Here is a 57671-nt window from a genome sequence, read left to right on the forward strand (position 1 = left end):
GTAGAGGGAAAATAATACAGCAAGGTAGTTTCTTAGAAATCTTTGGGAAAAATACTAGGTGGGTTAAATATAGAATAGGTATTTCAGACTCTGATAAAGATGCTTTTGAGAGACTGTTTCCTGATTTATCTTATCAAGTAGAAAATGAAAGGTTGATTGTTGAAGTAAAAGATAGTCAGGTGAAAAATAATATCTTTAATAATTTTGAGATGATATTTTTTGAAGAAGTTGAGGAAAGCATCGAAGAAATATTGTATGAGGTTATCAATGATGATTAAAGAAATAAGAAGGGAGTTAAAGAGGCAGCTGCAGGAGATGATGCAGTTTAAATTTAATTTATTTTTTTCAAATTTTGGAATTTTGATAATGGTTTCAGCTTATCTTCAATATTTTAAAAATACACAAAGTAAATTTTTATTGTTATGTTTATTATTTACTTGGTATTTTACGAGTCATAGTATTACGCATCCAACTTTTTTTATTGAGGATGACCTTTATGACAGAACTTTGATTAGTGTAATCCAGAGTAGTAAGAGTGTTTTTCATGTTTTAATGTTTAAAATTATGGTTCAGATATTGGTGGATCTAGTTAAAGCTATACCTATATTTATCGTTTTATCCACGTTAAATGATATTGATTTTCCGGATAGTATCTTAAAGTTAGTTGTAAATCTGGCTGCATGTATGCTAACTATTATTAGCATGTATGGTTTGGGCTTTTGCCTATCAAGCCTCTGCTTCGTTTTTAATCGTACTTCTAGCATTACATCCTTAATTTCTTATTTCATGCTGTATTTTACTGGCATACTAACACCTCTAGGTGGTTTATTTGGCTTTATAGGAAAGCTTTTCCCTTACTATGCCTTGAGAAATTTTATTATTTCTCCGTCCTACCAGAGTATCTTTTTTATTATAGTTTATTGTGCAGTCTATTGGTCAGCTGGAACTTTCCTATTTTTCACTTTATTGAACATTGCTAAAAAAAGAGGGAGCCTTTTCCATGTTTAGTGAATTAAGAAGATATTTTAATTATAGAGTTCGATACACGTTTGATAGTATTTGCGAAGTGATTTATTCCATGATTTTTATTACAGGAATCATTATTATTTTCAATAGTGATAAACCGATAAATCTACTCTATTTTTTTATTTATTATTCCATAACTAATGTGATATTGCTTGCTAATGAGGAGTTGGAATTTGAAATTCGCACTAATCAATATACAAATATCAAAACAACTAGACGGACACCAATGATGATTTATATTGCTAGATCAACAACTTATTTTATTTGGTCGACACTCATTTTTTTGATTTCAATTATTCTATCGCATATGTTTTTTAATGGAAAATTTTTTATACCCTCGTTCCATTTAGTGGATTTGATTTTGATGTCAATACTTAATTATGCTGTATTTTTTGTCTTATATACCATGGCAATTAAGTTAACAGAACGCTTTAAACGAGTATCCGTCTTATTGAATTTATTTAATACCATAATGCTATTTTATTCTGGACTAGTATTTCCTGCTCCATTTGTTAGCTATGCAGATGTGTTGGATATATTTTTGAATAAAAAATAAAAGTAAATTGATATGTTTAGAACTAGTTATTTAAGTCTTTCTCTGAAAAATTATAAAGTAGGCTTACGTTTAATGCTTTCATTCAAATATTCGGGCTCTTATTACATCCCCGTCTAGATAAAAAACGACCATCTAAGTTGGTAGATAATTTCAGGAGGTTTATACGCTATGCTTAGATCCTATGTGACTAAAAAGTACTTATTCTTCTATTTTGTGGCGATTATGATTACTTGGCTGGAGGCTGTCATTACACCAGCTTTGATTCAGTATATTGTCTCTAGTTTTACCAATCACCAGTTACATTTGCTGTGGCAGGTCTTGATTTGGGGGATTGTGGGGAATTTGATTCTCTTGCTGGGTTTGGCTGGGAAACGCTATTACTATGCACGAGTGCTGACGGACTTCAAGTCGGGTATTAAGCAGGCCATCTTTCAGACTTTCTTATATAGCCGTCGGATAGCAGATGAAGAGGTTTTGTCCGACCTGGAAAATGATGTGAAACAGCTAGAAGATAATTATATTGAGCCTACTGTCATTATCATTTCTTCTTTGGGATTTACAACTGTCTCTATCTGTTATGCTCTCTGGACTAATTTTTATCTCGGCTTGCTCTTTATCATTTTTTATTCGATACCTGTCCTTTGCAGTGGAATTGGCTCTAAACGCTTGGATACGATTACTAAGCAGAAATCCCTAGCTAACCAAGGCTATGTCTCCCAAGTGACCAATATGATTGCGGGTGCTCGTTCCATACGGCATTATCGGGGACAAAGCTTGTTTTACAAACTGTTTTCCAAAGATTTGCACAAGGCTTTAGAGCAAGAAATCGCCTATGAAAAGCAACGTACATTAAACAGTCTCTTTATCAATGGGATTGATGCCTTTTGCTCGGTTGCGCCTATTGTCATTGGTGGTTTCATGACCTATTATAATTACCTGTCTGCAGCCAGCTTTGTTGGGATTTACCTAGTATCGCATAATATCGGCTACCAATTTCAGGAACTGTCCTACTTTATCAATACTAGAAAATCAGCCAAGTCTCTCTGTGATAAATATCAAAACTTGCTGGGAGAGCAGTTGACAATGCCTTCTGTTTTTGAAGGTTCCGTCTTTCCTATCCAGCTAGAGCAAGTCAGCGTAGAGCGTGATGGTCAAGAAATCCTAGCTCCTTGCGACCTTACCATTGAGGAAGGGGAAAAGATTGCCATTATCGGAGAAAGTGGGTCTGGGAAAACAACCTTACTTAACCTCATTTATGGTGAAATCAAGCCTAGTCAAGGTCGGATTCGCTACCATGGACAAGAGCTAAGTTCGGATGAACTCTATCAGGCAGGAGCCTACATTCTCCAGTCCAGTCATGTCTTTGATGGTTTGAGCCTAGAGGAAAATATCGCTTTGGGACAAGAACTTGATTCTGTAAGGATAGAAGAGATTCTGCAGCAAACCGGTCTGAAAGCTCTCCAAGGCAAAACACCCAGCAACCAAACCCTGTCAGGCGGTGAGAAGCAGCGGTTAGAAATTGCCCGCGCGCTCTATCACAATCGCCAATTTATCCTGGCTGATGAGGTCAAGGCCAATCTGGATCTAAAAAACCAAGAGAAAATCAAACAACTTCTCTTCTCTCTCCCACAAGCACTTATGGAAGTGATTCATCACTATAGCGAAGAGGATTTGAAGCGTTATGATAAGGTGATAAAACTGGTGAGATAGGTGGGACATAGATTTCAGAAAGGAGTGGCAGAGGCCACTCTTTTTGTGGATTGGAAAATAAGATGTTTTCTATTTATAGGTTATAGGCGTTTATTACTGAAAATCTGATTTAATTTTCAACTTTTTTTCTGTTTAGTGAACAATTTATGGGATAATATACTTTAAAAATTTGTTGACAGATTATAATCTTAGCAGTATACTAAAACTGTCCAATTAGGACGTTTTCAAGGGTAACTAATAGCCACCTATATATTCTTGGTCTTAAAACCAGAAAGGAGGTGAGAGCTATGAACTTGACTGTCTTGATTGACTGGAAGTTCGTTGTTGCCCTTGGTGCAACTGCAGTTGGCATAATTTTCGCTATGAAAATTGATGAGTCTGCAGTTGAGAGAGTTTCGATTCATGCGATTGAAGCTAGTAAGGAGTACGCAGTTTCTATTAACAGTAATTGTTGACTCCTATACTTAAAAAGGGCACATAATCTTATGATTATATGCCTTTTTAGTTTGATATAAATATTTAATGGTGAGAAATAAAATGAAAAGAATTAATTGTAGAGATATTTATAAAGAAGAAACTGAAAGATTCATAAAATCACTTAAACGTTTCAGAGAAGCGTGGATGAGCTCACATTCAAACTGTAATGAAGAACTTTTTCAATATGCGGATGATGATTACTATTTTTATCGTTTTTGTGTTGACAGACAAGAAAATACCACCGAGCAGTTATTGATTAATATAATTTGTCGGGTAATGATAGAATATGAGGTAGCTATTGAGGATTCTGGAAATTCTCCTTTTAACTTCATACTCTACTATAATAATAAAAAAATTGGGTTTAGATTTAACGATTTTTACGACTATGGAGATGTTAACAAAATTGTCGAGGAACTTAATCTTGATGGGGCTGTAATACTTAGAACTTGGAAAGTTTCTGATAGATCGGTTGACTGGATATCACATGAGAACAAACAGTACGAGGAGGATGGACTAAAATTAAGAGCAGTATCCATTCATGACTTTTATAAAAACCAATTTGGAGAAGAAGAATACAGAGCATTCATTGCTTCAATAGATGATTATTTAAAGGCTACGAGAGAGATTACAGGTTATCAGTCTATAAGTTTTCTTTCTACTATGAATCTTGCTTCCCTAAAGCTATTTGAGGAAAAGATTCTTGCTGAGTGGGATTATAAAAACTACAGATACCAGATTATTGACGTGAACAATGAATTAGTTCGAAACTATTTATATATTTCACATGATAACACTATTAATGATAATTTTGAAGATATGGAAAAAGCTTATGTAGCAGGTGAACTGTATAGGACAATGGTTGGTGCTAATGAATATGCCGAGAGTTTTATTACATCAGAATGGCTTTATTATTCCCTAAAAGAAAAAAAGAACTTTGATTATACGTCGGTTATCAGTGGATATTTGAAATCCATTGAACAGTTATTGTATCAGATTGTAATGCTGAACATCGATAACAATTGTAAGATAGCCATTAAAAATAATTTACTAAAAAAGGTATATAATAAGAATATCACAGCTTATGAGTCAACTGGTAAAGGTTTTAAGAAGCTTTTAGTAAAAAGAAATGGTAAAGGTTATGAATTTACGCAATATCCTTATATAGACTTTACTAGTCTTCAGAAAGAATATATGGATAGTTCAATTGGGGCATTTGAACACTTCTTACGAAATAATAAGAATATTTTTTCAAACCCACAAAAAGCAAAATTGATTGCTGATATGATTAGTTGCTTTAGAATTGAATGCCGTAATGGTTTCTTCCACACGCATAATCTTAATGATTGGAATTTGGTTGATAAAACGCGACAGAATGCTATTTATCTATATTTCACTCTTTTAGGATCTTGCATAATTCCTGAAGAGAAAAAATATGAGTTAGCAATCCTGGAACATGATGAATTTGACAATCTTTGCAGGAAAATTCGTGGATTCAAACATTACAGTGAGAATTTTATTTTTGAATATGATGATGGCAAAAAACAGAAAGTAATATATGACTTCCTCAATAACACCGCTGAATTTAATGATGATGGTATAGAACACTATGAAAGACTGTTATTTTATAAAGTGGAATCTTTTGAGGGTGCACTTGAGAAGCTTGATGAAGGGATTAGAGAAAATCAGAAACTTTATCTTACAAGAGATAACTTGCCAAGAAAAATCTATGTAGTTCATAAAAAAATGCGAAATTTTGAATTGGAAGAACTGTTATTCTGAAGGCAGCTTGAGCCTCATAAAGATTTTTAAACAGACTTCGAAATTAACACTTACGTTTAATAGTTTAATTCAAATCTTCAGAGGGATATCATTTCGTTTCATAGTATTGGGAATAACAGTCAAGACATGTTGAGGCGGTATCACTGCTTGTACGAGCTGAGGTATCAGCGAAGTAGAAGTAGATGCTCCGCCCATGGGATAGGACTCGTAGAATGGGGAGAGAAACTGATGAAATGATACGGTAAGTCCGAACCGCTGAGTGTGTGGCTCTGCTCTTCCGATCTGAGACAGTCGAAAAGTAGAAGGAGATGGTATTGGTATCAATCAATGAGTAACAAAGTAACAGCATGATTCGAAACATTTGCTTGTAATTTGCGGAGGAACATCAATATGGATGGAATAACAAAAGATTCTATAAAAACGGCTAAACTAATGAAACAATTATGGCCCCAATTGACCGATAAAGAAGCTATTGATGAAGTAAAAAGATATACGAATGGCAAAAATACTGCAATCTTTACTGAAGTTGAAGGTGACACAATTGTAGGTTTAGCACTATGTTCACTCAGATTTGATTATGTTGAAGGTTGTAAATATAGTCCTGTTGGATTCTTAGAAGGGATTATTGTCGACGAGGAATATCGTTTAAAGGATATTGCTAAAAATCTCTGTACAAAATGTGAGGAATGGGCGAAAAATAAAGGATGTAAGGAATTTGCAAGTGACTGTACTTTAACGAATACGGATTCTATAAGATTTCATCTCAATATTGGATTTCAGGAGGCAAATAGAATTATTCATTTTAAGAAGAAATTATAATTTCAGAACGTGGTCAAAATTTATGTATCTTTAGGAAGTGTGAAAGAATGTACGGACTACGAATTACTTTTCATTAGTTAAGAATATAGTAATCTTGTAAAGTTAATCGAGGAGTTATTGATGGAGTTTATTAGTAAGATAGCCATAAGTAAAGGCTGGTCAGATGATAAAAAATATTGTGTTACAGACCAGAACCAGCAAAAATATTTATTGCGTGTTTCTGATAAAGGAAAGTTAGATTCTAAGAAAATTGAATTTGATATAATGGAGAAGGTTGCATTTCTTGGAGTTCGTATGTGTAAACCGATTAAATTTGAATTCTGCGGTGACGAAGTGCATTGTATACACGAGTGGATAGATGGAAGAGATGCAATAGATACCATTTTAACTTATTCAGAAAACCAACAATACACTTACGGAGTAGAGGCAGGAAGAATACTTAGAAAGATTCATACAATTCCTGCTACAGAAGTTTGTGAAGACTGGGAAATCTTTTTTAATCGAAAAATTGATGATAAAATCTCCAAATACAAAGAATGTCCCGTCCAATATGAAAGTGGGCAGGTCTTTATTGATTTTTTGAACGAAAACCGTGAACTGCTAAAAAATAGACCCCGGGTTTTGCAACATGGTGATTATCATATTGGGAATTTCATGATTGGAGAAGATTGTGAGATTTATGTGATTGACTTTGATCGTTTTGACTTTGGAGATCCTTGGGAGGAGTTCAATCGTATTGTGTGGTCAGCTCAAGTATCTCCCTCTTTTGCATCAGGTATGATAGATGGATATTTTGATGACAAGGTTCCAGATTTATTTTGGAAACTTCTTGCCGTTTACATTCTAAGTAACCTAGTTGGAGCTCTTCCATGGGCTGTTCCTTATGGAGAAGAGGAAATATCAGTAATACAAAATCAAGCTAAGGAAATTTTAGAATGGTATGATGATATGAACCGACTAGTCCCAAGTTGGTATATGAACAAGAATAATACTGAATAATTTAAGCGTTTGAATATCAATTTGGAAAAAGAATAGAATACAATGAAATCTCAAAATTGAAACTACTATTAAGCCTTGTCCTCAAGGCTTTTTAATATTTCCTGATATATCTCCTATTCCCAAACGAGAACAATGGCTTGCAATCATTTTTTTAAAATAGTATACTAGGGCTAGCTATGGAATCGTTTGCATAAAGTTGCGATGAGTTTAAACAGAGAAATCTAGGAGTTGAAAAGTATGGAATTAACAGCTATTTATCACAGACCGGAGTCGGAGTATGCCTACCTTTATAAAGAAGGTAAAGTGCATATCAGAATTAGGACTAAGAAAGATGATGTAGAGAAAATCGTTTTGCACTATGGCGATCCCTTTATTTTTCTTGAGGATTCTTATGAAGATGTGAAAGAGATGGTCAAAGTGACCTCTGATGCCTTATTTGATTATTGGCAAGTGGCTGTCTCTGTGCGCTTTGCCAGGCTCCAGTATCTCTTTGAGCTTAAGGATAAAGAAGGTCAAAGCGTCTTGTATGGAGATAAAGGTTTCGTTGACAATAGTCCAGAAAACCTTCATCACGAGGGCAATGGTTTTAAACTTCCTTATATTCACGAAATTGACGGCTGCCAGGTTCCTGAATGGGTTTCAAAAACGGTCTGGTATCAGATTTTCCCAGAACGATTTGCCAATGGAAATGCTGGAATTTCACCAGAAGGAGCTCTAGATTGGGATTCGTCTATCAGACCTAAAAGCACGGATTTTTTTGGTGGAGATTTGCAGGGTATTATTGATCATCTGGATTACTTACAAGACCTAGGGATTACAGGGCTCTATCTTTGTCCCATCTTTGAATCTCCAAGTAATCACAAGTACAATACGACAGATTACTTTGAAATTGATCAATATTTTGGGGACAAGGAGACTTTCCGTCAACTGGTGGAGCAAGCTCATCTGCGTGGCATGAAGGTCATGCTGGATGCGGTTTTCAATCATATGGGCGTTCAATCCGCTCAATGGCTGGATGTTCTCAAACATGGTGAAAAGTCTGTTTATAAAGACTGGTTCCACATTCAAGAGTTCCCAGTGACGAATGATAAATTCGTGAATCCCAAAGAACTGCCTTATCATACCTTTGCCTTTGCCAGCTATATGCCTAAGTTAAATACGGCAAATCCTGAGGTGAAAGACTATCTCTTAAGCGTTGCGACCTATTGGATTGAACATTTTGATATTGATGCTTGGCGGCTGGATGTGGCCAATGAAGTTGATCATCAATTTTGGCGAGATTTCCGTAAGGCTGTTTTGGCCAAAAAGCCTGACCTTTATATTCTTGGAGAGGTTTGGCATACGTCTCAACCTTGGCTTAATGGCGATGAGTTTCACGCTGTCATGAACTATCCTCTATCGGATAGTATCAAGGACTACTTTTTGAGCAGGAGCAAGAAGACCAGTCAATTTATAGCTGAGATTAATTGCCAGTCCATGTACTACAAGCAACAGATTTCTGAGGTTATGTTTAATCTCTTGGATTCGCATGATACGGAGCGCATCCTGACGACAGCTCAAGGAAATACCCAGCTTGTCAAATCCGCACTCGCCTTTCTCTTTTTACAAAGAGGAACGCCTTGTATCTATTATGGGACCGAGCTAGATTTGGGCGGAGCTATGGACCCGGATTGTAGAAGGGTCATGCCTTGGGACCGGGTTTCTAGTAGTAATGATATGCTCAATTTTATGAAGAACTTGATTCAGCTTCGTAAGGATGTTGCGGAAATTATTCAGCATGCGAAATTTAGCTTAGAAGAAATCACTCCTGATGTGCTGGCTTTAGAGTGGGAACATGATCATCAAGTAATCCGAGCCATTTTTAATCAGTCCAAAGAAAATTATCTTTTAGACAGAGATTCAGCTGATTTGGTGAGTCAATGCCAAACTGATGACCAGCAAGTTGTCATCTTACCAAAGGGATTTGTAGTTTATTCTAGCCTCTAATCGTAGCAGTAATTATCTTTCTTTTCTTCTTTCTGATATAATATTATCAAATTTCGTTTTCGCGGGATGGAAATTATCCTACTTTAGGGCATCCCTTCTTGATGATTATTATTGTAAGGTGATTGTTTATAAGCTGAGAAACTATGCAAAGGAGTGCAATCTTATGCCTAGACCGAAAACTAAAGAAGATTTGATGCTAGCTGCTAAGGAAAACTTTGAGAAGTTACAAACTCTCATTTCTAAGATGTCTGATCAAGAGCTAAATACGCCCTTTGATTTCTCTCGGGATGAAAAGAAGAAAGAAGCTCATTGGAGACGAGATAAAAATCTAAGAGATGTTTTGATTCACCTCTATGAATGGCATCGGCTCTTGTTGGATTGGGTGTATTCCAATCAAAAGGGGCAAGAGCAGCCCTTTCTTCCTGCGCCCTACAACTGGAGGACCTATGGAGAGCTGAATCTGGAATTTTGGAAGAAACATCAGAATATTTCTCTTAAAGAGGCAACTGAGATCTTTCATCAGTCACATCAAGATGTTTTGAAGTTGGCAGACACATTTACAAATGAAGAATTATTTTCAAAAGATGTATATAAATGGGTCGGAGGGACTGTACTAGGTTCCTATTTTGTAAGTGCAACTTCTAGCCATTATGACTGGGCCATGAAAAAATTGAAGGCACATCAAAAAAATTGCAAGGCAAAATAATCTATAGAAGACAAGAATTGGAGAGAAATAAGAATGAAGAAATACAGCAAAATAATCATGTCCTGCGCCTGCCTGGCTTTGACTTTTGGACTGGCGGCATGCGCTAGTTCGCAGAAAAATAAAGAAACAAGTCAAACTACATCGACTTATTCAAATCTAAACAGTAAAAAGAGTGTCGAAGAAGTTAAGAATTTGTTGGCTGCCGACTTGGATAAAGACAGTGTCGATAACTTTGTCAATCTAGTCAATGACTACAATGGACTTGTTGGCTCTATTGGATTAAGGGGCGATTTCACTAAATTTACCAAAACCGAATATGATGTAGAAAAAATCAATCCTCTGTGGCAGGCAAAAAAGGGCGATTTTATCGGGACAAATTGCCGGATTAATACCTATACTTTGCTGAAAAATAGCATCGAAATTCCTCAAATAGAAAAAGATGACGAACTCTTGTTCATAGATAATGATTCGATTGACAAGGGCAAGCTCTTTGATGCCAAGGAGAAGGAAGATTTTAATATCCTGTTTTCAAGAGTCAAGACTGAAGCGACTCAAGATGTAAAAGTCCATGCTAAGAAGATGGAGGAATACTTCAAACAGTTCAAATTTAGCGAAAAGGCTCGGATGCTCTCCGTCATAGTCCACGACAATCTTGACGGTGATTCTCTCTTTGTAGGCCATGTCGGCGTCTTGGTTCCAGATAAAGAGGGATATTTATTTATCGAAAAGCTGACCTTTGAAGAGCCTTATCAGGCAATCAAGTTTGCGACCAAGGAAGATGTCTACAAATACTTGCAGACAAAATATAAGGACTACACAGGGGAAGGACTGGCCAAGCCCTTTATCATGGACAATGATAAATGGGTAGAGGGTAAGTAGTCTGCTTCAGTTAGCATTAAGAAAATAGAACTGGGAGATTTAGGGTATGGAATTAAAAGATTTTACAGAAAAAGAGCAAGAGCAGATTAGTCAAGGGCTCAGCACTGCAGAAATTTCTGATAAGGAAGCTGCCAAAAAGATTCTGGCACTTGTGCCTAAGGAATGGATTAATAGGATTCCTTTTTTCGTGAGAGGTCATGCGACGACCAAGACCATTGAGCGAGTTGCTAAGCAATATCCTGAACTTTATGCTGTCGCTAAGCAGCAAGGCGAACTTCCTGACAAGGAAAGAGAAGAATTGCGCGTGATTATGACAAGTATTTTTGAAGAAAAGATGAATAAGCATAAGATTAAATGAGCTCTTATTTTGAAAGAAGTAAGAGGCTTTAGGAAGTCACTGAAAGCAGTGGCTTTTTCGTTTTTTATGGACAAGATGAGGATGGTCACTAAAGCTATCTTTGGATGCAGGCTTCTAATTGGGTTTGGGGACTATTCTCCATGAGAATTATCGGTAAAAATGGTATAATGTTCCTATATTTTCTAGAGGAAAAGGCAGGCTATGAAATTACTTTATACAGATATTCGCCATTCTTTGACCAAGGTTTTGGTGGCGGAGGCTGAGAGCTTGGTGGCGGCAGGTAAACGAGTCTTTTATATTGCGCCAAATTCGCTTTCTTTTGAGAAGGAGCGGGCGGTTTTGGAGTGCCTAGAGAACAAGGCTTCCTTTGCCATTACGGTGACGCGCTTTGCCCAGATGGCTCGGTATTTTGTCCTCAATGATGTTCGGCAAGGGCAGAGTTTGGACGATATTGGTCTGGGAATGCTGATTTATCGGACCTTGACAGAGTTAGATGATGGAGAGCTTAAGGTCTATGGCAGGATTAAGAAGGATCCCCAGTTTATCCAGCAGCTGATGGATCTTTACCATGAATTGCAGACCGCCCAGATGTCCTTTGCGGATTTGGAATTTCTTGAGGAGCCTGAGAAGCGGGAGGATCTGATCAAGATTTTTACAGCGGTGACTGCTGCTCTGAATAAGGGCGATTTTGATTCGTCTTCTCAGATTGCTGCTTTTGCCCAGCATATTCTGGCTGGCGACACAGATGAGGAATTGGAGAATCTAGCTCTGGTCATTGATGGCTTTACTCGTTTTTCTGCCGAAGAGGAATATCTGGTCAGTCTCCTGCATCGAAAAGGTGTGGAGATTGTTATTGGGACTTACGCCAGTCAAAAAGCCTATCGAGCAGCCTTTCGTGAGGGCAATCTCTATCAAGCCAGCGTGGACTTTCTAAGAAAACTAGCCGAGGATTATCAGGTCAAACCTGACTATATCCCTCATGCAGAAGCAGAAGATGCCTTTGGACGGATTTCCAAGGTCTTGGAGAGTCGCTATGACTTTTCAGAGCCAGCTGTTGCAGTTAGTGAGACAGACCGCTCGCGCCTTCAGATTTGGGCTACTATGAACCAAAAAGAAGAGCTGGAGTATGTAGCTAAGTCCATCCGGCAGCGGGTTCATGATGGTGTGCGCTATAAGGATATTCGTCTGCTTTTGGGAGATGTGGGAGCCTACCAGCTTCAGCTCAAGACCATTTTTGACCACTATCAGATTCCCTACTATCTGGGGCGGAGCGAGTCGATGGCACAGCATCCGCTGGTCCAGTTTGTCGAGTCCTTGGAGCGGCTCAAGCGCTATAACTTCCAACTGGAAGACCTGCTAAATCTCTTAAAGACAGGTCTCTATGGAGATTTGAATCAGGAAGAGCTGGATCATTTTGAGCAATATCTGCGCTTTGCGGACATTAAGGGAGCAGGCAAGCTAGCCAAGGATTTCACGGCCAATAGCCAAGGGAAATTTGACCTAGAGCGTCTCAATCATATTCGTCGTCGGGTTATGACTCCACTGCAAGACTTTTTCAAATCCCGTAGCCAGACGGCGTCTGGTCTCCTAGCTAAGTTTACGGAGTTTGTCCAAGCAGCCCGTTTGTCGGATAATTTAACAGCCCTGCTGCAAGAAGAAAGTCAGCAGGAGCAGGAACGTCATGAGGAAGTCTGGAAGTCTTTCAGCCATGTTCTAGAGCAATTTGCTCAGGTCTTTACAGATAGTAAGGTCAAACTAGACGATTTTCTGGCTTTGGTCTTATCAGGCATGCTTTTGTCCAACTATCGGACGGTGCCGGCGACAGTAGATGTGGTCAAGGTCCAGTCTTATGACCTGATAGAGCCATTAGCAGCTCCTTATGTCTACGCAATTGGACTGACACAGGAGCGTTTTCCTAAAATCGCGCAAAACAAGAGTTTGCTCAGTGATGAAGATCGCGCTCGGCTCAATGACGCAACGGATTCTCAGGCGGAACTACAGATTGCCAGCTCAGAAAATCTCAAGAAGAATCGCTATACGGCTCTGTCGCTGATTAATTCTGCCACCAAAGAGCTGGTCTTGTCTGCGCCAGCCTTGGTCAATGAGGTAGAGGACAGCATGTCGACCTATCTGCTGGAATTGACTGCAGCTCCCCTTTCCTTGCCCATCATTGTCAAAAAGCCTCAGGCTACAAGTGATGATATTGGCAGCTACCGAGCTCTACTTTCTCAAATCATCGAGCTCCACCAAGAGGAGATTGACCGAGAGTGGACAGGAGAGGAGCAGACTTTTTGGGCGGTGGCTGTGCGGGTTCTCCGCAAGAAGTTAGCAGCAGAGGGCATCAGCATTCCGCAAATCAGCAAGGAACTAAAAACGGAGACTCTGCAGCCGGAAACTTTGCAAGCCCTCTACCCTCAGGAACAGCCTATCCGACTTTCAGCGTCAGCTCTAAACGAATATTTCCGGCATCAGTATGGTTATTTTCTCAAGTATGTTCTGCGCCTGCAGGAAGAGTGGACTATTCATCCAGATGCTCGCAGTCATGGGATTTTCCTCCATCGGATCTTTGAAAAGGTCCTGCAGGATGATTCGTCGGCTGATTTTGACCGGCGTTTAGCGCGGGCTATGGAAGAGACCAGCCGAGAGACCGAGTTTGAGAGTATCTACAGTGAGTCAGGCCAGACCCGTTTTGCCCGCCAGCTCTTACTAGATACGGCGCGGGCGACTGGCCGTGTGCTGGCTCATCCAACTGGGATTGAGACCATTGGTGAGGAGACTGGCTTTGGATCTGCTTCTAAGCCTTTCCTGACCTTGGAAAATTGCAGAGCAGTAACCGTGAGCGGAAAGGTGGACCGGATTGACCGTCTGACCAAGACCGAGAGTCTGGGAGTGGTTGACTATAAGTCTGGCGATATTAAGTTCAGCTTTGAAAAGTTCTTTAACGGACTGAATTCTCAGCTGCCGACCTATCTGGCAGCGATTGAGGACTTAGCAGACTATCAAGAAGATAAGGGAACATTTGGTGCCATGTATTTGCAGATGACCGATCCGATTGTGGCGCTTAAAGATACCAAGACCTTGGCGGATGCAGTCAGTCAGTCTATGAAACCACTCCGGTACAAGGGACTTTTTGTGGCTGATGCTGTCAAGGAACTTGGTCCGCTCTATGAGAAAAATAAGACAAACTTGCTGAGTCAGGAAGACTTGGACTTGCTGCTGGCCTACAATACTTACCTTTATAAAAAAGCTGCAGAAGGCATTCTATCAGGCCATTTTGCGGTCAATCCTTATACGGAGAATGGGCGCAGTATTGCTCCTTATGTAGAGCAGTTTAAGTCCATTACTGGCTTTGAAGCCAATCTCCACCTAGGACAGGCACGCCAGCTGGAAAAGCTGGATACAAGCAAGTTTGATAGGCGGCCGACTGGTGAGAAGCTACGCTTGGCCTGGCTAGAAAAGATGAGGGAGGAGATGGAAAAATGAAGAGAATTCCTTTTTTAACTGCAGAAGAAATTGCTCTTAAGCAAGCTCAAGAAGCTGCTTCGGACAAGCCACAGAAAAAGACGGCAGAGCAGATTGAGGCCATCTACTCCTCTGGCCAGAATATTCTGGTCTCCGCTTCGGCCGGATCGGGTAAGACTTTTGTCATGGTCCAGCGAATTATTGACCAGATTCTTAGAGGTGTCGCTGTCAGCCAGCTCTTTATCTCGACCTTCACTGTTAAGGCGGCAGGCGAGCTAAAAGAGAGGCTGGAGAAGGAACTGGGGCAGGCCTTGAAGGAGGCCGAGAGTCCTGAACTCAAGCAACATTTGGCCCAGCAATTAGCTGACTTGCCCAATGCTGACATTGGCACCATGGACGCCTTTACCCAGAAAGTGCTTAGTCGCTATGGTTACCTGCTTGGTTTGGCACCAAATTTTCGGATTCTCCAGTCTGCCAGTGAGCAGCTGATTCTGCAAAATGAAGTTTTCAGTCAAGTGTTTGACCGTTACTATGACAGTGAGCGTCAGGCTTTGTTTAGTCGTTTGGTAAAGAACTTTACTGGTAAGCGTAAGGATTTATCAGGCTTTCGGGAGCAGGTTTATCGGATTTACAGTTTTCTGCAGTCAACCAGCAGTCCTCAGCGCTGGCTGGAGGAGACCTTCCTCTATGGTTATGAGCACAGCGACTTTGCAGCAGAGAGAGAGAGGATATTTGACCAAATCAAATCAGCCCTTTGGGAGCTGGAAGCTTTCTTTTCTGCCCATTTGGAGCATGAAGGAAGAGAATTTGCGGGTGCTAAATATCAGGAAAATGTCCAAGATGCTCTGACCCTCTTAGCAAGCTTGAATGAACTGTCCTCGATAGAAGAAATAGCTCAGGTTCTCAAACAGATTGTGGCACTTTCCCAACTGTCCAATGGCCAGGCTTTTACAGCTCGGGTTGGCAAGAATGCAGACGAGCTCAAAAAAGAAATGGCCAAGGACTACAATGAGGCCAGGAAGCCTATGATTGAGAGGCTGCGCAGCTTTGACCAGCAGCTTTACCAACTGGACTTTATTGAGCAACATCAGAATGAATGCCTACCTCTGGTTGAGCTTCTGCGAGATTTTGTGGCGGACTTTGCACAGGCTTACTTGGAGCGAAAGAAAGCTGAAAATGCCTTTGAATTTGGTGACATCAGCCATTTTGCTATTGAGATTTTAGAGACATTCCCAGAGGTGCGGCGCTTTTATCAGGAACGCTACCACGAGGTCATGGTAGATGAGTATCAGGATACCAACCACACGCAGGAGCGCATGCTGGACTTGCTGTCAAGAGGCCAAAATCGCTTTATGGTGGGTGATATCAAGCAGTCTATCTACCGTTTCCGTCAAGCTGACCCACAGATTTTTAGCGATAAATTTAAGGCCTATCAAGAGGATAGTAGCCAGGGCAAGCTAATCGTCCTTAAGGAAAATTTCCGCAGTCATCTTGAGGTGCTGGAAGCGACCAACGATGTTTTTAAACGCCTGATGGATGAAGAAGTCGGAGAAATTGACTACAATGAAACCCACTATCTGGTGGCTGGAAATCCAGCTAAACGTGAGCCTAATCCAGCTAACCGTGCATCTTTCTTAATCTATGAAGGCTCCAAGGAGAGTCCGGAAGAGGAGGGTGATGAGGGCTTGCCACAGGCAGTATCAGCTGGGGAAGTGGACCTAGTCATCAAGGAAATTATCCGCCTGCACAATGAAGAAGGAGTGGCTTTTAAAGATATTACGCTGCTGACGGCTTCCAGAACCCGCAATGATTTGATTTTAGCTACCTTTGAGCAGCACCAAATTCCGCTGGTACCAGATGATGGCGCCGCAAACTATCTGCAGTCGGTTGAGGTTTTGGTCATGCTAGATACTCTGCGGACCATCAATAATCCGCTGAATGACTATGCCTTGACCGCCCTTCTCAAGTCTCCCATGTTTGACTTTGGTGAGGACGAGCTGGCTCGGTTGTCCCTGCAGGCCAGTCAAGAGCATTCTCAGGAAAATCTTTATGAAAAGCTGGTTAATGCCCTTGAAGGAAGAGGTTTGCATCCTGCTTTAGTCACCCAGGAACTTCAGAAAAAATTGCAGCATTTCCATGAGACCCTACAAAGCTGGCGGACTTATTCCAAGACGCATTCGCTGTATGACTTGATTTGGAAGATTTACCAGGATCGTTTCTACTATGACATGGTGGGAACTCTAGCCAATGGTGCCCAGAGACAGGCCAACCTCTATGCCCTCTCTTTGCGGGCTAATGAGTATGAAAAGTCTAGCTTTAAAGGCCTCTCTCGCTTTATCGGGATGATAGACCGTATCTTGGAAAATCAGCATGATCTAGCCAGTGTGCCAGTGGCGGCGCCTAAGGACGCCGTTCGTCTCATGACCATTCATAAGAGTAAGGGGCTGGAGTTCAAGTATGTTTTCCTGCTCAATATGGACAAGGCCTTCAACCGTCAGGATAGCAGCTCTGCCATTATCCTTAGCCGGACCAAGGGAGTTGGCATCAAGTATGTGGCGGATGTATCGGTGTCTGTGGAAGAACCCTATGCACCGAATCAGCTGCGCATTTCCATGGATACGCTGCCTTATCAGCAGAATTTTGCAGAACTGCAGTTGGCTAGTCTGTCTGAGCAGATGCGTTTGCTTTATGTGGCCATGACGCGGGCTGAAACCAAGCTCTATCTGGTCGGCAAGGGCAGTCAAGAGGTTTTGGATAAGCGTCAGTGGGGCAAGAGCCAACAAGGGCGTTTGTCTGCCAGTCTGCGCAGCCAGCTCAGTAATTTCCAAGACTGGCTCTATGCCATTCAGGCTGTTTTTTCTGATGAGAATCTTGCCTACGAGACCCGTTTTGTCACTGATGAGGAGCTAACTGCTGAAGAAATAGGGCAGATTAATGAGCCTGTGCTCTTTCCAGCGGATGATTTGGCAGATAATCGTCAGTCTTACGACATCCGTCGGGCTCTGGATATTTTAGAAAGCGTGGACCAACTGAATAGCCAGTACCGCTCTGCCATTGAGCTTCCTAGTGTAAGGACGCCGAGCCAGATTAAGAAGTTTTATGAGCCAATTATGGATACGGATGGTCTGGATATCATGGATGAGCGTGCAGCTTTTCGGCCTCAGCCTAGCTTTGAGTTGCCTGATTTTGGCAAGAAAGCCAAAGTGACTGGAGCGCAAGTCGGCAGTGCCGTTCATGAGCTCATGCAGCGAATTCCTTTGGATAGCAGTCCCAGCATGGCTGTACTTCGTTCTGCCTTGGCTCAGGTTCAGGCCGATGAAGCGGTCAAAAAGCAGATTCAGCTGCCTAAGATTGCATCTTTCTTCGAGACAGATTTGGGACGTCTCTTGATTGAGAACAGTGACAGAGTTCGTCAAGAAGCACCATTTGCCATGCTAAAGAGGGATGACGCTAGCGGTCAGAACTTTGTTTTGCGGGGGATTTTAGATGGTTACCTGCTATTTGAAGACCGGATAATTCTCTTTGACTACAAGACGGATAAATACAAGGATTCGTCTGAGTTGATTGCTCGCTACTGTGGCCAGCTAGACTTATATGCTCAAGCTCTCAGCCGTTCTTATGGCATTTCGCAGATTGAAAAATATTTGATTTTGCTAGGCGGTGAGCAGCTGCAGGTGGTTAAGGTGAATTGATTATTTTGTCGTGTCCAGAAAGGAAGGAAGCCTGTGGAACAGTTAGAACGTATTCAAAAAATGGAAAAGCACCTGAATAAATATTCTCAGGTCTTAGCAAGTGCTCAGGAAGCTTTAGCTGAGCTGGAGCGCTGCCAGTCAGATTATATCCAGTTGAGGGACTACTATACTGGTCAGGAATTTTTTGATGATTTAGAATTCTCGAATGGACCGGATTTCCCTGAAAATATAGCTTGCGGCGTCTTAAGTGAAGATGCTGTATATGACCTGATGGGGGAGCATTTTGAAACAGCGATTAATCTGTTGGACTTGTCCAGCTCTATGCTGAAAGAACGTTAATTCATTTAGAAAGAAAAAAATATTTAATTTTTTTCAATTTTCCTCTTGCTTTTTAATAAAAATTCATGTAGAATATTCAACAATAAATTGAAAGCGATGAGAGAAAAAGTCTGAGACAAGAAACAGAGAGTGCCTAATGGTGAGACGGCATGCAATCCTTAGACGACACATTCTTGAGTGCGGATGCGAAATCAGTCAGCAGTCTGAGACTAGTGTCCGACGGCTGATTGCCGTTATCAATCTGGAGTCCCGTACTCCCAGAGGGTCCTCAGGCGACTGAGGGCTGAATAAAGGTGGAACCGCGTGTCAACGTCCTTGCAAAGTTTTTTTGCGAGGGCTTTTTATTATATTTAAACCAGAAGATTCCCCTATTTTCCTTTAGCAAAGCGATAAATTTCGTTTTTCATTTATTAGAAGTTTTAAAAGATAATCAGAGTCAGATAATGGCTAATGTGTGAAAGAGAGGTGGCAAGATGGTTAAGCTAAAAGGACTCAGGCAGATCAATCCCTATGTAGCAGGGCAGCAGCCCAATGAGCCAGACATGATTAAGCTCAATACCAATGAAAATGCTTATGGACCAAGTCCTAAGGTGGCAGAGGCCCTGCAGAACTTTGATGGCCAGGAGTTGCGCAAGTATTCCAGTTTGGATCAGGCGGAGCTCTGTCAAACTTTGGCGGCAAACTTGGGTCTATCACCTGACAAGCTCATTATTGGTAACGGGAGTGACGACATCTTATCCATGGCTTTCCTGGCTTTCTTTAACAGCGGCGAGTCAGTCTTATTTCCGGACTTGACCTATGGTTTTTACAAGGTCTGGGCCGACCTCTACCATGTGCCTTTTCAAGAAATCCCTTTGACAGCTGATTTTGAGGTCCATCCGTCAGATTATTTTGGAGACAATGGCGGTATTATCCTAGCCAATCCCAATGCTCCGACAGGGATTTATCTGCCGCTTGAACAGTTAGAAGAAATTCTGGCGTCCAATCAGGATGTAGTAGTGGTGGTGGATGAGGCTTATATTCACTTTGGCGGCCAATCTGTCCTGCCTATGCTAGAAACCTATCCCAACCTCTTTATCACACGGACCTTTTCCAAGGATGCTGCTTTAGCTGGTCTGCGGGTAGGCTACGGCATCGGTCATCCAGACTTAATAGCTGTAATGAAAGCAGTTAAGGACTCCATCAATCCTTACTCAGTGGATATGTTAGCAGAGCGATTAGCCCTTGCGGCAGTGCAAGACTGGGATTATTATCTCGAGACCGGTAGAGCCATTCAAGAGACCCGAGATTGGTTCGCTGAGGAATTGGCTGTGCTGGATTTCCAAGTCCTGCCAAGTCAGACTAACTTTGTCCTAGCTCAGCCTAGTGGAATCTCTGCAGCAGAGCTTTTCCAGAAGCTAGAGGAGCGTCGAATTTATGTGCGGTATTTTCCAAAAGCAGAGCGAATCAAAGACTTTCTGCGCATCTCTATTGGACGGCGAGAGGAGATGGAAACAGTCCTGGCAGCTATCAAGGAAATTTGCAGCAGCTGAGAGTTTGACTCAAAGGCAGCCAGTGTAAGAATAGAGCAAGAAAGGAAAGTAGCCTATGAATAAAATCACCCTTCCGATTGGCATGCACGATAAGCTTTTCAAGAGGGCGCGCGTGACCTACGAGATTGAGCGGGACATCAGTGATTTCCTGATGGCTCAGGGCTTCAATCGGATTGACACGCCGACTTTGGAGCATTTTGAGGTCTTCAGTGACCATGTGGAGCCCCATCATTATCATCTTTTCGATAAAAAGGGCGAGCTATTGGTGCTGAGGCCAGATGTGACCAGCCAGATTGGTCGGGTTATTGCTTCGACCAGGGTGCATACGCCGACCAAGTTTTCCTATTCGGGCAAGGTCTTTCACTATCAAGAGGAGCTGCGCGGTCTTGCCAACGAGCTCAGCCAAGCTGGTATTGAGATTATCGGCTATCCAGCTCGCGAGGCGGTGCTTGAGGCTATCAAGACAGCCAAGCAGTCGCTGGATTTGGCGCAGGTTAAGTCTTATCAGTTTGAGTTTTCCCATGCGGCAATCTTGCAGACCATCCTAGAGAGTTTGGCCTTGGATTCGCAGGAGGAGGCCCAGCTGCTAGATTATATTCGCAAGAAAAATAGGACGGGACTCTTTGAATTCACCCAGACCAGATCGAGTGAATTTGATGATTTTTTACAAGAGCTTCCCTATCTGTTTGGTCCTAGCCAACAGGTTTTAGCTAGGGCTAGAGAGATAGTTGACAACGAGCGGATATTGATGGCTTTAGATGATGTGGAGCAAGTTTTGCGGAGCCTATCAGGCTTGCTGGATCAGACAACCATGGACTTGGGGCAGGTAGCGGCCATGCCTTACTATACTGGCCTTACCTTCAAGGTCTTTGGCGACCGAGTGCCAGATGCCTTTCTATCTGGTGGTCGCTATGACCAGCTTTTCAAGCGCTTCGGGGCAGCAGAGCTGACAGCTATCGGCTGGTCCCTAGACATTGACAGTGTCTATCAGGCCATTCATGATGACCTGCCTGACGAGGGCGGAAAGGGAGGTGATGGCAGATGAGTCAGATTACCATTGCCCTGACCAAGGGGCGGATTGAGGAAGATACGGTCAAGCTCTTGACCCAGGCTGGCTTTGATATGTCCTTCATGGCAGACAAGGGGCGCAGCTTGATTTTTGAAAGCCCCGACGGTCGCTTTCGCTTTCTCTTGGTCAAAGGGCCTGATGTGACGACCTATGTGCGCAATGGAGTTGCTGATCTAGGAATTGTCGGCAAGGACATTCTCTTTGAGCATCCGACCGGCTATCTGGAGCTGCTGGATCTGAACTTTGGCCTTTGTAAATTCTCACTGGCCTCAGTGCCCAGCTATGACCCTCATGATCACAAGCGCAAGCGGATTGCGACCAAGTACCCGACGGTGGCGACTGATTATTTTAATCAAAAAGGGGAAGATGTGGAAATCATCTCCATCCAAGGTAGCGTGGAGATTTCACCGGTGCTGGGTCTGGCGGATGCCATTGTCGATATTGTGGAGACAGGGCATACCTTGTCAGCTAACGGCCTGCTGGTTTTTGAGGACATTTGTCGGGTGTCGGCCCGCCTCATTGCCAATCAGGCTTCCCTGAAAAATAACCCGGATATCATTCCTTTTGTGGCAAAGATTGAATCCCTAGTAGGAAGAAAAGAGGTGGCTTTTAAATGACAATTATCAAGTGTTTAAGTGGAAGTAACGAAGAAATTTCACGGATTTTATACGAAGAGCAGCTGCAGCTTAGTCAGCAGAACTTAGATGTGGAAGAAGCGGTGGCTGAGATTATAGAAACGGTCAAACAAGACGGTGACCAAGCTTTGAGAGACTATACCATGCTCTTTGATAAGGTTGAGGTGACAGATTTTGAGATTGGGCAGGAGCTGATTGACCAGGCCTTTGAGGAGATTGATCCAGAGGTCTTGTCCGCTCTGAAAAATGCCCAAGCTAATATCGAATCCTACCATCGCCAGCAGTTGGAGACTGGTTTTGAGGATAGTCCCAGCGAGGGCGTTATCCGTGGTCAGTTGATTCGGCCAATTGAGCGGGTTGGCACCTATGTACCTGGTGGCACCGCAGCCTATCCGTCCTCCGTACTCATGAATGTTATCCCAGCCAAGATTGCTGGTGTCAAAGAAATTATCATGATTACACCGCCCCAGGAGCATTTTACCCCCGCGATTTTGGTCGCTGCCAAGCTTGCTGGTGTGGATCGAATTTTCCAAATTGGCGGAGCCCAAGGTGTAGCAGCCCTGGCTTACGGAACTGAGACCATTCCCAAGGTGGATAAGATAACGGGACCGGGCAATATCTTTGTGGCTACAGCCAAGAAGATGGTTTATGGTGTCGTGGGGATTGACATGATTGCTGGGCCTTCGGAGATTGGAGTCATTGCGGATTGTTCAGCCAGTCCAGTCTATGTGGCGGCCGACCTTCTGTCGCAAGCTGAGCACGACAAGCTGGCTCGGGCTATTCTGGTGACCGACTCGGAGGAGCTGGCAGACCAAGTCGAAGCAGAGCTGGACAGACAGCTGAAAGAGCTGCCGCGGGAGGAAATCGCGCGTGCTTCGATTGAGAACAACGGCCGCATCATCCTTGCACCTTCTAAGGAAGCTATGTTTGAGCTCATGAATCAGGTGGCACCGGAGCATTTGGAAATTGCCATGGATGATGCTTACAGCTATCTGGATCAGGTTGAAAATGCTGGCTCTGTCTTTCTGGGGCATTATACTAGTGAGCCAATCGGTGACTACTATGCGGGAGCCAATCACGTTTTACCGACAACCAGCACCAGCCGTTTTTCATCAGCTCTGGGTGTCTATGACTTCATCAAGCGCATCCAGTACACCCAGTACAGCCGTGATGCTGTAGGGGCGGCCGACAAGGATATTACCAGTCTGGCCTATGCAGAAGGCCTGCAGGGACATGCCAAGGCCATCGAAGCCCGCAGACAGGAAAAATAAAAGGAGTTGCCATGAGACAAGCTGAAATCAAGCGTAAAACACAGGAGACCGATATTGAACTGGCTGTGAATCTGGACCAACAGGAGCCGGTAGCTATCGAGACCGGTGTCGGATTCTTTGACCACATGCTGACCCTTTTTGCCCGCCACAGTCGGATTTCTCTGACGGTCAAGGCTGAAGGTGACCTATGGGTGGACAGCCACCATACGGTTGAGGATGTAGGCATCGTGCTGGGGCAGGCTCTGCGTCAGGCTTTGGGAGACAAGGCTGGTATCAACCGCTACGGCACTAGCTTTGTGCCTATGGATGAAACGCTGGGTATGGCTAGTCTGGATCTATCCGGTCGCTCCTATCTGGTTTTTGAGGCTGATTTTGACAATCCCAAGCTTGGGAATTTTGATACTGAGCTGGTAGAGGAATTTTTCCAAGCCCTAGCCTTTAATCTGCAGATGAATCTGCACCTGAAAATCCTTCATGGCAAGAACAGCCACCACAAGGCGGAAAGTCTCTTTAAAGCGACTGGACGAGCTCTGCGGGAGGCTATTACGATAAATCCTGAGATTCATGGAGTCAACTCCACCAAGGGCTTGCTCTAGCTTGCCCTTCTGAGTGAAAGGAGTTGATGTAGAGATGATGATTGTTATTGATTATGACGCGGGAAATACTGCCAATGTCCTCCGCGCTCTGGCTCAGGTCGGAGTAGCAGCGCGTCTGTCAGCTGATCCGCAGGAAATTTCGGATGCAGATGGTTTGATTTTACCAGGAGTCGGTGCTTTTCCTGCGGCTATGCAGGAGTTGGAAAGGCGAGGGCTGGCCTCCGTTATCCAGCAGGCTGTGGCTGATGGCAAGCCTCTCTTGGGCATTTGCTTAGGCATGCAGCTCCTGCTGGAGTCTGGATTGGAGAATGGTCAAAGTTCTGGACTGGGCTTGATTCCTGGTGTTTGCCGCCGGATTCCGGACCAGGCTGGTCTGCCTGTGCCCCACATGGGCTGGAATGACTTACAGGTCCAGCAGTCGTCTGCTTTGACAGCTGGTCTAGAGGGCCAGTCAGTTTATTTTGTCCATAGCTACTATACAGATGTTCCGGAAGAGTACTTGGATGTGACGGCTGATTATGGGTTGCCTATCCCAGCCATGATTCACCGAGGATCGGTCTTTGGCTGTCAGTTTCACCCAGAAAAGTCAGGGACTGTCGGTCTCGGTATCCTAGAGAAGTTTAAGGAGTATGTCTATGAAAATACTGCCCGCTATTGATATCAAAGACGGCCAGGCCGTCCGCCTTTTTAAAGGAGATTTTAGTCAGAAGACGGTAGTCAATCCCGATGTCTTGGAGCAAGCTCGAGTTTTCAAAGAAGCCGGTGTTACCATGATTCATGTGGTTGACTTGGACGGGGCTTTAGAAGGTCGGGCGGCCAATCGAGATTTGATTTCCCAGATTAAAGCGGAGACTGGCCTAGCCATCCAAGTCGGGGGCGGCATCCGCAGTCTGGAGCAGATTGAAGATTACCTGGAGGTTGGCATTGACCGTGTCATTATTGGCTCTATGGCTGTTAAAAATCCTGAATTTGTTGAGGCTGCACTGGAGTGCTTTGGAAGCAGCAAAATCGTGATTGGCATTGATGCGAAAGCAGGGCTGGTTGCGACTGAGGGCTGGCTGGAAACCAGCAATCAGGACTATATCAGCCTAGCATTGGCCATGGAAAAAATCGGCGTTCGCCTCTTCGTCTATACGGATGTGGACCGAGACGGGACTCTTACTGGCCCCAATATCCAGCATTACCAAAAATTGCTGGCAGCGCTCAAGGATGCTCAAGTCATTGCCTCTGGCGGCATTCAGTCAGCAGAGGATTTGGAAGAGCTGAAAAAGCTGGGCTTGGCTGGTGCCATTGTGGGCAAGGCCTATTACAGTGGACGAGTTAGCCTAGAGCAGATCAAGGAAGCAGAAAGGGGCTAGCCATGCTGAAAAAACGAATCATTCCCTGTCTGGATGTCAAGGACGGTCGGGTGGTCAAGGGTATCAACTTTGTCAATCTGACTGATGTGGGCGATCCAGTTGATGCGGCCAAGGCTTACTATGAAGCAGGCTGCGATGAGTTGGTCTTTCTGGACATCACCGCCACCCATGAGGAGCGGGACACGACGGTCGAGATGGTCCGGCGCGTGGCGAAGCAGGTTTTCATTCCCTTTACCGTCGGGGGTGGCATTCGCACGGTTGAGGATATGAAGCGGATGCTGCAGGCTGGGGCGGATAAGGTTGCGGTTAATTCCTCAGCATTGGCAAATCCTCAGCTTTTAGCTGACTGCGCTGAGAAATTCGGCAGTCAATGTGTGGTGCTGGCCGTGGATGCTAAGAAAGAAGCGGATGGCAGCTGGCATGTCTATCTGGCTGGTGGCCGCAAGGACAGCGGTCGTGACCTGTTAGACTGGGTTCAAGAAGCTGTCAGTCTTGGAGCGGGGGAAATTCTTTTGACCAGTATGGACAAGGATGGGACCAAGTCTGGTTTTGACTTGCCAATGCTGGAAGCCGTCTCCCAAGTGGCTTCCGTTCCCATCATCGCCTCTGGTGGTGCTGGCAGTAGCCAGCATATCCTAGAAATTTTTGAAAACACTGCAGCGACGGGTGCCTTGGCAGCCTCGATTTTCCATTATGGTCAGGTCTCCATCGCTGAAACCAAAAAAGCCATGCTGGAAGCTGGATTGGAGGTACGCGTCTGATGACAGAAGTGAAGTTAGACTTTCAAAAGCAAGGCGGTCTTATACCTGCCATTATCCTAGACCACACCAGCAAAGAAGTGCTCATGCTGGCCTATCTCAATGAAGAAGCCTACCAGTTGACCTGCACTAGCGGTCAGATGTGGTACTGGAGCCGGTCACGTCAGGAGCTTTGGCATAAGGGAGCCACCAGCGGCCACTATCAAATCGTCAAAAAAATCACAGCTGATTGCGACCAAGATACCCTGCTGATCGAGGTAGACCAGCTGGGAGCTGCCTGCCACACCGGTTCCAAATCCTGCTTTTTCCATACAATCTGGGATGAAGAAGACAGCAAAACTGACTAAAAACTCCCTTGGTTTACTTTAGTACTTGGTTAATGCAAAAATAAAACTAAGACATCAGCCCGCCATTGGAAAGAATTGTATTTTATAGTAAAATAAAGACAGTAACAAGGAGATACTATGCTAGAAAACCTCTATCAAGAAGCCCTCAAACGCAAAAAAGAGCCTAAGGAAGGCTCCTATACAAGCTATCTCTATGACAAGGGGCTGGACAAAATTCTCAAAAAAGTCGGTGAAGAAGCGACAGAAGTGGTCATTGCGGCTAAAAATGCTAACAAGAACGAGATGGCCAATGAGACAGCTGATCTGCTCTACCATCTGGCGGTCGCTCTCGTCGAGACTGGCGTCAGTCTGGAAGAGGTAGAGGCCGTCCTCCAGGCCCGTCAGGGAAAGCAGAGCCGGATTCATGACCGACCTGAAATTGACCATTACTAAAGTGACACAAGATTTGTAGAAAGGCGGTTCAGCATGCGCGACAACCATCTTCATACCTATTTTTCCTATGATTCTGAGGCAGATTTCTGTGACTATCTGGACCATTACGAGGGCGAGATTGTCACCACTGAGCACTATGATTTGTCCAATCCCTACCCTTACGAAGCTGCCTCGCTCCACGATGATGTGCCTGACTATGAGGCCTATTCAGCAAAAATAGCAGAGCTGAACCAGCAATATGGCAACCGCATCAAAAAGGGTATTGAAATTGGCTATTACGCTCCGCGTAAGGACGATATCCTAGCTTTCCTAACGGACAAGGAATACGACCTCAAACTATTGTCTGTCCACCACAATGGCAGTTTTGACTATCTGGAAGAGCCAGTCTTGCAGCTGAATAAGACGGAGTTAATTCCCCACTACCTAAGAGAGCTGGAAGAGGCTATTGAGGCTGTGCCAGCAGATGTTCTAGCTCACTTTGACTATGGTTTCCGAAAATTTGCGCTTACCGTAGAGGAGTTAAGAACTTTTGAACCGCAAATGCTACAGCTTTTTCAAAAGATGATTGACCATGGTCTGGCTTTTGAGCTCAACTGCAAGTCCATGTATCTATATGATCATGAGGAACTTTATATCTACGCTCTTTCGCTAGTCAAGGAGCTGGGCGGCCAGCGCTTTTCAGTGGGATCAGACGGCCACAAGCTGGAGCATTTTCGCTTGCAGTTTGACCGAGTTGCCAAAATCTTAGCGGAGGCTGGCATAGGTGAAGAGCAGTTGATCTAGAAGGAGAAATCATGACCGAGATTAGGTCCTTAAAACCAGAGGAAATCCCGCTCTTAGAGGAATTTCTTTACCAAGCTATTTTCATATCCCAAGATCTAGTGCCGCTGCCTAGAAGTATCTTGAAGGAGCCAGAACTAGAGATGTATATCAAGGACTTTGGTCAGCAGCCAGATGATTGGGCTTTAGCAGCAGAAGTGAACGGCCAGCTGGTCGGAGCTGTTTGGGTTCGCATCATGAAAGATTACGGCTATTATGACGACCGGACTCGTTCTCTGTCGATTTCATTCCTGCCTGAGTTCAGGGGTCAAGGTCTAGGGCAGCAGTTGATGACAGCCATGCTGGACTTGCTCAAGGCCAAAGACTACCCAAGTGTCTCCCTTTCTGTTTCCAAAGACAATCCCGCCGTTGGCTTTTATCAAAGACTGGGCTTTGTCACGGTTGAAGAGAGGGAAGATGATTATTTGATGCTGTGTCAATTGTAGCAAGAGGAAAGACCACCCAAACGAGCGGTCTTTTCACATTATCGTTTGTTCTAGGTGGAAACTCAATTTTGACTAAGTTTTCTCCTTCAAAAGAAAAAAACCTGGAAAAAATCCAGGCTTTTTAGTGACATATGCAAGATTAGTGTGCTACACGTTTGCGAGCTGCTTTTTTACGGTTTTCTTCGATGAAAGCCGCTTTTTGTTCTTCAGGTTCGATGACTTTTTTCTTAACTGCATATACTGCGCCTGCCACAGCAGCAACAGTAGCTGCAACTCCTGTAAGAACGCCTTTTCCAAATCCTTTAGCCATGTGATTTCTCCTTTTCTGAACTTTTATTATTTATGTTATAATTAATAGTAACGAAAAATCAAAATTTTTTCAAGGAAAAAAGATGAAAACCAAGATAATTGTGATAGTGGGACCTACGGCGATCGGAAAAACGGCTCTGAGTATCGAGGTGGCCAAGCGCTTCAATGGCCAAATCATCAGCGGTGACAGCCAGCAGGTCTATCGTGGCTTGGATATTGGCACGGCTAAGATTCGTCCTGAAGAGCAAGAGGGCATTCCCCATCATCTGCTGGATGTGCGGAAGGTTGGAGAAAGCTACTCAGCCTATGATTTTGTGACTGAGGCGGCTCAGGCTATTCGCGAAATTGCGGCTCAAGGTCAGCTTCCCATCATTTGCGGTGGCACAGGGCTCTATATCCAGAGCTTGCTCGAGGGCTATCATCTGGGCGGCTCCGTTTCTCACGAGAAGATTCTGGCCTATCGGGCGCAGCTGGACAGTTGGTCAGATGAGGCTTTGTTTAGGAAAATAGCAGAGCTGGGTATCGAGATTCCTCAGATAAATCGACGCAGGGCTATGAGGACGCTAGAGATTGCTCAGTTAGGTGGTCAACTAGAAAACAATCAACCAGACTATGAAGCCCTGCTGATTTGCCTAGATGATGAGCGAGAGCGACTTTATGAGCGAATCAATCAGCGAGTGGATCTGATGCTAGAAGCCGGACTTTTAGAAGAAGCCCGCAGGTTGTATGAGCAGGCTCCGACCAGTCAAGCCAGCAAGGGTATCGGCTACAAGGAACTTTTCCCCTACTTTGAAGGTCAGATGAGCCTTGAAGAGGCAGTAGACAAGCTCAAGCAGAATACCCGCCGTTTTGCCAAGCGCCAGCTGACTTGGTTTCGCAACCGGATGTCCGTGACCTTCTATCAGGTGGGAAATTCAGACTACAAAAATCAGGTCATGGAAGACATCAGGAAGTTTTTGGACAAGTAGCTGGCTGACCAAGTCTTAGTAAGGATATGAGATGATAGAAACAGAGAAAAAAACAGAGCGTGTCTTTTTGGTCGGTGTAGAGCTGGCAGACACGGAAAATTTTGACCTATCCATGGAGGAGCTGCAAAGTCTAGCTAAGACGGCAGGAGCTGAGGTAGTCGGTTCCTATAGCCAGAAGCGGGAAAAGTATGACAGCAAGACCTTTGTCGGTTCTGGTAAGTTAGAAGAAATCCGGCAGATAGTTGATGCTGAAGAGATTTCGACCGTCATCGTCAATAACCGTCTGACACCTCGCCAAAATGTCAATCTGGAGGAAAGCTTGGGGGTCAAGGTCATTGACCGTATGCAACTGATTTTGGATATTTTTGCCATGAGAGCTAGGAGCCATGAGGGCAAGCTGCAGGTGCATCTGGCCCAGCTTAAGTATCTGCTTCCTCGCTTGGTTGGGCAGGGTATTATGCTCAGCCGTCAGGCAGGTGGAATTGGCTCCCGTGGTCCTGGTGAAAGCCAGCTGGAGCTCAATCGACGCAGTGTCCGCAATCAGATTCATGATATTGAGCGCCAGCTCAAGGCAGTGGAGAAAAATCGGGCTACCGTTCGTGAAAAACGGCTGGAATCCAGTATTTTCAAAATCGGTCTCATCGGTTATACCAATGCTGGAAAGTCTACGATCATGAACTGCTTGACCAGCAAAAGCCAGTATGAGGCAGACGAGCTTTTTGCGACGCTAGACGCTACGACCAAGAACATCAACCTCAGTGGCCAGCTCAATGTCACTCTGACAGACACAGTTGGCTTCATTCAGGATTTGCCGACAGAGCTGGTATCCAGCTTTAAATCCACACTAGAAGAGAGTAAAAATGTCGATTTGCTGGTCCATGTTATTGACGCCAGCGACCCTCATCATGAGGAGCATGAAAAGACCGTACTCGACATCATGAAAGAGCTGGACATGCTGGATATTCCCCGGCTGACTCTCTATAACAAAGCAGACAAGGCGGAGTATTTCACTCCGACCCTGACTCCTTATTCTTTAATTTCGGCTAAGGCGGACAATAGCAGAGCTATTTTGCAGCAAGTCCTACTGGAGCGGATGAAAGAGATTTTCCTGCCTTTTACCATCAAAGTAGCGCCGGCTAAAGCTTACAAGATTCATGATTTAGAGAAAGTCGCGATTATGGGAAATCGAGAATACATAGACGATGTCGAAGTCATTTCAGGCTGGATTGCCGAGAAAAACAAATGGAAACTGGAAGAATTTTATGACTGATTATATTGACTTGGCCCTGAAATACGGCGGTTTTACTAGCCTAGACAGGGTCTACTTAGAGCAAGTATTGGCTGGACTGACAAAGGAGCAGAAGCGTAGCTTCATCACTCCTCCGCCCAGCGTTATCAATGCTTACTTTGCTGAGCTTTATCAAAAGAAAAGTCCGGAAGCCGCAACAGCCTATTTTCTAGAAATTACTCAGGCGCTGGACTTGTGGAATACGGAGCCTAGCTTTGTAGAAAATAAACCTTTTGTACGGCTTAATCTTTCTGGCAAGTCCTATGGATTTTGCTATGAGAGCGAGGAAGTCGGCTTGGTCTTCCCTGAAAAGCCAGAGCCGGTATCAGCTGACTTGCTCTTTGAAATCGCCCAAGTCTTTCCACAGTACTTGGTTTACGAAGAAGCTGGGAGAATAAAAATGGTACCTCTCAATGCTGAGTCTCAAGTCGTTAATAGTCAGGAGTTGACTGCTTTGACCGATTGGCAGCAGCTAGCTGATGGCAGCCAGAGAGTTCTGGGCTACAATCAAGATGAAGTCAGTCAGCTGGCTCAGTCCTATTCTGGCAGGAAATACTATCACTCGCAGAATCGCTCTGCTATGATTTATATCATTTAGAAAGAAAAACATGCAATTACAATTTTTAGGAACCGGAGCCGGTCAGCCATCCAAAGCTCGCAATGTGTCCAGCCTTGTCCTCAAGCTGTTAGAGGAGATCAATGAGGTCTGGATGTTTGACTGTGGTGAGGGGACCCAGCACCAGATCTTGGAGACGACAATTAAACCGCGCAAAATCAGCAAGATTTTTATCACGCATCTGCATGGCGACCATATTTTTGGCTTGCCGGGTTTTCTGTCCAGTCGTTCTTTTCAGGCTAATGAAGAGCAGACTGACTTGGAAATTTATGGTCCCAAAGGCATTAAAAACTTTGTCCTGTCTAGCCTGCGCGTGTCTGGCTCTCGTCTGCCTTATCGGATTGATTTTCATGAGTTTGATGAAAACAGTCTGGGCAAGATTCTTGAAACGGACAAGTTCACAGTTTATGCGGATAAGCTGGATCACACAATTTTCTGTGTGGGTTATCGGGTGATGCAGAAAGATTTGGAAGGAACGCTGGATGCAGACAAGCTAAGAGAGGCGGGCGTACCTTTTGGTCCTCTCTTTGGTAAGGTCAAGAACGGTCAGGATATCGTCCTAGAAGATGGGACCAAAATTATTGCAGCAGACTATATCTCAGCTCCTCGTCCAGGCAAGACCATTGCTATTCTGGGTGATACTCGGAAGACTGCTGCCAGCGTCCGTCTGGCAGTGGCAGCAGATGTGTTGGTCCATGAAGCGACCTATGGCAAGGGAGACGAAAAATTGGCCCGCAATCACGGTCATTCTACCAATATGCAAGCCGCAGAAGTAGCCAAGGAAGCAGGTGCCAAGCGCCTTCTCCTCAACCATATCAGTGCTCGCTTTCTAGCCAAGGACATCAGCCAAATGCGTCGCGATGCCAGTGCTGTCTTTGAAAAGGTCCATGTGGTCAAGGACTTGGAAGAGGTTGAGATATGAGAACCATCATCATCACAGGGGCTAGCGGTGGGCTAGCTCAGGAAATGGTTAAGCTCTTGCCCCATGACCGACTGATTTTGGTCGGACGGAGCAAGGCTAAGCTGGAAAAACTATATGGAGAAAGGGAAATTCTTGACTTAGTGGAGCTGGATATCACAGATAGCTCAGCTTTGGAAAGATTTGCTGAGCGGATTGACAGCCAGTACGGTCGTGTTGATGTCCTGGTCAATAACGCTGGCTATGGGATTTTTGAGGAATTTGACAAAATCAGCTCCAGTGATATTGAGGCCATGTTTGAAGTCAATACCTTTGCCCTGATGAATCTGTCCCGGCTCTTTGGAGCTCGCATGAAGCAGGCAGGTCAAGGACACATCGTCAATATCGTTAGTATGGCCGGCCTCATTGCCAGTAGCAAGTCCAGTCTTTACTCAGCGACTAAGTTTGCGGCGATTGGCTTTTCTAATGCCCTGCGTTTGGAACTCCTGCCTTTTGGGGTCTATGTCACGACGGTTAATCCAGGTCCTATCAAAACAGCCTTTTTCGATCAGGCAGATCCTGATGGTTCCTATGTAAAAGCAGTCGACAAGTATATCCTTGAGCCTGATTTTGTAGCGAGCAAAATTGTCAGTTCCTTTGGTAAAAATAAGCGGGAAATGAATCTACCAGGGATTCTCAATCTAGCTCACAAGCTTTATACCCTTTTTCCAAGAATTGCCGACAAGATGGCAGCCAATATGTTTAACTATAAGTGAGGTTTTATGCCAGCTAATCTACAAGCCTACAAAGCTCATCTGCAGGCGCCTTGGGGCAAGCTTCAGTATGATATTGTTTTTGCCTTTCTAGAGTCACTTAAGGGCCAGAAAATTCTTGATTTCGGCAGCGGTTTTGGGATTGTGGCTGATTTTCTAGCGGAAAAGAACCAAGTGACCGCCATCGAGCCAAGCCCAGAAATGATTGCTGAGCGCAAGCAGGACTTTTCCTATGAGCAATTGCAAGGCAGCTTGGGCTTTCTGCAAAATCTGCCGGACCAGTCTTTTGATGTCATCATCTGTCATAATGTCTTAGAGTATGTATCTGACCCTGCTCTTTATTTAGCAGAATTTTCCCGCCTCTTAAAAAAGGACGGCAAAATTTCTCTGGTCAAGCATCACGAGGTTGGGCGCATTATGCATACAGTGGTTTTTGAAAATGACATAGAAAAAGCCCAGCAACTGTTGGCGGGACAGGAATATCAAACCCACAGCATGGGAGCTGCTAAGGTCTATCAGATTCAGGAAGTGATTTCAGGTCTGCCTTTAGAAGTTGAGGATTATCAAGGGATACGGATTTTTTACGGGCTGCAATCCAATGACTACAAAATTGCCCCTGATTGGGCTGAAAAGATGCTTAAGATGGAGTTAGCAGTCTGTAACCAATCTCCTTATCGAGACATCGCTGCCTTTCAGCATGTTTGGCTAGCCAAGTCCTAGGTCAAAGGGAAAAAGTGCTCATTTACATCTTAAACAAACCTCGTAAGGAGAAAGCTTGATGCAAAAGAGAGAAGTCATAGGGCCAGGGCAGCCAGTCAATTATGCCTTGCTCAGCCTTTTTCAATATATTGCTTCTATTTTGGTAATTTTGGTCCATTGCCAGAGGCTTTTTGAACATGAAGCCCTGCATTTTGTTCAAAAGAGTATGTTTGGTCGCATGGCGGTTCCTTTCTTTTTAATTTCTTCAGCCTATTTTTTCCGATTACGCTGGAAGCGAGAACACGGTTCTACGAAACTGACTCTGTATATTAAAGGCATTTTAAAGGTTTATGGCTTTTGGAGCTTGGTCTATCTCCCCTATGCTTTGACTTACTTCCAATCTCTGCACTTGCCTCTCTACCTAGCTCCGCTGGCTATTCTAGCAGCGCTCTTCTACATCGGAATGAGCTACCAGCTCTGGTATATTCCTGCCTTTCTCTTAGGTTTGCTGCTGGTCCATTTCTTGTATAGGAAATTGGGTCCAAAGAAAACATTTGCTCTTTTGTTAATTCTCTACGCCTTAGGTGCTATTGAGACTTATCACGCCTATCTGGCGCCTAATCTGCTGACAGACTGGTACGATGCCTATGCCAAGCTCTTTTTCACTAGCAGGAATGGCCTCTTCTATACGCCCATTTTTATCTATTTAGGCTACTTTCTAGCTGATTACGGGCAGATAGCCTTATTTCAGAAAAAACGCTGGCTTTCTCTTCTGTTGGTAAGTCTTTTCCTAGCAGGTGAAGGAGTGCTGGTTTATATCAGGCAGGGATTAGATAAAAACTTTTTCTTTGCTCTCATTCCCTTTACACTTTTCTTATTTAACTGGCTACTAAACGCAGAGTGGAAGCGCGAAAAAAACTGGCGACATTTAAAAGATCTAAGTATCCTTTATTTCTTCCTCCATCCTATCTTTATTGAGTTATCTTTCTTTCTGCTCAAATCCCAGCAGTTGACCAAGTGGGAAAATGGCCGTTGGGCCTTCCTTCTGACGATTATCCTGACCCATCTGACTTCAGAGTTGGTGATTCGATGGCGAGGAAAGAAAATCATATAGAGCGTTAAGAACAACTATCAATTTTAAATAGAATTAGCTATAAAAACATTTCAAAGGAGTTCCACATGCTTGAACGTCTACAACAGCAGCTGGCTTTTACCAATGAGCTGGAAAAACTGAAAGCCACTCATCGCAACAATCGAACCTTGGACGCTTATCGTTTTGAAAATTCTGCTGAGCATAGTTGGCAGGGGGCGCTCATGGCGCTCGTCTTTCGAGAATATATTCCTGAAGAGGTCAATCTAGAAAAGGTCATGTCTATGTTATTGATTCATGATTTGGGCGAAATATATGCTGGCGATACCTTTATCTTTGACGACGTGGGCAAGAGCGATTCTTACGATAGAGAGCTGGACTCCTTGAAAATCAGTTTAGACAAGCTGCCGTTAGATCAGCAGGATTCCTTTTTAGAGCTTTGGCAGGAGTTTGAGACAGGCATTAGCATAGAGGCTAAATATGCCCGAGTGCTGGATGCTCTGGTTCCCCTGCTCAATCACTTGGAAGTTGCTCAGCCTCATGATAACCCTCATGGCCTGACCAAGTCGCAGGTTATTGCGAAAAAATCCTTTATCAAAGAAACCTCTGAATCTCTTTGGGAATTGGCTCAGGAAGTTATTGATCAAAGTGTTGCTAAGGGGCTTTACCTAGATGAGTGAGCCTGAGAGTTTTGCTCGTAGATAGAAAGTTTGAGACTGGTTGAACCAGTCTTTTCATGTTATAATATTCAGACAAGATTGAACGGAGAAAGTGTTTCACTCATCATGATTAGCTCAAAATATGACTGGCAGTTTGCCACTAATTTTACAGACGAAAATTTTTTAAAAAAGGCTAAGAAAGCTGGATTAGAATCTGCCGCTGCCAGTCTTCTTTACCAAAGAGGTGTGCAGACTGAAGAGGCTTTACAGGAATTTTTGGAGCCTAGTTTAGACCAGCTTCACGATCCTTATGACCTGCATGATATGGATCGGGCAGTGGAGCGCATTCGCGCAGCGATTGAGAATTACGAACAGATTTTGATCTATGGTGATTATGATGCTGATGGGATGACCTCGGCATCTATTGTCAAGGAAGCCTTGGAGCAGTTGGGTGCTGAGTGTCAAGTTTATCTGCCAAATCGCTTTACGGATGGCTATGGCCCTAATAGCAGTGTTTACAAGTATTTTATTGAAAATCAAGGCATCTCGCTCATTATTACAGTAGATAATGGAGTGGCTGGCCTTGAAGCTATCGAGCTTTCCCAGTCTCTGGGTGTGGATGTTATCATTACGGATCATCACTCCATGCCTGATGAGCTGCCAAACGCCTATGCGATTGTCCATCCGGAACATAGCGGAGCGGATTATTCTTTCAAGCATCTAGCCGGTTGTGGGGTGGCTTTTAAGCTGGCAACAGCCTTGCTGGAAGAAGTCCAAGTCGAACTTTTGGACTTAGTTGCTATTGGTACCATTGCCGATATGGTCAGTCTGACGGGGGAAAATCGGATTTTGGTCAAATACGGCCTTTCCGTCCTCAAAAATACCCAGCGAATAGGACTTCAGGAACTCTTCAAAATCGCTGGCATTCAGCCTGACGAACTGGACGAAGAAACGGTTGGTTTCCAGCTTGCCCCCAGACTCAATGCACTGGGGCGGCTGGATGATCCCAATCCAGCAGTTGAGCTTTTAACAGGCTTTGACGATGAAGAAGCTCGTGATATTGCGCTTATGATTAACCAGAAAAATGACGAGCGCAAGGAAATCGTCCAGCAGATTTATGAAGAGGCACAAACCATGCTGGATCCTAAGAGACCAGTGCAGGTGCTGGCCAAGGAAGGCTGGAATCCCGGTGTGCTAGGGATTGTCGCTGGGCGCTTGCTGGAAGAGCTGCACCAGCCAGTCATAGTGCTTAATATCGAGGATGGCATCGCTAAGGGCAGCGCCCGCAGTATTGAAGCGGTCAATATTTTTGAGGCCTTAGACAGCCACCGTAACCTCTTTGTAGCCTTTGGTGGCCATGCTGGAGCAGCTGGGATGACTCTCGAAGCAGACAAGCTGGTGGAACTTACTGATATCTTAACAGCATACATCTTAGACAATGATTTGGATTTGACTGGCAAAACAGCCCTGTATTTAGATGAGGAGCTGCACCTGCCACAACTGACCCTTGATACACTCAAAAGCTTCGAAAAACTGGCTCCTTTTGGTATGGATAATAAGAAGCCGCTTTTTTACCTCAAGGACTTTAAAGTGGACAATGCTCGGACTATGGGGGCTGGCAATAGCCATCTCAAGCTGAAAATTTCTCAGGAAGATGCATCTTTTGAAGTAGTAGCTTTTGGGCAAGGAAGCCTGGCGACAGAGTTTGCCCAAACCAAGAATCTGGAGCTGGCTGTCAGCCTCTCTGTCAATAAATGGAATGGACAGACCAGTCTCCAGCTCATGCTGGTAGATGCCCGTGTGGACGGTGTTCAGCTTTTCAATATTCGTAGCAAAAATGCGACGCTACCTGACAAGGTTCCTGTCTTACGTTTCACAGAGGAATTGCCGGATTTGACAAATAGCAGAGCAGTTGTGGTTTATGACCTGCCTGATGATTTGCAGGTCTTGAAGAAGATTCTTCAGTCTCAGGATTTCGAAGCAATTTACTTTAAGAATGAGATTGCCAAGCCATACTATCTGACAGGTTACGGTTCCCGTGAGCAATTTGCCAAACTCTACAAGACTATCTATCAGTTCCCCGAGTTTGATGTTCGCTATAAGCTCAAGAATCTAGCAGCTTATCTGAAAATAGACCCTATTCTCTTGGTCAAAATGATTCAGATTTTTGAAGAGCTGGGCTTTGTCAGCATCACGGAAGGCGTCATGACGGTCAATAAGGAAGCTGAAAAGAAAGAAATTGACAGCAGTCACATTTACCAAGACCTCAAGCGCCTTGTCAAAGAACAAGAACTCATGGCTCTAGGTACTGTGCAGGAGATTTATGATTATTTGATGGAAGCGGACTGAAAATTGTGCAGCTAATCTCGTTAAAAAGTGAGTGGCTTGGACCTATAGCTCAGCCTTTTAGGGAAAAGGAAATTTCGTTCTTGGAGCTAGTAGAAGAAGTGATTATAAAGAATAACCAACTCAATCCCAGTCTCAATATGGTGGTCTATAAATGACTCAGACATGATTTTTCAGATTAAATAATAGATACCAATAAAAAGTAAGTTTTCTATTACCATTTGAATGAAAAAGTGATATAATAGAGAGTAAAAAATTTTTTTGAAAGAAAGTATATCATGAATTTAAAAGACTACATTGCAACGATCGAAAATTATCCACAAGAAGGGATCACTTTTCGTGACATTAGCCCATTGATGGCAGATGGAAATGCCTATAGCTACGCTATTCGTGAAATTGTACAATATGCAACTGACAAAAAAATCGATATGATTGTAGGCCCAGAAGCACGTGGTTTCATTGTAGGATGCCCTGTGGCTTTTGAATTGGGTATTGGTTTTGCTCCTGTTCGTAAACCTGGAAAATTACCACGCGAAGTTATCTCAGCAGATTACGAAAAAGAGTACGGCCTTGATACCTTAACGATGCATGCTGATTCCATCAAACCAGGTCAACGCGTTCTAATCGTGGATGATCTTCTTGCGACTGGCGGAACAGTGAAGGCGACGATTGAGATGATTGAGCGCCTTGGCGGTATAGTTGCTGGATGCGCCTTCCTTATTGAGCTAGATGAGCTCAAGGGTCGCGAAGCTATCGGTGAATACGACTACAAGGTTCTGATGCACTATTAATACATAGTTTCTAGCTATATCTAGTTAGAGAAAAAGTATAATTGAAAACTATATCTCCTTTCAGTATAATGAAAGTACATTCTATAAACAAAGAATAGGCTGGAAAAGTATTTCCAAGCCTTTCTAACGATTGAAGGAGATATTTTCATGCCAATTAAGATTGATAAGAAACTGCCAGCTGTGGACATTTTAAGTTCTGAGAATATCTTTGTCATGGATGACGACAGGGCGGACCATCAGGATATCCGCCCTCTGAATATTCTGGTACTCAATCTCATGCCCCAGAAAATGGTGACGGAAACTCAGATACTGCGCCACTTGGCTAATACGCCGCTGCAGTTGACTATTGACTTCCTCTACATGAGCTCTCACCAGTCTAAAACGACACGTGCAGAGCATATGGAGACTTTTTATAAGACTTTTGATGAGGTTAAAAATCGCTATTTTGATGGCTTGATTATCACTGGTGCACCGGTAGAGCATCTGCCTTTTGAAGCGGTGGACTATTGGGAAGAGTTCCAGCAAGTGATTGAATGGTCCAAGACCCATGTCTTTTCGACTTTGCATATCTGTTGGGGAGCTCAGGCTGGACTTTACGCTCGCTACGGCGTTGACAAGCACCAGATGACGCGCAAATTATCGGGTGTCTATAGCCAGTCAGCTGACAGCAGCAATCTGCTTTTTCGTGGCTTTGACGATGAGTTTTATGCGCCGCATTCCCGTCATACTGAAGTTCTGAAGGAAGATATTGTCAATCTGACTAATCTGGAAATTCTCTCGTATGGAGAGGATACGGGTCTCTCTGTGCTGGCTAGCCGAGACTTGCGAGAGGTGTATAGCTTCGGTCACATGGAATACGACCGCGATACTCTATCCAAGGAGTATTTCCGCGACTTGAAGGCAGGGAAGAATCCACACATTCCAGAGAATTATTTTAAAAACGATGATGTCCATACGACACCGGCCTTGTGCTGGAGTTCGGCCGCTGCACTCTTTTTCAGCAATTGGGTCAATTATGCTGTCTATCAGGAGACGCCTTTTGACTGGGAAAGTCCTGAAAATGATGTATCGTTTTTTGCTTATCTATAAGAGGTGACATGACTTATTTATCAGCTTTTAAATCGGGCAATCTAGTAATCCCGAGTGCTCTTCTTTTACATTTTAAGGACATCTTTGATTCCAGCGATGATTTTTTGGTCTGGCAGTTTTTCTATCTGCAAAATACGACTTCTTTGGAAGAGCTGGCGCCTAGTCAGATTGCGGAGCACATTGGCAAGACCCTGTCAGAAGTTAATCGCTCTATGTCCCATCTGACAGAGAAAGGTCTCTTGCAGTATAAAACCATTGAACTGAATGGAGAGACAGAGGTTATCTTTGATGCTTCACCGGCTTTGGAAAAGCTGGATGAACTGTTGGCAGCCAAAAGTGGTTCGCAGACTGTGGCAAAGGCACCTCAGAATGTATTAAAAGACTTGGTGGAGACCTTCCAGCAGGAGTTGGGCCGTCTCTTGACCCCCTTTGAAATTGAGGATTTGACTAAGACTGTCCAAGACGATAAAACCAATCCTGACTTGGTCAAGGCTGCCCTTCGTGAGGCTGTGTTTAATGGCAAAGCCAACTGGAAGTATATTCAGGCTATCTTGCGCAATTGGCGCAAGGAAGGCATCACTACGCTTGCTCAGGTAGAAGCCAAGCGGGAAGAACGTGAAGCCGCTAATCCTCAAAATGTGACAGTTTCAGATGATTTCCTCAATGCCATGAATTTGTGGAAGGACTGACGTTATTATATTTATAGTGGCCTGTTAGATATGACAGGCTCTTGGTTTTATAAAAAAGGAGAAAAGTATGACCTATCAATTGCCAAAAGTCTGGTCCGCTGCGGACAGCGACCAAGGAAAATTTTCAGGTATCAATCAGCCTACTGCAGGCGCGCGCTTTGAGCAGAAGTTTCCTGTCGGTAAAGAGCCTTTTCAGCTTTATTCGCTTGGAACTCCAAATGGCGTTAAGGTGACCATTATGCTGGAGGAACTACTGGCAGCGGGTGTGACGGAGGCTGCCTATGACCTCTATAAGATCAGCATTATGGATGGCGACCAGTTTGGCTCAGATTTTGTGAAAATCAATCCTAACTCCAAGATTCCAGCCTTGTTGGATCAATCAGTCGACAAGCCGATTCCTGTCTTTGAGTCAGCCAATATCCTGCTCTATCTGGCAGAGAAGTTTGGCAAGCTGATTCCGTCAGATTTGGCCGGTCGGACTGAGGTGTTCAACTGGCTCTTCTGGCAGACGGGAGCGGCGCCCTTCTTGGGGGGTGGATTTGGTCATTTCTTTAACTACGCTCCAGAAAAGCTAGAATATCCCATCAACCGCTTCACGATGGAAGCCAAGCGACAGCTGGATTTGTTGGACAAAGAATTAGCCAAGAAAGCTTATATCGCTGGAGATGACTACAGTATTGCTGATATTGCTATCTGGTCTTGGTATGGGCAGTTGGTGCAGGATAGGCTCTATCCAGGCGCAGCTGAGTTCTTGGATGCCACCTCCTACAAATACTTATCTGCTTGGGCGGAGAAGATTGTAGCTCGTCCGGCAGTCCAGCGTGGTTTAGCTGCCGAGTATCAGGAAATCAAATAAAAAAGTGATGGGTAGACCCCCCATCATCAAGTGGCGAGACAAAATCAGTTTATCAACAGGCTGATTTTTCTTTCGTTGCTTTTTTTATACCCTTAAAAATGATATACTGAATAGAAGAATGTTTAGAAAAGAGTAAGCAATGCAAAAAAAGACTATTTCCCAACGCTTGGAGCGAGTAGCTGCTTTTGTGCCGGATGGGGCAAAGTTGCTGGATGTTGGGAGCGATCACGCCTATCTGCCTATTTATCTGATTCAGCAGGGACGGATTGAGAAGGCTCTGGCCGGAGAAGTGGTAGAGGGGCCTTTTCAGTCTGCCCAGAAAAATGTTGCAGAACATAGGCTGACGGAGCAGATTGAGGTTCGTTTAGCCAATGGTCTGGCGGCTTTTGAAGCGGAAGATCAGATTGATACCATTGTTATCGCTGGCATGGGCGGTCGCTTGATTTCAGAGATTTTGGAAAATGGCAGAGCTAAGCTTGCGTCTATTTCCCGCTTGATTTTGCAGCCCAATAACCGAGAGGATGAGCTTCGCAGCTGGCTGGTATCTAACGGCTTTCACTTGCTAGCTGAGGATATCTTAGAAGAGGCTGGTAAGTTTTACGAAATCCTGGTAGCAGAAGCTGGCCAGCAAACTTTGACAGAGCAAGAAAAGCGTTTCGGGTCTTTTCTGATGAAGCAACAGTCACCTGCTTTTCAGCTAAGATGGCAGAAAGAACTGAAGAAACTTGAAGGAGCTCTAGCCCATATCCCAGAAAAAAATGAGCTAGAACGCTCTGCTATGTCCCAAAAAATTGAAAATATCAAGGAGGTACTCCATGCTAGCAAGTGAAATCATCGCCCGTTATGAAGCCTATTGCCCGCAAGAACTGTCCATGGAGGGCGACATTTCAGGCCTGCAAATCGGAACTTTGGATAAGGAAGTGGACAAGGTTCTAGTGGCACTGGATATTCGTGAGCAGACAGTGGCGGAGGCTATTGAGGCAGGTGCTGGACTGATTATCGTTAAGCATGCGCCTATCTTTCGCCCTCTTAAGGACCTAGTGGCGGATAAGGCGCAAAATCAGATGATTTTAGACCTCATCAAGCATGATATTGCTGTCTATGTCAGTCATACCAATATTGATGTTGTGGAGGATGGGCTCAATGATTGGTTCTGTCAGCTTTTAGAGATTGAGGAGACAAGTTTTCTCAGTCAGACGGGGCCAGAACACGGGATTGGCCGCGTGGGGAATATTGCTCCTCAGACTTTTGGGGACTTTGCGGTTAAGGTCAAGGCAACTTTTGGACTAGATAGTTTGCGTCTGGTCACTTATGAAGAAGCGGCTCTCGAACGCGTGATTGAGCGTGTGGCTATTTGTGGCGGCAGCGGTCAGTCATTTTATCCGGAGGCTATTGCCAAGGGAGCGCAAGTCTACATAACAGGTGATATTTACTATCATACAGCTCAGGAAATGCTGACAGAAGGACTTTTGGCGCTGGATCCTGGACATCATATCGAGGTTCTATTTACGAAAAAATTAAAAGAAAAGCTTGATACTTGGAAGGCAGAAGAGGGCTGGGAGATTGAGATTCTGGCTAGTCAGGCTTCGACCAATCCTTTCCGACATATTTGAGAGGAAGCGATATGAAAAGAGTAGCAGTGATTGGAGCTGGGATTGTCGGCTCAACAGTGGCTTACTATCTTTCAAAATCCCCAGATGTGGAAGTGACTGTCTTTGATGACGGCAAGGGGCAGGCAACCAAGGCAGCCGCTGGCATTATCAGTCCTTGGTTTTCCAAGCGTCGCAACAAGGCTTGGTACAGGATGGCGCGTCGGGGCGCTGATTTTTATCAGGTCTTGATTGCGGATCTGAAAGCGGCTGGGATCCAGACAGACTTTTACCAACAGACAGGTGTTTATCTGCTGAAAAGGGACGAGAGCAAGCTGCAGGAACTTTATGATTTGGCTGCTAATCGTCGGGAAGAGTCGCCCTTAATAGGGGACTTGAGTCTTCTCAGCCTTCAGGAAGCCCATGAGAAATTTCCAGACTTGCAAGGCTTTGAGCGGCTTCTTTATGCTTCCGGTGGTGCCCGTGTGGAGGGAGCACTTTTGACGGAGACGCTTGTGAAAGCAAGCAAGGCAGAGTTGGTTGAGAAAAAGGCAAGCTTGACAGTAGATGGAGAGCAACTTTTTGTGGACGGACGCAGCTTTGACTGTGTCATCTTAGCTGTGGGTGCTTGGCTAGGAGAAATCTTGCAGCCACTGGGCTATAAGACAGATGTTCGGCCGCAAAAGGGACAGCTACGTGATTTTAAACTGGCTGACCAAACGGATGACTACCCAGTTGTTATGCCTGAGGGCGAGCTGGATATCATTCCCTTTCTGGCGGGCAAAGTTAGTGTCGGGGCCAGTCATGAAAATGATCAGGGCTTTGATTTGACGGTAGATAAGATGGTACTGAATCAGTTGCAGCAAGAAGCGGAAACTTACTTGCCGAGGTTGGCTACTACAGAGATTTTAGGTGAGCGCGTGGGAACACGGGCTTATACCAGCGACTTTGCACCTTTCTTTGGAGCTGTTCCAGACTTACCGCATGTCTACGCTGCCAGCGGATTAGGCTCTTCTGGTCTGACAACTGGCCCGCTTATCGGACGCCAATTGGCCCAGATGGCTTTAGGAGAAGCAGGGTTTCTGAATCCAGCTGACTATCCTATTGAGCGGTATGTGAAGAAGAAGGCGCTTAAGGAAGATAAATGTTTTTAATATTTTTCATTTTACTAGTATTATCAATATCACTTATTCTATTTACTAGACGCAAAAGTCGTTCTCAACATCCTCTTGTTTTTCATAATAATGGTGAAAATCAGGCACTAGTAAAGAATACCAAACATAAAATAGGTTTCGGTGTCTTAGGTTGTTTTCTATCTAGTGTGGTAATCATTGTTTTATTAGCTCTTGTCTCTATGTTTCTGAGTTTCACAGACATGTGGGGAGTTTTTTCGCAAGTTCCGAAAGATAAAATGGAGCTGGCTGTCCAAGGCTCTTATAAAAAAGAATCTGGAAGAAGGCCAGTCTTTGCAAGGCTTGTATCCAATCCCTATTTCTGATATGTTGGAAAAAAGAGGCTCTTGCCATCGAAGTGAAGGTAACTTTGAACGTGGAGCAGGAAGATGGAACTATCATTAGTATTGGTCAAGACCAGAAGAATGATGATAAAATCAAACAGATTTTACAAGAACAGCTAGATTTAACTAAGCTACCAAATGCTCGCTATCTTATGGCTATTAGTGTCGGAAAAAATAGTAAACATTCTGGATTTGGTGAATATGAAGTCATTGTTCAAAATCATCAGATAGTTAGATTTTCTATCCAAAATACATAATATTAAGTTAGAGTAAGTTTTTTAGGTATTGCTTTAAATTACAGCTTGTGGTTGTGCAAGTGTCATGATTGAGGTTTTCTTAAAGTTACTAGTTCTATGTGGAGAAGGTTTGATATGACAGAAACTATTTTGAATTGGGTCAATGTTTGTGTGAAAAAAGATGATGAAATTTTACTGCTTAATCGCCAGCATGATAACTTTAAAGGGTGGATACAACCAGGCGGGAAGGTGGAATTTCCAGAATCTTTTTTTGAAGCTGCAAGGCGCGAGTTAAAAGAAGAAACGGGACTGACTGCTCTAAACTTGGAATTGAAGGGGATTTCAGGCTTCACTAATCCAAGTAAAGAAGAACGGTATGTATATTACGATTTTCTTTGTACTGCATTTGAAGGACAGGTCAGGGGAAACGATCATGAAGGGGAGCCCAAATGGTGGAAGATTTCGGAACTTGACCAAATAGATATGCAGGATGACATACGTGAACGTTTGCCTCTCTACTGGCGGAAAGGCTCTTTCGAGCGGATTCATTACTGGAATGAGGAAAAACGCTGTATCGGGGAAACCAAGACGATTTTGTATGATTGATTTCAGAGGATAAGGAGAAGTTATGGACTGGTTACGATCGCAGCCTGTGGTTATGCAGGCACTCTTGGCGGGGCTTTTTACATAGGGATGTACTATTGTGGGCTCAGCTGTTGTATTTTTCTTTAAACAGGTCAGTCGCAAGCTGCTGGATATTATGATGGGCTTTGCGGCAGGCGTCATGATTGCGGCTTCCTTTTGGTCGCTTCTGGCACCGTCAATTGAGTATGCGGAGGTTTCTTATGGCAAGCTATCCTGGTTGCCTGCGGCGATTGGCTTTTTAGTGGGAGGTTTTTTCCTGCGGCTGATTGATGCGGTGGTGCCTCACTTGCACTTGAGCAAGGATATTTCGGAGGCTGAGAGTGTTCCTGAGCATAGCCGAAAGAAGCTGTCTAAGACAGTTCTACTCTTCTTAGCCATTACCATTCACAATTTTCCAGAAGGTTTGGCAGTCGGAGTAGCCTTTGGTGCTTTGGTCGCCAATCCTAGTCCAGAAGCCTTTGTCGGCGCGATTGGTCTAGCATTGGGAATTGGCCTGCAAAACATTCCGGAGGGTGCTGCTCTGTCCATTCCGATTCGGACGGACGGCAAGTCTCGGCTTAAAGCTTTTTACTGGGGTTCTATGTCTGCTATTGTGGAGCCAATTGGGGCTGTTCTGGGAGCTGTTGCAGTTCTGGCTATGACGGCGATTCTGCCTTATGCTCTATCCTTTGCGGCAGGGGCCATGATTTTTGTGGTGGTAGAGGAATTAATACCGGATTCGCAGACCAATGGCAATACCGATGTGGCTACTTTAGGTCTCATGGTGGGCTTCGTTCTCATGATGGTCTTGGATGTGGCTTTGGGGTGATGCCAACTTAGAATCAAATAGCGGAAGAAAGCGGAATTTCCGCTCTTTTTCTTTTATTTAAGGGTAGTGAAAAGGATGACATCCGCTTTCAAAAATGGTAGAATAAGGAGAATACATTAAGAGAGGAAACTCATATGAAAGGTATTATTCTTGCAGGTGGTTCTGGTACTCGTTTGTATCCATTGACCCGCGCTGCGTCAAAACAGCTCATGCCGGTTTATGACAAACCCATGATTTATTATCCATTGTCAACTCTTATGCTGGCTGGTATCAAGGACATCTTGATTATCTCCACTCCGACGGATCTGCCTCGTTTTGAGGATCTACTGGGAGATGGCTCTGAGTTTGGTATTAAGCTCTCTTATGCAGAGCAACCTAGTCCAGATGGATTGGCGCAAGCCTTTATCATTGGGGCTGATTTCATTGGAGATGACTGCGTGGCGCTGATTCTTGGGGATAATATCTACCATGGACCAGGTCTGAGTAAAATGCTCCAAAATGCTGCTGCTAAAGAAAAAGGAGCAACTGTTTTTGGATACCATGTCAAGGATCCAGAACGCTTTGGTGTAGTAGAATTTGATGAGAATATGAATGCTATCTCCATCGAAGAAAAACCGGAACAGCCGCGCTCTAACTATGCAGTGACAGGACTCTATTTCTATGATAACGATGTTGTAGAAATTGCCAAGAACATCAAACCAAGTCCTCGCGGAGAATTGGAAATTACAGATGTTAACAAGGCTTACTTGGATCGTGGCGATTTGTCTGTTGAGCTTATGGGACGTGGTTTTGCTTGGTTGGATACAGGTACCCATGAAAGTCTCTTAGAGGCCGCTCAATATATCGAAACAGTTCAGCGTATGCAGAACGTTCAGGTGGCAAATCTGGAAGAAATTGCCTATCGTATGGGCTATATTACTAAAGAGCAAGTGCATGAATTGGCGCAGCCATTGAAAAAGAATGAATATGGCCACTATCTCTTGCGCTTGATTGGAGAAGAATAAGAAGATGACGGAACAATTTTTTGATAAGGAATTAGCAGCGCGTGAGGTTCCTGGAATCCCTGGAATGCTGGAATTTGATATCCCTGTACGCGGGGACAACCGAGGCTGGTTTAAGGAGAATTTCCAAAAGGAAAAAATGCTGCCGTTAGGCTTTCCTGAAAGCTTCTTTGCAGAAGGAAAACTGCAAAATAATGTCAGCTTTTCTCGTAAAAATGTCCTGCGTGGTCTTCATGCAGAGCCCTGGGACAAGTACATCTCTGTTGCAGATGACGGTAAGGTACTGGGGTCTTGGGTTGACTTGCGCGAGGGTGACACCTTTGGCAATACCTATCAGACAGTAATTGATGCCAGCAAGGGAATTTTTGTACCTCGGGGTGTAGCCAACGGCTTCCAAGTGCTTTCTGATACCGTTTCCTATAGCTATCTGGTAAATGACTACTGGGCTTTAGAACTCAAACCTAAGTATGCCTTTGTCAACTATGCAGACCCGGCTTTAGGCATCCAGTGGGAAAACCTAGAAGCAGCAGAAGTCTCAGAAGCAGACAAGAACCATCCGCTACTTAAGGATGTCAAACCTTTAAGAAAAGAAGATTTGTAAAAAGAATTCTTTTCTGACGCATTAATTTATATTGAAATATATGATTTAGCTCAGCTCCTATCCGAGCGGAGCGAGTTAAAGAAATGATTGCCGCTGTGGTGTAAGTCATGTAACAAACTAAAAAATTTGTTACATGACAGGGGATTTTTGAGACATGAGGCTCAAAAATAAGCGATGAAACCGAAGGTTTGCTTGCGTCTCCACCACTTAAAGCAATTATAAAAAAGTTAAGGAATAAAAATGACAGAATACAAAAAAATTATCGTGACAGGTGGAGCTGGTTTTATCGGTTCTAACTTTGTCCATTATGTTTACAATAACTTTCCAGATGTTCATGTGACAGTGCTGGACAAGCTGACTTACGCGGGTAATCGGGCTAACATTGAAGAAATTTTAGGCGACCGCGTTGAGTTGGTTGTTGGAGATATTGCTGATGCAGCCTTGGTAGATAAGCTGGCTTCTGAAGCAGATGCTATCGTTCACTATGCAGCAGAAAGCCACAATGACAACTCACTCAATGACCCGAGTCCATTTATCCACACCAATTTCATCGGAACTTACACACTTTTGGAAGCAGCTCGTAAGTACGACATTCGTTTCCACCATGTGTCAACTGATGAAGTCTATGGAGATCTCCCTCTGCGTGAAGATTTGCCAGGTCATGGCGAAGGACCAGGTGAGAAATTTACGGCTGAAACCAAGTACAATCCAAGCTCGCCTTACTCATCAACCAAGGCAGCTTCAGATTTGATTGTCAAAGCTTGGGTGCGCTCATTTGGCGTGAAAGCGACTATTTCTAACTGCTCAAACAACTATGGTCCTTACCAGCACATTGAGAAGTTCATTCCGCGCCAGATCACCAATATCTTGAGCGGTATCAAGCCAAAACTCTACGGTGAAGGTAAAAACGTTCGTGACTGGATTCATACTAATGACCATTCATCAGGTGTTTGGACAATTCTGACCAAGGGACAAATCGGTGAAACTTACTTGATTGGTGCTGACGGTGAGAAGAACAACAAGGAAGTTCTGGAGCTGATTCTCAAGGAAATGGGACAGCCAGCTGATGCTTATGATCATGTGACAGATCGTGCCGGCCACGACCTCCGCTATGCTATTGATGCCAGCAAGCTTCGCGATGAGCTAGGATGGAAACCAGAGTTTACTAACTTTGAAGCAGGTCTCAAAGAGACAATCAAGTGGTACACGGATAACCAAGACTGGTGGAAATCTGAAAAAGAAGCAGTTGAAGCCAACTATGCTAAGACCCAAGAAGTGATTAAATAAGAATTGGCTATCTATGATGAGCCTTGTAAAACTAGCGCTATGTGATTGAGAGGCTGGGATGATCTGTCCCAGCCTTTTCTCACAGGATTGTTAGCTTTTTAATATGTTTGTTACAGAAAATTATGCAAAAATAGTGTAAAATAAGATAAATCCTTTCTGTGTTTTTGGCTAAAGGGACTTTCTCAAATTAAAGGAATACAAACATGAAAATGGTAAAAAGAGTAGTGGGAATTGCTTTGGTGCTGTTGCTTGCAGCGGTGCTATTTCTGGTTCCTGCATCTGTTAATCAAAGTGAACAATTAAAGAATGTTCAAGGCAGTGCTTCCTGGATGAGTATTATTGAGCCGGCTTTGAGCAATGCCAATGTGACGGCTCAGGGAGTCAGCACAGAGGTTTCTCTCAATAGCGTCCAGCTTAATCAGGTGCTCAAGTCTTCTCTGACTGACTCTGAGAATCAGGAGCTGCTGAACAGTGTTTACAGTATTGAAGGCAATAAGCTGCGCATCCAGTATCCGGTCAAACTGCTCTTCATTGACAGTAAGCTGGACCTAGAGGTGGATGTGACGGTGAGAGATAATGTCTTGCACATCACAATCGATAGTGCCAAGCTAGGCTCTCTTCCTATCCCTAAATCTTGGGTGACAGGCATGCTGAAGCAACAAATGCAGGCCTCTAATTCATCTATCACAACGGAGGGAGATAGTTTCCTTCTAGCTCTGCCGCAGAGTCAATTCAGTATTAATAAAATTAGCTTCCAGAATGGAACTGCTAAAATCCAGTTCAGCATGGGTTATGGAATCTAAAAAAGAAAACTTCATTTGAGGAGGAGTCTTTCCGAATCAAATGGAGTTTTTATACTATTATTTGAGCAATAGCATTGTGAGGGAGAAAAGATGCCTACAGAACCGTATCTTGTCCAAGGAAGACTATCAGATCCATTGGCTTGATTGGTGTAAAAGAGAAGCTAGAAAATTTGATAAGAGCTGATATTGCGAAGCTCTTGTGTTATAATAGATAAAGGAAATCAATATATTAAATCAGAGGTGAGATGATGCTTTATGAATTTTGTGCGGAAAATGTAACCTTGTTAGAAAAGGCTATGAAGGCGGGAGCCCAGCGGATTGAGCTCTGTGATAATCTGGCTGTCGGTGGTACGACGCCCAGCTATGGCGTAATTCAAGCAGCTGTTGACTTAGCCAAGCTTTATGGTGCGACTGTGATGACCATGATTCGGCCTCGGGGCGGTGATTTTGTTTACACTGACTTTGAGATTGAAATTATGCTAACTGATATCCAAAAAGCCAAGGAAGCCGGCAGTCAGGGAGTGGTTTTTGGTGTCTTGACGGAGAAGAATGAAATAGATGTTCCGAATATGAAGCGCCTGCTGGAGGCTTGCAAGGGACTGGAAGTAGTCTTCCACATGGCTTTTGATGCGATACCGGCTGAATACCAGTTTGGCGAAATGGACTGGCTGATTGAGAACGGTGTCCAGCGAATTTTGACCCACGGAGGACCTACCAGTGAGCCAATTGAGGAGCATTTTGCTTGGCTGGATGAGTTAATCGAGCATGCTGCTGATCGGATTGATATCATGCCGGGCGGTGGCATCCATCTGGGCAATCGTCAGGAAGTTATAGATAGTCTGGCAGTAGACCAGCTGCATGGAACTAAAATTGTATTTTAAGAAGGGGTAAGCTGCGCTAGCAGCGGCTAAGAAGATGTTGGAACTATTTGAAAAATACAAGGCTAATCCTGACAAGCTTCAGACTTATGGTTTTAAGGAGTCTGATGGAGCTTACCGTTTCTCGCAGAAGATTATGAAGGGTGACTTTCGCTTGGAAGTAACTATCAGAGATGGGGAGCTGGACTATCAGGTCTTTGACTGTGATACTGATGATGCCTATCTACAGGTCAAGATGGAGCAGGTGACGGGGGAGTTTGTCGGCCAGGTTCGTGAAGCTTGTCAGGAAGTACTGCTGGCTATCCGTCAGCACTGTTTTGACGAGATTGGCTTTCTCTATGAGCAGAGTGAGCGACTGCGGGATCACGCGGCTGAGGTTTATCAGGGGCAAATAGAGTACCTCTGGGAGAAGTCGTCCAGAAAGAGCTCAACCAAGGCTGGAGTTTTCCGTCACCAGGATAGTAAAAAATGGTACGGAGCTTTTTTGACCACAGACTGGTCTAAGTTTGAAGCAGAGCGAAGCGGCGCTATTGAGGTGCTGAATGTTAAGAATGATCATGTGGCGGAGCTGATTCAGAAAAAGGGGATTTACCCGGCCTTTCACATGAATAAGAAATATTGGCTCAGTCTGCCCTTGGATGATACCCTGAGTGATCAGGAAATCTTTGATTTACTGGCTGTTAGTTACCAGCTGACCAGTAAAAAATAGAATCGAAGCACAGCGCTCCAATCCGCTGTGTTTCATTTTTCCTCAAAAAACAGTATAATAAAAAGACTAGTAAGAATAGGAGAAATTATGAACCTCATTAGAAAATTAGCCTGGTTTTTTAAGTTGGAAAAGCGGCGCTATATCATCGGTATCTTGGCCTTGTCCTTGGTCAGTGTCTTCAATCTGATACCGCCCAAAGTCATCGGTCAGGTTATTGACCGAATTGCTAGCAAACATCTGACTTCTCAAGAGCTGCTCTTTAATTTGCTGTTGCTGATTGCTTCAGCTTTTATCATGTATGGTCTGCGCTATGTCTGGCGCCTTTATATCTTAGGGACGTCCAATAATCTGGGTCGGATTCTGCGCTCTCGATTGTTCGAGCACTTTACTTACATGTCTCCCTCTTTTTATCAGAAATATCGGACAGGGGACTTGATGGCTCATGCTACAAATGATATCAATGCAGTTGTCAGTCTGGCTGGTGGTGGAGTCATGTCAGCTGTGGATGCTTCTATTACAGCCCTGGTGACCCTGCTAACTATGTTTTTCGTTTTGGACTGGCGGCTGACTTTGATTGCCATTGTGCCCATGCCCTTCTTGTCATGGGGCACAGGCTTGATTGGTCGAAAAAATCATGAAAGTTTTAAGGCTGCTCAAGAGGCTTTTTCAGATTTGAACAATAAGGTTCAGGAGAGAGTTTCAGGGATTCGAGTGACCAAGTCCTTTGGCTATCAAGAGGCAGAGACTCAGTCTTTTGCACAGACCAATCAGGAAGTCTACGAAAAAAATGTTTTAGCTGCCAAGTACGATTCTCTTTTTGACCCCTTGGTTTTGCTTTTTATCGGTCTTTCTTATGTTTTGACCTTGATTTTCGGTGGAATTTTCATCTCCCAAGGGCAGTTTACCATAGGAGAGTTGGTTACTTTTATCACTTATCTGGATATGCTGGTTTGGCCGCTGCAGGCTACAGGCTATCTTTTTAACATCGGCCAGCGAGGGGCTGTTTCTTATGAGCGGATTGAGAAACTGCTGGCTCAGGAGTCAGATGTCAAGGAAGCTGAACAACCCCTCTCTCATGCGGAAAATGGTCGATTGGATTATGACATTCAGAAGTTTTCTTATTCAGAAGAGGTTAGCCTATCAGATATTCATTTTTCTATCGAGCAGGGACAGACACTGGGAATTGTTGGTCAGACGGGCTCAGGGAAGACCACTCTTCTGCGCTTGCTGCTGCGGGAGCAGGATATTCAGGAGGGGGCTATCTATCTGAATGGCCATGATATCCGGGAGTACCGCCTCAAAGACTTGCGCCGTCTTATCGGCTATGTACCACAGGAACAGATGCTTTTTGCTCTGTCCATTCGGGACAATATCCGTTTTGCTAATCCCCAGCTGACAGATAGCCAGGTTCTAGCTGCCGCTCAACTATGCGGTGTGTATGAGGATATTCAGGCTATGCCAGAGGGGCTGGATACGGTTGTCGGTGAGCGGGGTTTGTCTCTGTCTGGTGGACAGAAGCAGCGCTTGGCGATGAGTCGGGCTATTATTACCAATCCTGAAATTCTGATTTTGGATGACTCCCTGTCGGCTGTTGATGCCAAGACGGAGCATCTGATTTTGGAAAATCTAAAGTCAGAGCGTGCTGGCAAGACAACCATCATCACAGCTCATCGGCTGTCGGCCTTGGTGCATGCAGACCTGATTTTGGTTATGGAAGAGGGACGGATCAAGGAACGGGGCACTCACCAAGAGCTACTGGAGCAAAAGGGCTGGTATGCCCAGACTTATCACAATCAGCAGCTGGCAGAAAGCTTGAAGGAGGAAGATTAATATGAAAAAGAAAGCAACTTTTCATCGCCTCCTAGGCTATATGTGGCGCTACAGGATAGTGAGCAGCATGGCCTTGACCTTCATTCTGCTGACGACTCTGGTCACAACAGCATTGCCGCTTCTGGCCCGCTATTTTATTGATCAGTTTATCGGCCGTAACCAAGCCTGGGCTGGCCTGCCTTTGCTGGCTCTTTACTATGGTCTTTTCCTCTTGCGGGTACTTTTTACTTTCTTGGGAAAGTATTTCTTTGCGCGTGTGGCTCAAAGTGTGGTTCGGGATTTGCGACAGGAAAGCTTTGCCAATATCCAGCGTCTGCAAATGGCTTATTTTGATAGGACGCCAGCTGGTGCTATCGTTTCCCGCCTGACCAATGATACTCAAGCAGTCGCAGATATGTTCAGTGAGATTTTTTCTAATTTTTTGAGCTCCTTGCTGATTTTAGTTGTTACTTTGAGCGCCATGTTTACCCTCAACTGGCAATTGACCCTGATGATTGCTCTCTTTTTACCTCTGATGGCAGCCTCTATCTTGCTCTATCAGCATCTATCCAATCGTCAGCTGAAGCAGGTCCGGAATAAACTCAGCGATTTGAATGTCAAGCTATCTGAGAGTATTGAGGGGATGCGGATTATTCAGGCATTTGGGCAAGAGAAGCGCTTGCTGCGGGAATTTGAAGAAATCAACGGTCAGCATTTAGGCTTTACCAATCGCTATCTCAATATCAATAGTCTCTTTCTGAGACCGGCCATGTCTCTGCTAAAAATTTTGGCTTATGGAGTGATTCTGACTTACTTTGGCTTGACTTGGCAAGTGGTGGGTATTACAGCAGGTATTATGTATGCCTTTATCCAGTATGTTAATCAGCTTTTTAATCCTTTGATTGATGTTATGCAGAATTACTCTGTTTTACAGACATCTATGGTTGCTGCGGAGCGGGTTTTTGAAATCATGGACCGCACTGACTACGAGCCTGAGCAGGCTAACCAAGACTTGCAAATCCAAGATGGCAGCATCGAATTCAAGCATGTTTCCTTTTCTTATGATGGAAAGCGAGATGTTTTGCGGGATATCTCCTTTTCTGTCAAAAAAGGGCAGACGATTGCCTTTGTGGGTTCGACTGGCTCTGGCAAGTCCTCCATTATCAATCTTTTCCTTCGTTTTTATGAGTTTGAGCGGGGGCAGATTTTGATTGATGGCCGTAACATTAAAGACTTTAGTCAGGAGGAGCTGCGGCGAAAGATTGGTCTTGTTTTGCAGGATCCCTTCCTTTATCACGGTACCGTTGCTTCCAATATTCAGCTTTACCAAGAGCAGATGACGCGAGAAGAAATTATAGAAGCGGCCAAGTTTGTAGATGCTCATGGCTTTATCAGTCAGTTGCCTCAAGGCTATGATGCCCCTGTGACTGAGCGGGGAGCGACTTTTTCCAGCGGTCAACGGCAGCTTCTAGCCTTTGCCAGAACCATCGCCACCAAGCCTAAAATCTTGATTTTGGATGAGGCGACAGCCAATATTGATTCGGAGACAGAGGAGTTGATTCAAGCCTCACTGAGAAAAATGCGGCAGGGACGGACAACCATTGCCATTGCTCACCGTCTGTCTACCATTCAGGATGCCGACTGCATCTATGTCTTAGACAAGGGCCGCATTATCGAATCTGGCAGCCACGAAGAATTGTTAGCACAGGATGGCACGTATAAGAAAATGTATCAACTACAGGCTGGAATGATGGAGTCTTGAAAAGCCTGATTATAAATGAAAGGTGTAGAATTCATTTGAAATTCTACACCTTTTTTAAATAGTCTTTTAGTTTCTCTACATTTTCTTCTAAGTTATCATAAGGCAGCTTGGCGTACTGGTAAGGACAGCTAGCAAGGTAGCTTTGTTCAAAGAAGTCAAGCGGCAGGCTACTATGTTTGAGAGCACTGACGGAAGAAAGTGACCTTAAGTCTAGCAAGATGCCGTCCTTGGTCAGATAGCTGGCTAGCGAGAGTTGAGCTTGCTCTAGCAGCTTTTGAGCCTTTCTTGCTTCCTCTTCTTGAAGCTGCAGCAGCGCCAGCCTATTTTTTTCAAACATGAGACTGTCGATATAGAGCGATAGAGCTTTCTGCATGATGAGGTTGCTGTCATAATCCACGGCGCTTTTGTAAGAAATGAAGGTCTTTTGAATCTGGGGTGGAAGGAGCAGGGCAGTAATCCTCAGGGCTGGAAAAAGGCTAGTTGAAAAGGACTTGATGTAGATGACGCGCTGGCTATTATCTAGATAGTGAAAGGTCAGCTCCCGTCGGCTATCAAAGTCTGATAGATAGTCATCTTCTACGATATAGACATCATAGAGCTGTGCCAGCCGAAGAATCTCTTCCTTTTCTTGCCGACTGTAGGAGTGGCCCAAGGGATAGTGAAAACGCGGAATAGTGTAGAAGAATTTGATCTTTCCGCTTTGAAAAATCTTCTCCAGCTCTTGCAGATTAATCCCCTGCGGTGTCCTTTCAATGGTTTCATAAGGAAGTTTTTGTGCTAGCAGAAGATCATTAATCCGATGGTAGGTCGGCTGCTCCACCAAGATACGCTCTTTTTGATTGGGAAATTCAATCTGTGAAAGGATATAGAGGGCCTGCTGGGTGCCAGAAGTCAGTACCAGCTGATCCCTAGAAGCATAGACAGCAGAGTCAAGCATTAGCTTTTGCACGGAGCGACGCAAATCCTCCAGTCCTTCCTGCTGAGGGTAGTAGTTGAAGAGATAATTTTCCCGGCCGATCAGAGTTTCATTTACACAGAGTCGGAAATCCTCGTAGGCTTGGTGGCGGTCATCCCTCACAGGCAGCTCCAAATCCTGCTTTTCTTCCTGAGCATTCTCCAGTACATAGTAGCCGCTTTTGGGAACGGCATAGATGTATTTCTGATATTTGAGCTCAATCAGAGCCTTTTGCGCGGTATCCTTACTGCAGTGATAACGCTCTGCCAGCTTGCGGACAGAAGGGATTTTCTGACCAGTAGCCAATTTTCCCTCTTTTATATCTTTAGTAATCTTATCAACGATGCGTTGGTATTTTGCTTTAACCATAAAACTGTCCCCATACAGATTTAATTTTTTCATATTGTAACTCATTTTCAGATATTTTACAATAGAGAACAAGTAGGAGGAGTCATGAAAACAAAAACAGTCATTCTGGCCACAGATATTTCTGGCTTAGGTAAGGTTGCCGCAACAGCTGCCCTGCCGCTTTTTGCAATTTGCCAGCTAGAAGTCGCCCTGTTGCCAACCATGATTTTGTCGTCCCATACAGGTGGTTTTTCAAATATCTATATAGATGATTACACGCATGGGATGCTTGCTTTTTTGAAACAATGGCAGAGCCTAGAGTTCAACTTTTCAGCTCTGATAACAGGATATTTGAAGTCTGATATTCAGGTGGAAAATTTGCTGCGCTTTAAAGAGGAAAAAAGCTTGCCCCTTATCGTGGATCCTATCATGGGGGATAAGGGAACTTTTTATCAGGGATTTTCAGATGCCCATCTAGACCATATGCGTCGCCTCTGCCAGCATGCTGATTTAGTTTTGCCCAATTTGACGGAAGCCTGTTTGTTATTGGAAGAACCCTACGAAGATAGTTTATCAGAAGATAGATGGGAGGACTACTGCAAGCGTTTGGCTGAGTTAGGACCGAGCAAGGTCTTGCTAACTGGCTTGCCCATGAAAGAGAATCAGATTGGTGTGGCCTATTTTGATGCGGGAACAGAAGGGTTTAACCTCTTTTCCAGTCCATCTCTGCCCCAGCAATTTTTTGGAACGGGTGATATATTGACGACACTTGTGGCTGCGGCTTTTGTTCAGGAGGTTGATATCAAGCAAGCCCTGCCTGTGATTTTGAAGTTTATTGAAAAGAGCTTGGAACTTAGCTTTAAAGAGCAAATAGATCCAAAGAAGGGCGTTTTTTACCAGCCCTACCTAGGAGAGCTTTTTGCTGATTTTCAAGCCTTGATGGAGGAAAAATATGAAGAAACAAACACTCGATTTGCAAACCTTAACCATGATTAGTTTATTTGCTGCTTTGATTTTTCTGAGCATTCAGTTTTTTAAAATTCCTGTCGGAGCTCAGTTTATTCACTTTGGGAATGCACTGGTGGTAGTGGGCTGTCTGATTTTTGGTAGTAAACTCGGCTTTTTAGCAGCCGCTATCGGATTGGGAATATTTGACTTGCTGAATGGTTACGCAGCGGAAATCCCAATTATCTTGTTAGAAGCACTTGCGGTGGCCGTGGTGATTCATTTTCTGTATGAAGGACTCTTTCAGAGAAAGGATAAACTAAGAAATATTCTTGTGACAGCAGTAGCTGCAGCTTTGGTGAAAATTGTGCTCAATATCTTCAAGTACACTCTGACAGGAACACTGTTTGGTTGGAGTAGCTTACCAGCAGCATTTTTGCTGGCAGTAGCTAAGATTACTGGTACATTTGGCTCCAGTCTAGCGACAGTCATCGCTGTCCCAATCTTATATCCAATCTTTCAGCAAGTTAGAAAAGCACACAAGCAAAGAAAGACTGTAGAAAAGCAGCGATGAATCAACAATCAGCATAAACAAAGAAACCGTCTGAAAGTCCTCAGACGGTTTTTGTGTTTTTCTCTTACATAAAATAAACGATA

At 44.1% G+C, this 57671-nt stretch carries 60 protein-coding genes and 1 pseudogene (2 of these 61 only partly in view); 58 read left to right on the forward strand and 3 right to left on the reverse strand.

Annotation, left to right across the window (positions count from 1 at the left end; all coding sequences use genetic code 11):
* From O3621_RS01470 to O3621_RS01600, 27 genes are all read left to right on the forward strand, one after another.
* Window positions 1-278: the 3' portion of an ABC transporter ATP-binding protein gene (locus tag O3621_RS01470; protein ID WP_371513380.1), read on the forward strand. Its footprint begins 622 nt before the window's first position; 278 of the gene's 900 nt are visible here — the last part of the coding sequence; its start codon lies beyond the left edge, outside the window; it ends in the stop codon at window positions 276-278.
* Entirely contained in the window at window positions 268-1008 is a 741-nt protein-coding gene (locus O3621_RS01475; protein WP_371513382.1) for an ABC transporter permease, read from the forward strand. The genes O3621_RS01470 and O3621_RS01475 overlap by 11 nt, the downstream gene beginning before the upstream one ends.
* Window positions 1001-1582: a hypothetical protein gene (locus O3621_RS01480; protein ID WP_371513384.1), complete on the forward strand. Its 582-nt coding sequence runs from the start codon at window positions 1001-1003 to the stop codon at window positions 1580-1582. Before O3621_RS01475 ends, O3621_RS01480 begins: the two co-directional genes overlap by 8 nt.
* A 168-nt stretch (window positions 1583-1750) precedes the next feature.
* Window positions 1751-3292, forward strand: a complete 1542-nt coding sequence (locus O3621_RS01485) for an ATP-binding cassette domain-containing protein (protein WP_371513386.1) — start codon at window positions 1751-1753, stop codon at window positions 3290-3292.
* Window positions 3293-3579: 287 nt separating this feature from the next.
* Window positions 3580-3747: a hypothetical protein gene (locus O3621_RS01490; RefSeq protein WP_002918774.1), complete on the forward strand. Its 168-nt coding sequence runs from the start codon at window positions 3580-3582 to the stop codon at window positions 3745-3747.
* 82 nt (window positions 3748-3829) lie between these two features.
* Window positions 3830-5548 (forward strand): kinase, encoded by a 1719-nt coding sequence (locus tag O3621_RS01495; RefSeq protein ID WP_371513388.1) that lies wholly within the window; start codon window positions 3830-3832, stop codon window positions 5546-5548.
* Between the two features lie 390 nt (window positions 5549-5938).
* The gene (aac(6'), locus tag O3621_RS01500) at window positions 5939-6367 is read left to right on the forward strand and encodes an aminoglycoside 6'-N-acetyltransferase (protein WP_002912789.1); all 429 of its coding nucleotides are present in this window, start codon (window positions 5939-5941) and stop codon (window positions 6365-6367) included.
* 120 nt (window positions 6368-6487) lie between these two features.
* On the forward strand, window positions 6488-7366 hold the full coding sequence (locus tag O3621_RS01505; protein ID WP_371513389.1) for an aminoglycoside phosphotransferase family protein: 879 nt from the start codon (window positions 6488-6490) through the stop codon (window positions 7364-7366).
* A 237-nt stretch (window positions 7367-7603) separates the two neighbouring features.
* Complete coding sequence (locus O3621_RS01510) at window positions 7604-9352, forward strand: glycoside hydrolase family 13 protein (RefSeq protein WP_371513391.1); 1749 nt, start codon at window positions 7604-7606, stop codon at window positions 9350-9352.
* A gap of 163 nt (window positions 9353-9515) precedes the next feature.
* Complete coding sequence (locus tag O3621_RS01515; protein WP_371513393.1) at window positions 9516-10058, forward strand: ClbS/DfsB family four-helix bundle protein; 543 nt, start codon at window positions 9516-9518, stop codon at window positions 10056-10058.
* Between the two features lie 33 nt (window positions 10059-10091).
* Window positions 10092-10937: a DUF4300 family protein gene (locus tag O3621_RS01520; protein WP_371513394.1), complete on the forward strand. Its 846-nt coding sequence runs from the start codon at window positions 10092-10094 to the stop codon at window positions 10935-10937.
* A 46-nt stretch (window positions 10938-10983) separates the two neighbouring features.
* Complete coding sequence (locus O3621_RS01525; protein WP_314450333.1) at window positions 10984-11295, forward strand: hypothetical protein; 312 nt, start codon at window positions 10984-10986, stop codon at window positions 11293-11295.
* Between the two features lie 201 nt (window positions 11296-11496).
* Window positions 11497-14778, forward strand: coding sequence for an ATP-dependent nuclease subunit B (gene rexB, locus O3621_RS01530; protein WP_371513396.1), 3282 nt, complete (start codon window positions 11497-11499; stop codon window positions 14776-14778).
* Entirely contained in the window at window positions 14775-18449 is a 3675-nt protein-coding gene (addA, locus tag O3621_RS01535) for a helicase-exonuclease AddAB subunit AddA (RefSeq protein WP_371513398.1), read from the forward strand. The genes rexB and addA overlap by 4 nt, the downstream gene beginning before the upstream one ends.
* 33 nt (window positions 18450-18482) lie before the next feature.
* The gene (locus O3621_RS01540) at window positions 18483-18788 is read left to right on the forward strand and encodes a DUF4298 domain-containing protein (protein WP_125338581.1); all 306 of its coding nucleotides are present in this window, start codon (window positions 18483-18485) and stop codon (window positions 18786-18788) included.
* Between the two features lie 473 nt (window positions 18789-19261).
* Complete coding sequence (hisC, locus tag O3621_RS01545) at window positions 19262-20320, forward strand: histidinol-phosphate transaminase (protein WP_371513401.1); 1059 nt, start codon at window positions 19262-19264, stop codon at window positions 20318-20320.
* Window positions 20321-20375: 55 nt separating this feature from the next.
* On the forward strand, window positions 20376-21365 hold the full coding sequence (locus tag O3621_RS01550; RefSeq protein ID WP_371513402.1) for an ATP phosphoribosyltransferase regulatory subunit: 990 nt from the start codon (window positions 20376-20378) through the stop codon (window positions 21363-21365).
* Window positions 21362-22006 (forward strand): ATP phosphoribosyltransferase, encoded by a 645-nt coding sequence (hisG, locus tag O3621_RS01555; RefSeq protein WP_371513404.1) that lies wholly within the window; start codon window positions 21362-21364, stop codon window positions 22004-22006. Before O3621_RS01550 ends, hisG begins: the two co-directional genes overlap by 4 nt.
* On the forward strand, window positions 22003-23295 hold the full coding sequence (hisD, locus tag O3621_RS01560) for a histidinol dehydrogenase (protein ID WP_371513406.1): 1293 nt from the start codon (window positions 22003-22005) through the stop codon (window positions 23293-23295). Before hisG ends, hisD begins: the two co-directional genes overlap by 4 nt.
* Before the next feature lie 11 nt (window positions 23296-23306).
* Window positions 23307-23891 (forward strand): imidazoleglycerol-phosphate dehydratase HisB, encoded by a 585-nt coding sequence (hisB, locus tag O3621_RS01565; RefSeq protein WP_002912765.1) that lies wholly within the window; start codon window positions 23307-23309, stop codon window positions 23889-23891.
* A gap of 34 nt (window positions 23892-23925) precedes the next feature.
* The gene (hisH, locus tag O3621_RS01570; protein WP_371513409.1) at window positions 23926-24549 is read left to right on the forward strand and encodes an imidazole glycerol phosphate synthase subunit HisH; all 624 of its coding nucleotides are present in this window, start codon (window positions 23926-23928) and stop codon (window positions 24547-24549) included.
* Entirely contained in the window at window positions 24527-25249 is a 723-nt protein-coding gene (hisA, locus tag O3621_RS01575) for a 1-(5-phosphoribosyl)-5-[(5-phosphoribosylamino)methylideneamino]imidazole-4-carboxamide isomerase (RefSeq protein WP_371513411.1), read from the forward strand. Before hisH ends, hisA begins: the two co-directional genes overlap by 23 nt.
* A 2-nt stretch (window positions 25250-25251) precedes the next feature.
* Window positions 25252-26010 carry an imidazole glycerol phosphate synthase subunit HisF gene (gene hisF / locus O3621_RS01580; RefSeq protein WP_371513413.1) on the forward strand — a complete coding sequence of 253 codons (759 nt, stop codon included), beginning with the start codon at window positions 25252-25254 and terminating at the stop codon, window positions 26008-26010.
* Window positions 26010-26354, forward strand: a complete 345-nt coding sequence (gene hisI / locus O3621_RS01585) for a phosphoribosyl-AMP cyclohydrolase (protein ID WP_371513415.1) — start codon at window positions 26010-26012, stop codon at window positions 26352-26354. Before hisF ends, hisI begins: the two co-directional genes overlap by 1 nt.
* A 117-nt stretch (window positions 26355-26471) precedes the next feature.
* Complete coding sequence (hisE, locus tag O3621_RS01590; protein ID WP_371513417.1) at window positions 26472-26786, forward strand: phosphoribosyl-ATP diphosphatase; 315 nt, start codon at window positions 26472-26474, stop codon at window positions 26784-26786.
* A gap of 33 nt (window positions 26787-26819) precedes the next feature.
* Complete coding sequence (locus O3621_RS01595) at window positions 26820-27569, forward strand: hypothetical protein (RefSeq protein ID WP_371513419.1); 750 nt, start codon at window positions 26820-26822, stop codon at window positions 27567-27569.
* Between the two features lie 11 nt (window positions 27570-27580).
* On the forward strand, window positions 27581-28051 hold the full coding sequence (locus tag O3621_RS01600; RefSeq protein ID WP_371513420.1) for an N-acetyltransferase family protein: 471 nt from the start codon (window positions 27581-27583) through the stop codon (window positions 28049-28051).
* A gap of 139 nt (window positions 28052-28190) precedes the next feature.
* On the opposite strand, the gene O3621_RS01605 is transcribed toward O3621_RS01600, so the two are convergent.
* Window positions 28191-28361 carry a DUF3042 family protein gene (locus O3621_RS01605; RefSeq protein ID WP_002895160.1) on the reverse strand — a complete coding sequence of 57 codons (171 nt, stop codon included), beginning with the start codon at window positions 28359-28361 and terminating at the stop codon, window positions 28191-28193.
* A gap of 82 nt (window positions 28362-28443) precedes the next feature.
* On the opposite strand from O3621_RS01605, the gene miaA reads away from it, so the two are divergent.
* The 29 genes and pseudogenes from miaA to O3621_RS01750 all read left to right on the forward strand — a co-directional run bounded on the left by miaA (window position 28444) and on the right by O3621_RS01750 (window position 54766).
* Window positions 28444-29328 carry a tRNA (adenosine(37)-N6)-dimethylallyltransferase MiaA gene (miaA, locus tag O3621_RS01610; RefSeq protein ID WP_371513422.1) on the forward strand — a complete coding sequence of 295 codons (885 nt, stop codon included), beginning with the start codon at window positions 28444-28446 and terminating at the stop codon, window positions 29326-29328.
* A gap of 31 nt (window positions 29329-29359) precedes the next feature.
* On the forward strand, window positions 29360-30598 hold the full coding sequence (gene hflX / locus O3621_RS01615) for a GTPase HflX (RefSeq protein WP_049541726.1): 1239 nt from the start codon (window positions 29360-29362) through the stop codon (window positions 30596-30598).
* Complete coding sequence (locus O3621_RS01620) at window positions 30591-31214, forward strand: cystathionine beta-lyase (RefSeq protein WP_185761247.1); 624 nt, start codon at window positions 30591-30593, stop codon at window positions 31212-31214. Before hflX ends, O3621_RS01620 begins: the two co-directional genes overlap by 8 nt.
* Before the next feature lie 10 nt (window positions 31215-31224).
* Window positions 31225-32154, forward strand: a complete 930-nt coding sequence (rnz, locus tag O3621_RS01625; protein WP_125434335.1) for a ribonuclease Z — start codon at window positions 31225-31227, stop codon at window positions 32152-32154.
* Window positions 32151-32906 (forward strand): SDR family oxidoreductase, encoded by a 756-nt coding sequence (locus O3621_RS01630; RefSeq protein ID WP_125434334.1) that lies wholly within the window; start codon window positions 32151-32153, stop codon window positions 32904-32906. Before rnz ends, O3621_RS01630 begins: the two co-directional genes overlap by 4 nt.
* A gap of 6 nt (window positions 32907-32912) precedes the next feature.
* Entirely contained in the window at window positions 32913-33623 is a 711-nt protein-coding gene (locus O3621_RS01635; RefSeq protein WP_125434333.1) for a class I SAM-dependent methyltransferase, read from the forward strand.
* Window positions 33624-33681: 58 nt separating this feature from the next.
* Window positions 33682-34716 carry an acyltransferase family protein gene (locus tag O3621_RS01640; protein WP_125434332.1) on the forward strand — a complete coding sequence of 345 codons (1035 nt, stop codon included), beginning with the start codon at window positions 33682-33684 and terminating at the stop codon, window positions 34714-34716.
* A 65-nt stretch (window positions 34717-34781) separates the two neighbouring features.
* Window positions 34782-35372 carry an HD domain-containing protein gene (locus O3621_RS01645; RefSeq protein ID WP_314449801.1) on the forward strand — a complete coding sequence of 197 codons (591 nt, stop codon included), beginning with the start codon at window positions 34782-34784 and terminating at the stop codon, window positions 35370-35372.
* A gap of 105 nt (window positions 35373-35477) precedes the next feature.
* The gene (recJ, locus tag O3621_RS01650) at window positions 35478-37700 is read left to right on the forward strand and encodes a single-stranded-DNA-specific exonuclease RecJ (protein ID WP_314450141.1); all 2223 of its coding nucleotides are present in this window, start codon (window positions 35478-35480) and stop codon (window positions 37698-37700) included.
* A 275-nt stretch (window positions 37701-37975) separates the two neighbouring features.
* The gene (locus tag O3621_RS01655; protein WP_371513428.1) at window positions 37976-38488 is read left to right on the forward strand and encodes an adenine phosphoribosyltransferase; all 513 of its coding nucleotides are present in this window, start codon (window positions 37976-37978) and stop codon (window positions 38486-38488) included.
* Window positions 38489-38635: 147 nt separating this feature from the next.
* Window positions 38636-39577 (forward strand): homoserine O-succinyltransferase, encoded by a 942-nt coding sequence (gene metA / locus O3621_RS01660; protein WP_002924282.1) that lies wholly within the window; start codon window positions 38636-38638, stop codon window positions 39575-39577.
* An 8-nt stretch (window positions 39578-39585) separates the two neighbouring features.
* Complete coding sequence (locus O3621_RS01665; protein ID WP_371513430.1) at window positions 39586-40266, forward strand: DnaD domain protein; 681 nt, start codon at window positions 39586-39588, stop codon at window positions 40264-40266.
* A 67-nt stretch (window positions 40267-40333) separates the two neighbouring features.
* Complete coding sequence (gene yghU, locus O3621_RS01670; RefSeq protein WP_371513432.1) at window positions 40334-41122, forward strand: glutathione-dependent disulfide-bond oxidoreductase; 789 nt, start codon at window positions 40334-40336, stop codon at window positions 41120-41122.
* A gap of 139 nt (window positions 41123-41261) precedes the next feature.
* Complete coding sequence (locus O3621_RS01675; RefSeq protein WP_371513434.1) at window positions 41262-41951, forward strand: tRNA (adenine(22)-N(1))-methyltransferase TrmK; 690 nt, start codon at window positions 41262-41264, stop codon at window positions 41949-41951.
* On the forward strand, window positions 41938-42735 hold the full coding sequence (locus O3621_RS01680; RefSeq protein WP_371513436.1) for a Nif3-like dinuclear metal center hexameric protein: 798 nt from the start codon (window positions 41938-41940) through the stop codon (window positions 42733-42735). Before O3621_RS01675 ends, O3621_RS01680 begins: the two co-directional genes overlap by 14 nt.
* Window positions 42736-42746: 11 nt before the next feature.
* Window positions 42747-43865 (forward strand): NAD(P)/FAD-dependent oxidoreductase, encoded by a 1119-nt coding sequence (locus O3621_RS01685; RefSeq protein WP_371513438.1) that lies wholly within the window; start codon window positions 42747-42749, stop codon window positions 43863-43865.
* Window positions 43856-44209, forward strand: a complete 354-nt coding sequence (locus O3621_RS01690; RefSeq protein ID WP_260469491.1) for a hypothetical protein — start codon at window positions 43856-43858, stop codon at window positions 44207-44209. Before O3621_RS01685 ends, O3621_RS01690 begins: the two co-directional genes overlap by 10 nt.
* A gap of 50 nt (window positions 44210-44259) precedes the next feature.
* Complete coding sequence (locus O3621_RS01695; RefSeq protein WP_260469490.1) at window positions 44260-44484, forward strand: hypothetical protein; 225 nt, start codon at window positions 44260-44262, stop codon at window positions 44482-44484.
* A 114-nt stretch (window positions 44485-44598) separates the two neighbouring features.
* Entirely contained in the window at window positions 44599-45069 is a 471-nt protein-coding gene (locus tag O3621_RS01700; RefSeq protein ID WP_125434323.1) for an 8-oxo-dGTP diphosphatase, read from the forward strand.
* A gap of 94 nt (window positions 45070-45163) precedes the next feature.
* The gene (gene tmpA, locus O3621_RS01705; RefSeq protein ID WP_371513541.1) at window positions 45164-45916 is read left to right on the forward strand and encodes a ZIP family manganese transporter TmpA; all 753 of its coding nucleotides are present in this window, start codon (window positions 45164-45166) and stop codon (window positions 45914-45916) included.
* 134 nt (window positions 45917-46050) lie between these two features.
* The gene (gene rfbA, locus O3621_RS01710; protein ID WP_234550542.1) at window positions 46051-46920 is read left to right on the forward strand and encodes a glucose-1-phosphate thymidylyltransferase RfbA; all 870 of its coding nucleotides are present in this window, start codon (window positions 46051-46053) and stop codon (window positions 46918-46920) included.
* A 4-nt stretch (window positions 46921-46924) separates the two neighbouring features.
* The gene (locus O3621_RS01715; RefSeq protein WP_032915877.1) at window positions 46925-47518 is read left to right on the forward strand and encodes a dTDP-4-dehydrorhamnose 3,5-epimerase family protein; all 594 of its coding nucleotides are present in this window, start codon (window positions 46925-46927) and stop codon (window positions 47516-47518) included.
* A gap of 240 nt (window positions 47519-47758) precedes the next feature.
* Entirely contained in the window at window positions 47759-48805 is a 1047-nt protein-coding gene (rfbB, locus tag O3621_RS01720) for a dTDP-glucose 4,6-dehydratase (RefSeq protein WP_002906330.1), read from the forward strand.
* A 203-nt stretch (window positions 48806-49008) separates the two neighbouring features.
* Window positions 49009-49608, forward strand: coding sequence for a hypothetical protein (locus O3621_RS01725; RefSeq protein ID WP_125342506.1), 600 nt, complete (start codon window positions 49009-49011; stop codon window positions 49606-49608).
* Window positions 49609-49702: 94 nt separating this feature from the next.
* Window positions 49703-49792 (forward strand): annotated as a pseudogene (locus tag O3621_RS01730) (N-acetyltransferase); the annotation flags it as partial.
* A 64-nt stretch (window positions 49793-49856) separates the two neighbouring features.
* Window positions 49857-50489, forward strand: a complete 633-nt coding sequence (locus O3621_RS01735; protein ID WP_371513443.1) for a copper homeostasis protein CutC — start codon at window positions 49857-49859, stop codon at window positions 50487-50489.
* Window positions 50490-50523: 34 nt separating this feature from the next.
* Window positions 50524-51195 carry an MmcQ/YjbR family DNA-binding protein gene (locus O3621_RS01740; protein ID WP_371513445.1) on the forward strand — a complete coding sequence of 224 codons (672 nt, stop codon included), beginning with the start codon at window positions 50524-50526 and terminating at the stop codon, window positions 51193-51195.
* An 87-nt stretch (window positions 51196-51282) separates the two neighbouring features.
* Window positions 51283-53025, forward strand: coding sequence for an ABC transporter ATP-binding protein (locus O3621_RS01745; protein ID WP_371513447.1), 1743 nt, complete (start codon window positions 51283-51285; stop codon window positions 53023-53025).
* Between the two features lies 1 nt (window position 53026).
* Window positions 53027-54766, forward strand: a complete 1740-nt coding sequence (locus O3621_RS01750; protein WP_371513449.1) for an ABC transporter ATP-binding protein — start codon at window positions 53027-53029, stop codon at window positions 54764-54766.
* Between the two features lie 43 nt (window positions 54767-54809).
* On the opposite strand, the gene O3621_RS01755 is transcribed toward O3621_RS01750, so the two are convergent.
* Window positions 54810-56135: a PLP-dependent aminotransferase family protein gene (locus O3621_RS01755; protein WP_371513451.1), complete on the reverse strand. Its 1326-nt coding sequence runs from the start codon at window positions 56133-56135 to the stop codon at window positions 54810-54812.
* Between the two features lie 39 nt (window positions 56136-56174).
* Between O3621_RS01755 and O3621_RS01760 the strand changes: the two genes are divergently transcribed.
* Both O3621_RS01760 and O3621_RS01765 read left to right on the forward strand, forming a co-directional pair.
* Window positions 56175-57065 carry a pyridoxamine kinase gene (locus O3621_RS01760; RefSeq protein ID WP_371513453.1) on the forward strand — a complete coding sequence of 297 codons (891 nt, stop codon included), beginning with the start codon at window positions 56175-56177 and terminating at the stop codon, window positions 57063-57065.
* Complete coding sequence (locus tag O3621_RS01765) at window positions 57022-57588, forward strand: ECF transporter S component (RefSeq protein ID WP_371513455.1); 567 nt, start codon at window positions 57022-57024, stop codon at window positions 57586-57588. The genes O3621_RS01760 and O3621_RS01765 overlap by 44 nt, the downstream gene beginning before the upstream one ends.
* Window positions 57589-57652: 64 nt before the next feature.
* Here O3621_RS01765 and O3621_RS01770 read toward each other — a convergent pair whose 3' ends face one another.
* Window positions 57653-57671, reverse strand: the 3' end of a protein-coding gene (locus O3621_RS01770; RefSeq protein ID WP_002918829.1) for a hemolysin III family protein. The gene runs 629 nt beyond the window's last position; 19 of the gene's 648 nt are visible here — the last part of the coding sequence; its start codon lies off the right edge, out of view; it ends in the stop codon at window positions 57653-57655.

The organism is Streptococcus sp. 20925_1_22 (genome assembly GCF_041431685.1).
GTDB lineage: Bacteria > Bacillota > Bacilli > Lactobacillales > Streptococcaceae > Streptococcus.

Coding starts and splice junctions, on each gene's coding strand:
- O3621_RS01475 (WP_371513382.1), top strand. CDS start 268: ATGATGATTAAAGAAATAAGAAGGGAGTTAAAGAGGCAGCTGCAGGAG.
- O3621_RS01480 (WP_371513384.1), top strand. CDS start 1,001: ATGTTTAGTGAATTAAGAAGATATTTTAATTATAGAGTTCGATACACG.
- O3621_RS01485 (WP_371513386.1), top strand. CDS start 1,751: ATGCTTAGATCCTATGTGACTAAAAAGTACTTATTCTTCTATTTTGTG.
- O3621_RS01490 (WP_002918774.1), top strand. CDS start 3,580: ATGAACTTGACTGTCTTGATTGACTGGAAGTTCGTTGTTGCCCTTGGT.
- O3621_RS01495 (WP_371513388.1), top strand. CDS start 3,830: ATGAAAAGAATTAATTGTAGAGATATTTATAAAGAAGAAACTGAAAGA.
- O3621_RS01505 (WP_371513389.1), top strand. CDS start 6,488: ATGGAGTTTATTAGTAAGATAGCCATAAGTAAAGGCTGGTCAGATGAT.
- O3621_RS01510 (WP_371513391.1), top strand. CDS start 7,604: ATGGAATTAACAGCTATTTATCACAGACCGGAGTCGGAGTATGCCTAC.
- O3621_RS01515 (WP_371513393.1), top strand. CDS start 9,516: ATGCCTAGACCGAAAACTAAAGAAGATTTGATGCTAGCTGCTAAGGAA.
- O3621_RS01520 (WP_371513394.1), top strand. CDS start 10,092: ATGAAGAAATACAGCAAAATAATCATGTCCTGCGCCTGCCTGGCTTTG.
- O3621_RS01525 (WP_314450333.1), top strand. CDS start 10,984: ATGGAATTAAAAGATTTTACAGAAAAAGAGCAAGAGCAGATTAGTCAA.
- rexB (WP_371513396.1), top strand. CDS start 11,497: ATGAAATTACTTTATACAGATATTCGCCATTCTTTGACCAAGGTTTTG.
- addA (WP_371513398.1), top strand. CDS start 14,775: ATGAAGAGAATTCCTTTTTTAACTGCAGAAGAAATTGCTCTTAAGCAA.
- hisC (WP_371513401.1), top strand. CDS start 19,262: ATGGTTAAGCTAAAAGGACTCAGGCAGATCAATCCCTATGTAGCAGGG.
- O3621_RS01550 (WP_371513402.1), top strand. CDS start 20,376: ATGAATAAAATCACCCTTCCGATTGGCATGCACGATAAGCTTTTCAAG.
- hisG (WP_371513404.1), top strand. CDS start 21,362: ATGAGTCAGATTACCATTGCCCTGACCAAGGGGCGGATTGAGGAAGAT.
- hisD (WP_371513406.1), top strand. CDS start 22,003: ATGACAATTATCAAGTGTTTAAGTGGAAGTAACGAAGAAATTTCACGG.
- hisB (WP_002912765.1), top strand. CDS start 23,307: ATGAGACAAGCTGAAATCAAGCGTAAAACACAGGAGACCGATATTGAA.
- hisH (WP_371513409.1), top strand. CDS start 23,926: ATGATGATTGTTATTGATTATGACGCGGGAAATACTGCCAATGTCCTC.
- hisA (WP_371513411.1), top strand. CDS start 24,527: ATGAAAATACTGCCCGCTATTGATATCAAAGACGGCCAGGCCGTCCGC.
- hisF (WP_371513413.1), top strand. CDS start 25,252: ATGCTGAAAAAACGAATCATTCCCTGTCTGGATGTCAAGGACGGTCGG.
- hisI (WP_371513415.1), top strand. CDS start 26,010: ATGACAGAAGTGAAGTTAGACTTTCAAAAGCAAGGCGGTCTTATACCT.
- hisE (WP_371513417.1), top strand. CDS start 26,472: ATGCTAGAAAACCTCTATCAAGAAGCCCTCAAACGCAAAAAAGAGCCT.
- O3621_RS01595 (WP_371513419.1), top strand. CDS start 26,820: ATGCGCGACAACCATCTTCATACCTATTTTTCCTATGATTCTGAGGCA.
- O3621_RS01600 (WP_371513420.1), top strand. CDS start 27,581: ATGACCGAGATTAGGTCCTTAAAACCAGAGGAAATCCCGCTCTTAGAG.
- O3621_RS01605 (WP_002895160.1), bottom strand. CDS start 28,361: ATGGCTAAAGGATTTGGAAAAGGCGTTCTTACAGGAGTTGCAGCTACT.
- miaA (WP_371513422.1), top strand. CDS start 28,444: ATGAAAACCAAGATAATTGTGATAGTGGGACCTACGGCGATCGGAAAA.
- hflX (WP_049541726.1), top strand. CDS start 29,360: ATGATAGAAACAGAGAAAAAAACAGAGCGTGTCTTTTTGGTCGGTGTA.
- O3621_RS01620 (WP_185761247.1), top strand. CDS start 30,591: ATGACTGATTATATTGACTTGGCCCTGAAATACGGCGGTTTTACTAGC.
- rnz (WP_125434335.1), top strand. CDS start 31,225: ATGCAATTACAATTTTTAGGAACCGGAGCCGGTCAGCCATCCAAAGCT.
- O3621_RS01630 (WP_125434334.1), top strand. CDS start 32,151: ATGAGAACCATCATCATCACAGGGGCTAGCGGTGGGCTAGCTCAGGAA.
- O3621_RS01635 (WP_125434333.1), top strand. CDS start 32,913: ATGCCAGCTAATCTACAAGCCTACAAAGCTCATCTGCAGGCGCCTTGG.
- O3621_RS01640 (WP_125434332.1), top strand. CDS start 33,682: ATGCAAAAGAGAGAAGTCATAGGGCCAGGGCAGCCAGTCAATTATGCC.
- O3621_RS01645 (WP_314449801.1), top strand. CDS start 34,782: ATGCTTGAACGTCTACAACAGCAGCTGGCTTTTACCAATGAGCTGGAA.
- recJ (WP_314450141.1), top strand. CDS start 35,478: ATGATTAGCTCAAAATATGACTGGCAGTTTGCCACTAATTTTACAGAC.
- O3621_RS01655 (WP_371513428.1), top strand. CDS start 37,976: ATGAATTTAAAAGACTACATTGCAACGATCGAAAATTATCCACAAGAA.
- metA (WP_002924282.1), top strand. CDS start 38,636: ATGCCAATTAAGATTGATAAGAAACTGCCAGCTGTGGACATTTTAAGT.
- O3621_RS01665 (WP_371513430.1), top strand. CDS start 39,586: ATGACTTATTTATCAGCTTTTAAATCGGGCAATCTAGTAATCCCGAGT.
- yghU (WP_371513432.1), top strand. CDS start 40,334: ATGACCTATCAATTGCCAAAAGTCTGGTCCGCTGCGGACAGCGACCAA.
- O3621_RS01675 (WP_371513434.1), top strand. CDS start 41,262: ATGCAAAAAAAGACTATTTCCCAACGCTTGGAGCGAGTAGCTGCTTTT.
- O3621_RS01680 (WP_371513436.1), top strand. CDS start 41,938: ATGCTAGCAAGTGAAATCATCGCCCGTTATGAAGCCTATTGCCCGCAA.
- O3621_RS01685 (WP_371513438.1), top strand. CDS start 42,747: ATGAAAAGAGTAGCAGTGATTGGAGCTGGGATTGTCGGCTCAACAGTG.
- O3621_RS01690 (WP_260469491.1), top strand. CDS start 43,856: ATGTTTTTAATATTTTTCATTTTACTAGTATTATCAATATCACTTATT.
- O3621_RS01700 (WP_125434323.1), top strand. CDS start 44,599: ATGACAGAAACTATTTTGAATTGGGTCAATGTTTGTGTGAAAAAAGAT.
- rfbA (WP_234550542.1), top strand. CDS start 46,051: ATGAAAGGTATTATTCTTGCAGGTGGTTCTGGTACTCGTTTGTATCCA.
- O3621_RS01715 (WP_032915877.1), top strand. CDS start 46,925: ATGACGGAACAATTTTTTGATAAGGAATTAGCAGCGCGTGAGGTTCCT.
- rfbB (WP_002906330.1), top strand. CDS start 47,759: ATGACAGAATACAAAAAAATTATCGTGACAGGTGGAGCTGGTTTTATC.
- O3621_RS01725 (WP_125342506.1), top strand. CDS start 49,009: ATGAAAATGGTAAAAAGAGTAGTGGGAATTGCTTTGGTGCTGTTGCTT.
- O3621_RS01735 (WP_371513443.1), top strand. CDS start 49,857: ATGCTTTATGAATTTTGTGCGGAAAATGTAACCTTGTTAGAAAAGGCT.
- O3621_RS01740 (WP_371513445.1), top strand. CDS start 50,524: ATGTTGGAACTATTTGAAAAATACAAGGCTAATCCTGACAAGCTTCAG.
- O3621_RS01745 (WP_371513447.1), top strand. CDS start 51,283: ATGAACCTCATTAGAAAATTAGCCTGGTTTTTTAAGTTGGAAAAGCGG.
- O3621_RS01750 (WP_371513449.1), top strand. CDS start 53,027: ATGAAAAAGAAAGCAACTTTTCATCGCCTCCTAGGCTATATGTGGCGC.
- O3621_RS01755 (WP_371513451.1), bottom strand. CDS start 56,135: ATGAGTTACAATATGAAAAAATTAAATCTGTATGGGGACAGTTTTATG.
- O3621_RS01760 (WP_371513453.1), top strand. CDS start 56,175: ATGAAAACAAAAACAGTCATTCTGGCCACAGATATTTCTGGCTTAGGT.
- O3621_RS01765 (WP_371513455.1), top strand. CDS start 57,022: ATGAAGAAACAAACACTCGATTTGCAAACCTTAACCATGATTAGTTTA.